Origin of the sequence: Rhodococcus sp. DT1, from assembly GCF_049844875.1 — a bacterium.
In the GTDB taxonomy this organism is placed as follows: Bacteria; Actinomycetota; Actinomycetes; order Mycobacteriales; family Mycobacteriaceae; genus Rhodococcus.
The window spans coordinates 56,555-113,208 of sequence record NZ_JBNCLW010000003.1; the positions used below are offsets into that span (position 1 = coordinate 56,555).

54 protein-coding genes and 1 tRNA gene (2 of these 55 running past the window's edge) are annotated in these 56,654 nt (G+C 67.8%); 32 read left to right on the top strand and 23 right to left on the bottom strand.

Annotated features, from left to right (window positions below; translation table 11 throughout):
- On the top strand, positions 1-748 hold the end of the coding sequence (locus ACLQ3J_RS07995) for a WD40 repeat domain-containing protein (RefSeq protein WP_296550998.1). The gene continues 3,224 nt to the left of window position 1, outside the view; only the last 748 of its 3,972 coding nucleotides appear in the window; the start codon falls outside the window, past its left edge; it ends in the stop codon at positions 746-748.
- Here ACLQ3J_RS07995 and ACLQ3J_RS08000 read toward each other — a convergent pair.
- The 5 genes from ACLQ3J_RS08000 to metG all read right to left on the bottom strand — a co-directional run bounded on the left by ACLQ3J_RS08000 (position 693) and on the right by metG (position 6,864).
- A complete protein-coding gene (locus ACLQ3J_RS08000) occupies positions 693-1,979 on the bottom strand; it encodes an aminodeoxychorismate synthase component I (protein WP_169621474.1) in 1,287 nt (428 codons plus the stop codon). The genes ACLQ3J_RS07995 and ACLQ3J_RS08000 overlap by 56 nt on opposite strands.
- 12 nt (positions 1,980-1,991) lie before the next feature.
- Positions 1,992-2,873, bottom strand: a complete 882-nt coding sequence (locus ACLQ3J_RS08005; protein WP_296550999.1) for an RNA polymerase sigma-70 factor — start codon at positions 2,871-2,873, stop codon at positions 1,992-1,994.
- Positions 2,870-4,024, bottom strand: coding sequence for an NAD(P)/FAD-dependent oxidoreductase (locus tag ACLQ3J_RS08010; protein WP_296551000.1), 1,155 nt, complete (start codon positions 4,022-4,024; stop codon positions 2,870-2,872). The genes ACLQ3J_RS08005 and ACLQ3J_RS08010 overlap by 4 nt, the downstream gene beginning before the upstream one ends.
- Before the next feature lie 76 nt (positions 4,025-4,100).
- On the bottom strand, positions 4,101-5,243 hold the full coding sequence (locus tag ACLQ3J_RS08015) for a DUF2786 domain-containing protein (RefSeq protein WP_378528824.1): 1,143 nt from the start codon (positions 5,241-5,243) through the stop codon (positions 4,101-4,103).
- A gap of 64 nt (positions 5,244-5,307) precedes the next feature.
- Positions 5,308-6,864 carry a methionine--tRNA ligase gene (gene metG, locus ACLQ3J_RS08020; protein ID WP_169621477.1) on the bottom strand — a complete coding sequence of 519 codons (1,557 nt, stop codon included), beginning with the start codon at positions 6,862-6,864 and terminating at the stop codon, positions 5,308-5,310.
- A 21-nt stretch (positions 6,865-6,885) separates the two neighbouring features.
- Here metG and ACLQ3J_RS08025 point away from each other — a divergent pair, with 21 nt between their 5' ends.
- The 8 genes from ACLQ3J_RS08025 to ACLQ3J_RS08060 all read left to right on the top strand — a co-directional run bounded on the left by ACLQ3J_RS08025 (position 6,886) and on the right by ACLQ3J_RS08060 (position 13,363).
- A complete protein-coding gene (locus ACLQ3J_RS08025; protein WP_378528823.1) occupies positions 6,886-7,716 on the top strand; it encodes a TatD family hydrolase in 831 nt (276 codons plus the stop codon).
- A gap of 43 nt (positions 7,717-7,759) precedes the next feature.
- Positions 7,760-8,818: a maleylacetate reductase gene (locus ACLQ3J_RS08030; RefSeq protein ID WP_425902787.1), complete on the top strand. Its 1,059-nt coding sequence runs from the start codon at positions 7,760-7,762 to the stop codon at positions 8,816-8,818.
- 113 nt (positions 8,819-8,931) lie between these two features.
- Positions 8,932-9,360 (top strand): DoxX family protein, encoded by a 429-nt coding sequence (locus tag ACLQ3J_RS08035; RefSeq protein WP_169621480.1) that lies wholly within the window; start codon positions 8,932-8,934, stop codon positions 9,358-9,360.
- 315 nt (positions 9,361-9,675) lie between these two features.
- On the top strand, positions 9,676-10,821 hold the full coding sequence (locus tag ACLQ3J_RS08040) for a resuscitation-promoting factor (RefSeq protein ID WP_169652538.1): 1,146 nt from the start codon (positions 9,676-9,678) through the stop codon (positions 10,819-10,821).
- A 59-nt stretch (positions 10,822-10,880) separates the two neighbouring features.
- Positions 10,881-11,777, top strand: coding sequence for a 16S rRNA (adenine(1518)-N(6)/adenine(1519)-N(6))-dimethyltransferase RsmA (rsmA, locus tag ACLQ3J_RS08045; protein WP_169652537.1), 897 nt, complete (start codon positions 10,881-10,883; stop codon positions 11,775-11,777).
- A gap of 233 nt (positions 11,778-12,010) precedes the next feature.
- Positions 12,011-12,217 carry a cold-shock protein gene (locus tag ACLQ3J_RS08050; protein ID WP_072699748.1) on the top strand — a complete coding sequence of 69 codons (207 nt, stop codon included), beginning with the start codon at positions 12,011-12,013 and terminating at the stop codon, positions 12,215-12,217.
- Between the two features lie 366 nt (positions 12,218-12,583).
- Positions 12,584-12,790: a cold-shock protein gene (locus tag ACLQ3J_RS08055; protein WP_169621483.1), complete on the top strand. Its 207-nt coding sequence runs from the start codon at positions 12,584-12,586 to the stop codon at positions 12,788-12,790.
- 366 nt (positions 12,791-13,156) lie between these two features.
- Positions 13,157-13,363: a cold-shock protein gene (locus tag ACLQ3J_RS08060; RefSeq protein ID WP_169621483.1), complete on the top strand. Its 207-nt coding sequence runs from the start codon at positions 13,157-13,159 to the stop codon at positions 13,361-13,363.
- Positions 13,364-13,422: 59 nt separating this feature from the next.
- Here the strand turns inward: ACLQ3J_RS08060 and ACLQ3J_RS08065 are convergent, their stop codons facing one another.
- The gene (locus ACLQ3J_RS08065; protein ID WP_169621484.1) at positions 13,423-14,424 is read right to left on the bottom strand and encodes a helix-turn-helix transcriptional regulator; all 1,002 of its coding nucleotides are present in this window, start codon (positions 14,422-14,424) and stop codon (positions 13,423-13,425) included.
- A gap of 81 nt (positions 14,425-14,505) precedes the next feature.
- On the opposite strand from ACLQ3J_RS08065, the gene mgtE reads away from it, so the two are divergent.
- The 4 genes from mgtE to ACLQ3J_RS08085 all read left to right on the top strand — a co-directional run bounded on the left by mgtE (position 14,506) and on the right by ACLQ3J_RS08085 (position 19,255).
- Complete coding sequence (gene mgtE, locus ACLQ3J_RS08070) at positions 14,506-15,864, top strand: magnesium transporter (protein WP_169621485.1); 1,359 nt, start codon at positions 14,506-14,508, stop codon at positions 15,862-15,864.
- A 66-nt stretch (positions 15,865-15,930) separates the two neighbouring features.
- Entirely contained in the window at positions 15,931-16,866 is a 936-nt protein-coding gene (locus ACLQ3J_RS08075) for a 4-(cytidine 5'-diphospho)-2-C-methyl-D-erythritol kinase (protein ID WP_296551003.1), read from the top strand.
- A 29-nt stretch (positions 16,867-16,895) separates the two neighbouring features.
- Entirely contained in the window at positions 16,896-18,692 is a 1,797-nt protein-coding gene (locus tag ACLQ3J_RS08080; RefSeq protein ID WP_296551004.1) for an ABC-F family ATP-binding cassette domain-containing protein, read from the top strand.
- A 98-nt stretch (positions 18,693-18,790) separates the two neighbouring features.
- The gene (locus ACLQ3J_RS08085; RefSeq protein ID WP_425902790.1) at positions 18,791-19,255 is read left to right on the top strand and encodes a DUF6069 family protein; all 465 of its coding nucleotides are present in this window, start codon (positions 18,791-18,793) and stop codon (positions 19,253-19,255) included.
- 61 nt (positions 19,256-19,316) lie between these two features.
- Here the strand turns inward: ACLQ3J_RS08085 and ACLQ3J_RS08090 are convergent, their stop codons facing one another.
- Genes ACLQ3J_RS08090 through ACLQ3J_RS08100 form a run of 3 tightly spaced genes read right to left on the bottom strand, consistent with a single transcriptional unit; the run spans position 19,317 to position 22,788 of the window.
- The gene (locus ACLQ3J_RS08090) at positions 19,317-20,471 is read right to left on the bottom strand and encodes an acyl-CoA dehydrogenase family protein (protein ID WP_425903148.1); all 1,155 of its coding nucleotides are present in this window, start codon (positions 20,469-20,471) and stop codon (positions 19,317-19,319) included.
- A 2-nt stretch (positions 20,472-20,473) separates the two neighbouring features.
- Entirely contained in the window at positions 20,474-21,268 is a 795-nt protein-coding gene (locus ACLQ3J_RS08095) for an enoyl-CoA hydratase-related protein (protein ID WP_425902791.1), read from the bottom strand.
- Positions 21,265-22,788, bottom strand: a complete 1,524-nt coding sequence (locus ACLQ3J_RS08100; RefSeq protein ID WP_425902792.1) for an acetyl-CoA acetyltransferase — start codon at positions 22,786-22,788, stop codon at positions 21,265-21,267. Before ACLQ3J_RS08100 ends, ACLQ3J_RS08095 begins: the two co-directional genes overlap by 4 nt.
- Before the next feature lie 97 nt (positions 22,789-22,885).
- Here ACLQ3J_RS08100 and ACLQ3J_RS08105 point away from each other — a divergent pair, with 97 nt between their 5' ends.
- The 5 genes from ACLQ3J_RS08105 to ACLQ3J_RS08125 all read left to right on the top strand — a co-directional run bounded on the left by ACLQ3J_RS08105 (position 22,886) and on the right by ACLQ3J_RS08125 (position 26,467).
- Positions 22,886-23,491 carry a TetR/AcrR family transcriptional regulator gene (locus ACLQ3J_RS08105; RefSeq protein ID WP_169621492.1) on the top strand — a complete coding sequence of 202 codons (606 nt, stop codon included), beginning with the start codon at positions 22,886-22,888 and terminating at the stop codon, positions 23,489-23,491.
- A 129-nt stretch (positions 23,492-23,620) separates the two neighbouring features.
- Positions 23,621-24,106 (top strand): nuclear transport factor 2 family protein, encoded by a 486-nt coding sequence (locus ACLQ3J_RS08110; protein WP_296551006.1) that lies wholly within the window; start codon positions 23,621-23,623, stop codon positions 24,104-24,106.
- Positions 24,107-24,169: 63 nt separating this feature from the next.
- Positions 24,170-24,640, top strand: coding sequence for a VOC family protein (locus ACLQ3J_RS08115; protein ID WP_425902793.1), 471 nt, complete (start codon positions 24,170-24,172; stop codon positions 24,638-24,640).
- Positions 24,641-24,696: 56 nt separating this feature from the next.
- The gene (locus ACLQ3J_RS08120) at positions 24,697-25,371 is read left to right on the top strand and encodes a pyridoxine/pyridoxamine 5'-phosphate oxidase (RefSeq protein WP_425902794.1); all 675 of its coding nucleotides are present in this window, start codon (positions 24,697-24,699) and stop codon (positions 25,369-25,371) included.
- A gap of 58 nt (positions 25,372-25,429) precedes the next feature.
- On the top strand, positions 25,430-26,467 hold the full coding sequence (locus ACLQ3J_RS08125) for an enoyl-CoA hydratase/isomerase family protein (RefSeq protein WP_425902796.1): 1,038 nt from the start codon (positions 25,430-25,432) through the stop codon (positions 26,465-26,467).
- Positions 26,468-26,513: 46 nt separating this feature from the next.
- On the opposite strand, the gene ACLQ3J_RS08130 is transcribed toward ACLQ3J_RS08125, so the two are convergent.
- The 5 genes from ACLQ3J_RS08130 to ACLQ3J_RS08150 form a co-directional block, all read right to left on the bottom strand.
- The gene (locus tag ACLQ3J_RS08130; protein WP_169621496.1) at positions 26,514-27,134 is read right to left on the bottom strand and encodes a hypothetical protein; all 621 of its coding nucleotides are present in this window, start codon (positions 27,132-27,134) and stop codon (positions 26,514-26,516) included.
- 99 nt (positions 27,135-27,233) lie between these two features.
- Complete coding sequence (locus tag ACLQ3J_RS08135; protein WP_169621497.1) at positions 27,234-28,922, bottom strand: peptide chain release factor 3; 1,689 nt, start codon at positions 28,920-28,922, stop codon at positions 27,234-27,236.
- A gap of 118 nt (positions 28,923-29,040) precedes the next feature.
- Complete coding sequence (gene pth / locus ACLQ3J_RS08140; protein WP_169621498.1) at positions 29,041-29,613, bottom strand: aminoacyl-tRNA hydrolase; 573 nt, start codon at positions 29,611-29,613, stop codon at positions 29,041-29,043.
- A gap of 95 nt (positions 29,614-29,708) precedes the next feature.
- Positions 29,709-30,329 carry a 50S ribosomal protein L25/general stress protein Ctc gene (locus ACLQ3J_RS08145; RefSeq protein WP_169621499.1) on the bottom strand — a complete coding sequence of 207 codons (621 nt, stop codon included), beginning with the start codon at positions 30,327-30,329 and terminating at the stop codon, positions 29,709-29,711.
- Positions 30,330-30,536: 207 nt separating this feature from the next.
- The gene (locus ACLQ3J_RS08150; protein WP_425903150.1) at positions 30,537-31,715 is read right to left on the bottom strand and encodes an aminotransferase class V-fold PLP-dependent enzyme; all 1,179 of its coding nucleotides are present in this window, start codon (positions 31,713-31,715) and stop codon (positions 30,537-30,539) included.
- Positions 31,716-31,888: 173 nt separating this feature from the next.
- On the opposite strand from ACLQ3J_RS08150, the gene egtA reads away from it, so the two are divergent.
- From egtA to ACLQ3J_RS08175, 5 genes are read left to right on the top strand one after another with little or no spacing between them, the layout of a single operon-like run.
- Entirely contained in the window at positions 31,889-33,112 is a 1,224-nt protein-coding gene (egtA, locus tag ACLQ3J_RS08155) for an ergothioneine biosynthesis glutamate--cysteine ligase EgtA (protein WP_425902797.1), read from the top strand.
- On the top strand, positions 33,109-34,419 hold the full coding sequence (egtB, locus tag ACLQ3J_RS08160; protein WP_296551009.1) for an ergothioneine biosynthesis protein EgtB: 1,311 nt from the start codon (positions 33,109-33,111) through the stop codon (positions 34,417-34,419). The genes egtA and egtB overlap by 4 nt, the downstream gene beginning before the upstream one ends.
- Positions 34,412-35,161, top strand: a complete 750-nt coding sequence (gene egtC / locus ACLQ3J_RS08165; protein ID WP_422423397.1) for an ergothioneine biosynthesis protein EgtC — start codon at positions 34,412-34,414, stop codon at positions 35,159-35,161. The genes egtB and egtC overlap by 8 nt, the downstream gene beginning before the upstream one ends.
- Positions 35,158-36,114, top strand: coding sequence for an L-histidine N(alpha)-methyltransferase (gene egtD, locus ACLQ3J_RS08170; protein WP_169621503.1), 957 nt, complete (start codon positions 35,158-35,160; stop codon positions 36,112-36,114). Before egtC ends, egtD begins: the two co-directional genes overlap by 4 nt.
- Positions 36,115-36,156: 42 nt before the next feature.
- A complete protein-coding gene (locus tag ACLQ3J_RS08175) occupies positions 36,157-37,416 on the top strand; it encodes an MFS transporter (RefSeq protein WP_296551011.1) in 1,260 nt (419 codons plus the stop codon).
- On the opposite strand, the gene ACLQ3J_RS08180 is transcribed toward ACLQ3J_RS08175, so the two are convergent.
- Together ACLQ3J_RS08180 and ACLQ3J_RS08185 are read right to left on the bottom strand one after the other, a co-directional pair.
- A complete protein-coding gene (locus ACLQ3J_RS08180) occupies positions 37,364-39,958 on the bottom strand; it encodes a LuxR C-terminal-related transcriptional regulator (RefSeq protein WP_425902799.1) in 2,595 nt (864 codons plus the stop codon). The genes ACLQ3J_RS08175 and ACLQ3J_RS08180 overlap by 53 nt on opposite strands.
- A gap of 119 nt (positions 39,959-40,077) precedes the next feature.
- On the bottom strand, positions 40,078-41,046 hold the full coding sequence (locus ACLQ3J_RS08185; protein ID WP_169621506.1) for a TIGR03557 family F420-dependent LLM class oxidoreductase: 969 nt from the start codon (positions 41,044-41,046) through the stop codon (positions 40,078-40,080).
- Between the two features lie 152 nt (positions 41,047-41,198).
- On the opposite strand from ACLQ3J_RS08185, the gene ACLQ3J_RS08190 reads away from it, so the two are divergent.
- The gene (locus ACLQ3J_RS08190) at positions 41,199-42,320 is read left to right on the top strand and encodes a hypothetical protein (protein ID WP_296551013.1); all 1,122 of its coding nucleotides are present in this window, start codon (positions 41,199-41,201) and stop codon (positions 42,318-42,320) included.
- 4 nt (positions 42,321-42,324) lie between these two features.
- Here the strand turns inward: ACLQ3J_RS08190 and ACLQ3J_RS08195 are convergent, their stop codons facing one another.
- From ACLQ3J_RS08195 to ACLQ3J_RS08220, 6 genes are all read right to left on the bottom strand, one after another.
- Positions 42,325-43,296, bottom strand: a complete 972-nt coding sequence (locus tag ACLQ3J_RS08195; protein WP_296551014.1) for a calcium/sodium antiporter — start codon at positions 43,294-43,296, stop codon at positions 42,325-42,327.
- A gap of 52 nt (positions 43,297-43,348) precedes the next feature.
- Entirely contained in the window at positions 43,349-44,032 is a 684-nt protein-coding gene (locus ACLQ3J_RS08200) for a hypothetical protein (protein WP_425902801.1), read from the bottom strand.
- A gap of 155 nt (positions 44,033-44,187) precedes the next feature.
- Positions 44,188-44,817, bottom strand: coding sequence for a DUF2461 domain-containing protein (locus tag ACLQ3J_RS08205; RefSeq protein ID WP_425902803.1), 630 nt, complete (start codon positions 44,815-44,817; stop codon positions 44,188-44,190).
- A gap of 56 nt (positions 44,818-44,873) precedes the next feature.
- Positions 44,874-45,851, bottom strand: a complete 978-nt coding sequence (locus ACLQ3J_RS08210) for a ribose-phosphate diphosphokinase (RefSeq protein ID WP_169621511.1) — start codon at positions 45,849-45,851, stop codon at positions 44,874-44,876.
- Positions 45,848-47,323: a bifunctional UDP-N-acetylglucosamine diphosphorylase/glucosamine-1-phosphate N-acetyltransferase GlmU gene (glmU, locus tag ACLQ3J_RS08215; RefSeq protein WP_169621512.1), complete on the bottom strand. Its 1,476-nt coding sequence runs from the start codon at positions 47,321-47,323 to the stop codon at positions 45,848-45,850. Before glmU ends, ACLQ3J_RS08210 begins: the two co-directional genes overlap by 4 nt.
- Positions 47,324-47,406: 83 nt before the next feature.
- Positions 47,407-47,478, bottom strand: a tRNA-Gln gene (locus ACLQ3J_RS08220).
- A gap of 236 nt (positions 47,479-47,714) precedes the next feature.
- Between ACLQ3J_RS08220 and ACLQ3J_RS08225 the strand changes: the two genes are divergently transcribed.
- From ACLQ3J_RS08225 to ACLQ3J_RS08250, 6 genes are all read left to right on the top strand, one after another.
- Positions 47,715-48,320, top strand: coding sequence for a TetR/AcrR family transcriptional regulator (locus ACLQ3J_RS08225; protein WP_296551017.1), 606 nt, complete (start codon positions 47,715-47,717; stop codon positions 48,318-48,320).
- A 113-nt stretch (positions 48,321-48,433) separates the two neighbouring features.
- Complete coding sequence (locus ACLQ3J_RS08230) at positions 48,434-49,075, top strand: ScbR family autoregulator-binding transcription factor (RefSeq protein WP_169621514.1); 642 nt, start codon at positions 48,434-48,436, stop codon at positions 49,073-49,075.
- Positions 49,076-49,159: 84 nt separating this feature from the next.
- Positions 49,160-49,489 (top strand): helix-turn-helix domain-containing protein, encoded by a 330-nt coding sequence (locus ACLQ3J_RS08235; protein WP_296551018.1) that lies wholly within the window; start codon positions 49,160-49,162, stop codon positions 49,487-49,489.
- A 20-nt stretch (positions 49,490-49,509) separates the two neighbouring features.
- Complete coding sequence (locus ACLQ3J_RS08240) at positions 49,510-50,091, top strand: PIN domain-containing protein (protein WP_169621516.1); 582 nt, start codon at positions 49,510-49,512, stop codon at positions 50,089-50,091.
- Between the two features lie 102 nt (positions 50,092-50,193).
- Positions 50,194-53,847 carry a transcription-repair coupling factor gene (gene mfd / locus ACLQ3J_RS08245; protein WP_169621517.1) on the top strand — a complete coding sequence of 1,218 codons (3,654 nt, stop codon included), beginning with the start codon at positions 50,194-50,196 and terminating at the stop codon, positions 53,845-53,847.
- An 8-nt stretch (positions 53,848-53,855) separates the two neighbouring features.
- A complete protein-coding gene (locus tag ACLQ3J_RS08250; protein ID WP_169621703.1) occupies positions 53,856-54,500 on the top strand; it encodes a MazG family protein in 645 nt (214 codons plus the stop codon).
- 19 nt (positions 54,501-54,519) lie between these two features.
- On the opposite strand, the gene ACLQ3J_RS08255 is transcribed toward ACLQ3J_RS08250, so the two are convergent.
- Positions 54,520-55,626: a class I SAM-dependent methyltransferase gene (locus ACLQ3J_RS08255; RefSeq protein WP_425902804.1), complete on the bottom strand. Its 1,107-nt coding sequence runs from the start codon at positions 55,624-55,626 to the stop codon at positions 54,520-54,522.
- 315 nt (positions 55,627-55,941) lie between these two features.
- Between ACLQ3J_RS08255 and ACLQ3J_RS08260 the strand changes: the two genes are divergently transcribed.
- Both ACLQ3J_RS08260 and ACLQ3J_RS08265 read left to right on the top strand, forming a co-directional pair.
- Positions 55,942-56,406 carry a GyrI-like domain-containing protein gene (locus tag ACLQ3J_RS08260; protein WP_169652523.1) on the top strand — a complete coding sequence of 155 codons (465 nt, stop codon included), beginning with the start codon at positions 55,942-55,944 and terminating at the stop codon, positions 56,404-56,406.
- Positions 56,403-56,654, top strand: partial view of a hypothetical protein gene (locus tag ACLQ3J_RS08265; RefSeq protein ID WP_169621519.1) — the 5' portion only. 174 nt of this gene lie beyond the right edge of the window; the window shows 252 of its 426 coding nt (coding positions 1-252); it begins with the start codon at positions 56,403-56,405; its stop codon lies off the right edge, out of view. Before ACLQ3J_RS08260 ends, ACLQ3J_RS08265 begins: the two co-directional genes overlap by 4 nt.

Here is a 56,654-nt window from a genome sequence, read left to right on the forward strand (position 1 = left end):
GCTGGGCACCCGGTTCACCTCGTCTCTCGCGTTCTCACCGGACGGCGCGACTCTGGTGACCGGTGCCGACGACTTCTCGGTGCAGTTGTGGGACATCGCCGACCCCGCAGCGCCGGTGCCGTGGGGAGATCCGCTCACCGGTCCCGAGAATCTGGTCCGTACCGCCGTGATCAGCCCGGACGGCCGGAGCCTCGTCGTAGCGAGCGCGGACAGCAGCATCTACGCGTGGGATATCGCCGACCCGCGGGCTCCCATCCCCACCACGGTGTCCGGCGGGCACGATGCCGGAGTCAACGCCGCGGCATTCGGGCGTGAAGGGGACGTGCTGGTCACCGGCAGCGACGATCACGGAGTTCTGATGTGGGATCGGGACGTCGCCGGAAACTTCACCGCGCGACCCCAAGCGCTTCGCGGCCACACCGGCACCGTGTACTCGGTATCGATCACCCGTGACGGCACCAAAGCGATCAGCGGCAGCGACGACGGGACGATCCGGTTGTGGGACGTGTCCGACGCGGAGGGCATGCGGGAGGTCGGTGGCCCGATCACCGACACCGGGGTCGGACGCTGGCAGGTGGTGTTCCGGCCCAACGGAACGGTTGTGGCAGCGGGCGGCGACGGGGTGCTCCGGATGTGGAATCTCGACGCGGCCGCTGTCGCGCAGCGGGTCTGCCGCTCTACGTCCGGACGGGTCAGCGACATCCTGCCGCGGTTCGATCTGCCCGCACCCGCTCGCGAGGTGTGCTGAGCGCGAGGATGCTCGCCGCCTTGTCGAGGCATTCCTGCCATTCGGCGTCGGGGTCCGAATCGATCGTGATCCCGCCGCCGACGCCGAGCACGCAGGTTCCCGCGCCGAATTCCACGGTCCGGATCGCGACGTTCAATTCGGTGCCGGCGAGCGGACTCGACATGCCGACGGTGCCGCAGTAGACGCCGCGGGAGTGCGGTTCCCACTGCCGGAGCAGGTCACGAGCGCGGATCTTGGGACATCCGGTGACCGACGCCGGCGGGAACGCCGCCTCGAGAAGATCCGCGGTGGTGACGCCGGGCCGCGACCGGGCCGCCACCGTCGAGACCAGGTGCCACACCCCGGGCGCCGGCCGGACCGCGAGTAGTTCTTCGACGGTGACACTGCCGGTCTCCGCGACCCGGCCCAGGTCGTTGCGAACCAGGTCGACGATCATGATGTTCTCCGCCACGTCCTTGACCGATGCCCGCAGCAGTGCCGGGTCGGCGGACAGCGGGAGCGTGCCCTTGATGGGGCTCGAGCGCAGGGCGTCGCCGTGACGGGAGACGAACAGTTCGGGCGAGAGCGACGCGACGGCGCCCCATGGTCCTTGCAGGTATGCGGCACGCGCGGGTGCGGTCCGCGCGACTGCGGCGGTGAAGAACGCCAACGGGTCTCCGGTCCACGTACCGGTGAAGCGCGTGCAGACGCACGCCTGGTACACCTCGCCGGCGCGGATCGCGTCGAGGCACTGCTCCACACCGCGTCGGTGCGTCTCGCGGTGCGGCGGCGACCAATCGATGTGCCAGAACCTCTCCCGGACCCGGGGTTCCACGACGGCGGCAGCCAGGTCGGACGGGCACGGAGCAGCACCGAGGGTCTCGTACCACCAGCACCCGTCGGCATCGAGCCTGAGCACGGTGTCGGTCCAGCCACCCGCCGCGGCGGGCAGCCCGGAGTGTTCCGGCGACGGACCGGACGCAGACCCGTCCGGGTAGGCGAGATAACCGATCCAGCCGCCGCCGACGGCCGGGCCCCCGGGCGTACGCGCCTCCCGGATATCCGGGCACGCGAAGGCGTCGGACGGGTCGACCGCGCCGGTGGCCAGGGACGGTGCGATCAGGGCGGCCGAGCCGAACCAGTCGCCCGTCACCGCCGCGGGAGGCGGCACCCCGAGGTTCCGCGCGCGTTCCGCGAGGGAGGCGAGAACCTGAGCGGGAGTGCCACCGCGCCCGAGCCGTTCCATCCGCATGGCTCGAGCTTGTCAGATCGCCCCGGCAGCCCCCGGGTGAGCCCCGAGATGCGCGAGCTTGTCGGGGTTGCGTACCACGTACACGCCCGTGATCAGGTCGTTGTCGATCTCGAACTGGAGGACGAGATCGAGTTTTTCACCTGAGTACACGAGCAGTCCCGGCATGCTGCCGACCGGGACGGCCTCGATTCTCATGTCCGGCAGCGGGTGCCGCACGAGCCCGCCGAACAGCCGCGCCACTCGGGCCGCGCCGATCACCGGAACCCTGGCTGCGGTGGCCTTGCCTCCTCCGTCCGCGATGTACACGACGTCGGGTGCCAGCAGTTGCAACAGGGTGTCGACGTTGCCGGTGGTGGCGGCGGCCAGGAATTCGACGACCACCCGGTTCGCCTCCTCGCCCGCGGGGGTGAACCGACGGCGGCGCGCACGGACGTGTTCGCGCGCTCGGTGGGCAATCTGCCGCACGGTGTCCTCGCGGCGGTCGACGGTCTCGGCGATCCGGGCGTGGTCGAATCCGAACACCTCACGCATCACGAACACTGCACGTTCGAGCGGACTCAACGTTTCCAGGACCAGCAGCATCGCCAGCGACACCGACTCGGCGAGTTCGATCGCCCCGGAGGCATCCGGCCCCGTGAGCACAGGCTCGGGAAGCCACGGGCCCACGTATTCCTCGCGGCGACGCCGCGCCGAGCGCAGACTGTTGAGCGCCTGACGGGTCACGATCTGCGCCGCGTATGCACGCGGGTTGTCGACCGCGGCCCGATCGGTGCCGGCCCAGCGCATGAAACTGTCCTGGAGGACGTCTTCACTGTCGGCGACGCTCCCGGTGATCTCGTACGCGATCGAGAACAACAGCCCCCGGTGTTCGGTGAAGACGTCCTCGGCCGTCACTGCGCACTCCTCGCGGGTCGAATGAGGCCGCCGCCCTGACCTTCCGCCGATCGGAGGTCGCGGCCCCGAGCCTGTCGTCGCATCGACAGGATCGTCCCACGCAATATCGATTCCTTCACCGGTGCGACGACCCGGCCACGCAGCGAGAACGCGGAGGGGCTGTCGTCACGTGCGGTGAACTGCACCGCGCCGCGGCCGCGTCCGAGCGAGAGACATTGGGCGACGAACCTCAGCGACAGCGTCGAGGGTGAACGGCCTTGCAGGATCTCCCAAACGGTGTCGGCACCGTGCGCGCCGAGCGGCATCGCGGCCTGGCAGCTCATCCGGATATGGTCCCGGCCCGCGACGGTCACTGCGTCGCCGACACCCACCACGGCGGTGCCGTCCGCCGACTGCAGGCCGGCGTCGACGCGCAGCCTGCCGGAGGCGTCCACCGGCAGCCCGCTGCGACGGGCGAGGTCGGGAACCGAGAATCCGCCGGCCCAGACGACGAGCGCAGCGGGGATCGCGGTGCCGTCGTCGAGGAGTACCGCGTCCTCGGTCAGGCGCGTCGCATGCACGCGCGGCCGCACGTCGATACCGAAGCTGTCCAATGTGCGGTTCACGTACTGCCGGGTGCCGTCCGGAAAGCCCGCGCCCGGGTCACCGACGAGGCTGTAGTCGGCCCCGGGATGTTCGGACGCGAGTTCGGCGGCGACTTCGATGCCGGTGAAGCCCCCACCCACGACCACAACCGGCGCGTGGGCGGGAAGTTCGGCGAGCGCGGTGTGCAGCGCTGTCGCAGATTCGAGGTCGGAGACGGAGAACGCTCTTTCCATCCCGGGCACGGCGCTCGTTGCCGGGCCGCTTCCGACGGCGTACACGACGGCGTCGCACCGCAGTGCCGTGCCGTCGGTGAGCGTTACCGCGTCGGGCTCGATCCGTTCCGCCGTAGCCACTCGCAGCGAGGCGCGTGGATGCAGCAGGTCGGCGAGGTTGTGGGTGGCAGACCCCGAACCGGCGGCCACCTGGTGCAGTCGGGTTCGTTCGACGAACACCGCCCGCGGATTCACCACGGTCACCGCGACTTCGGGGTGGCGTGCCAGCCGATTTGCTGCTGTGACGCCCGCGTACCCCGCGCCGACCACCACCACGTCGAATTGCGTTGTCATCTCGATCGCCCTTCACTCGGTTCGGATGTGTCACCGATGGGACACCGGTGGAGCGCGGTGTGTGACATCCGACGGGTCACCGCCCGATGCGGTGCTGCCAGGCCTCGAGAGACGCGGACTCGGCCGCGTCGCGCCCCGCGTGGAAACCGTCGGCGTCGATCCCGCGGCTTCGGGACGCCCGGGTAGTGGGGAAGAGACGCCGGAACTCGGTGTCCACCGCTTCCGAGCGGCGCGCCAGGATCGGCGCGAGGGAGGTCACCGGAACGTGCGCGTCGGCGGCGGCACCCGCCGTGGCCCGAGCGTCGGCCTCGCGCAGCCTCTCGCCGACCCGCTTCGCGTAGCCGGTGAGGAACGCGCGGCGGAACGCCGTTGCCGACCCGCCGCGCCGGCCGGCGGTTCCGGCGGCACCGAGAGCGCGGGTCGCCTGTACGAGGAGTGAGGTGAAGAGAAGTTCGACCTGTGCAAGATCTGCCACGGTGCCGACGACGGTCGCGATCTGCACGCGGGTGAACCACACGGTGCGGACCCGATTGGCGTCGCCGATCGCGGTGAGCAGCAGCACCTTCTCTTTGATGTACGGGCCGTCGAGGTGGAGACGCCGGCCGCGCACGGGATCGGTGAGACGAGTGGTACCGGTGAGCAGTGCGGAGCCGAGCGCGTACCGCGTCACGAGTTCCTGCGCTTTCGCAGTGAGCGCCTCGGCCTCGTCGGGGAAGTCGGTGGATTCCGCTTTCGACAGCAGACCGCGGATGCGGTCGAGCACGCGTGGATCGGGTGCGGCCTCTGTGGTGTCGCCGGGAGTGCGCAGGGGTGGCCACTGCGAGGGTGGGGCATCGAGCCGGGTGAACGCCGGTAGGTACTTCCAGGTGAAGGCCAGCCCGTCGACCTGGTAGCGGGAGATCTCGGGACATGCGTATCGCAGGCCCGTCCAGAGGTCGGGCGAGAGCGCGGCGAGCCGGGCGGGCACCGGGTGCCGTTCGGCGATGGCCTGCACTTGCCGTACCCAGTCGTCGGGAGCGCGTTCGGCGGCCCGGTTACGGCGCGCATCGAAGAGCACGGTGAGCGCGGCGAGCGGGATGTCGGTGTCGTCGCCCGACCTCGCGGTCAGGTGCAGTATGTCGGCGGGTTGCCAGCCGCGCTCGTAGACATCCCCGAGTTCGGCGAGGAGCACCTCGGCGTGCAGCTCGTCTGTTCGAATGTATGTTCTATCGCTCCGCATGAGCGGAGTGTGGCGCACCCCACCGACAGAACCGGTGGGGCGTCGCGAACCTGCTGGTGAGGGCTCAGTCCTCGTCGACGTAGCGCGGGAACACCGGGGACGGTGCGGGGAGCGCGGTGCCCGGCACGAGCCGCGTGGCGATGTCCGCGAACTGCCGGGCGCCGGGGTCCTGGCCGAGCAGATCGAGGATCTTGGCACCGGAATCGGGCATCACCGGCTGAACGAGGATCCCGACGATACGCACGACCTCGAGCGTGACGTAGAGAACCGTCGCCATGCGCTCGGGATCGGTCTTGCGGAGCACCCACGGCTGCTGCGCGGAGAAGTAGCGGTTGGTTTCGCCGAGCACTCGCCAGATCGCCTCGAGGCCGAGGTGCAGTGCCTGCACGTCGAACTCGGCGCGCACCTCGTCGAGCAGTGCGTCGGCCTGCGCGAGCATCGCCTCGTCTTCCGCGGTGAAAGCACCCGGAGTCGGAGCCTGACCGTCGAGGTTCTTGGCGACCATGGTGAGCGAGCGCTGCGCGAGGTTACCGAGGTCGTTGGCGAGGTCGGCGTTGATGCGGCTCGCGATGGCGTCGTGGCTGTAGCTGCCGTCCTGCCCGTACGAGATCTCACGCAGCAGGAAGAAGCGCAACTGGTCGAGACCGAAGCGCTCGACCATCTCGAGGGGATCGACGACGTTGCCCACCGACTTGGACATCTTCTCGCCCTTGTTGAACAGGAACCCGTGCACGAACACCCGCTTGGGCAGTTCGAGGCCCGCGGACATCAGGAATGCGGGCCAGTAGACGGTGTGGAACCGCGTGATGTCCTTGCCGATGATGTGCAGGTCGGCGGGCCAGTAGCGCCGGTAGGACTCGGATTCGGTGTCGGGGAACCCGGCACCGGTGAGGTAGTTGGTGAGGGCATCGACCCACACGTACATCACGTGCTCGGGATTGCCGGGGACGGGAACGCCCCAGTCGAACGTGGTGCGCGAGATCGACAGATCCTTGAGCCCGCCGGCGACGAAGCTGACGATCTCGTTGCGCCGGGTCGCGGGGGCGATGAACTCGGGCTGTTCCTCGTACAGCTTCTGCAGCCGGTCCTGATACGCCGACAAGCGGAAGAAGTACGTGGACTCCTCGGTCCATTCGACGGGCGTGCCGGTATCGGTGGAGATGCGCGACCCGTCTTCGAGCAACGTCGTCTCGGCGTCGGTGTAGAAGGCCTCGTCGCGGACGGAGTACCAGCCCGCATAGGTGTCGAGATAGATGTCGCCCGCATCGACCATCCGCTGCCAGATCGCCGCGCTCGCCTCGAGGTGGTCCTGGTCCGTCGTACGGATGAACCTGTCGTACGAGATCTTCAGGGCCTTGTCCATCGCCTCGAAGACGTCGGAGTTGCGCGACGCGAGGTCGGTGACGGAGATTCCTTCTTTCGCCGCCGTCTGCTGCATCTTCAGGCCGTGCTCGTCGGTACCGGTGAGGAAGCGGACGTCGAAGCCGTCGAGACGCTTGAACCGGGCGATCGCATCCGTGGAGATGTACTCGTAGGCGTGCCCGATGTGCGGGACGCCGTTCGGATACGCGATCGCGGTGGTGACATAGAACGGCGGGCGGGAGGAATCAGGCGCAGTCATGGTGGCGCTAGTTTATAGGGCGTGAGCAAAGCCCGTCCCGCCCCCGAACCCCCGCAGCCGCTCGCGCCTCTCGTGGACGCCCACACGCATCTCGATGCGTGCGGAGCGCACGACGCCGCGACCACCGCCGCCATCCTGGATCGGGCCGCCGCGGTGGGAGTCGGGCGGGTGGTCACCGTCGCCGACGATCTCGAGGCCGCGAAGTTCGCGGTCGAGGCCGCCCATTGGGACGAGCGCGTGTTCGCCGCGGTGGCGATCCATCCGACCCGTGCCAACAGCCTCGACGACGCGATGCGCGCCGACATCGAGACGCTCGCCGCCGATCCGCGGTGTGTCGCGGTGGGGGAGACGGGCCTGGATCTGTACTGGCCGGGCAAGCTCGACGGCTGCGCCGAACCCGCGGAACAGGAAGACGCGTTCCGCTGGCACATCGATCTTGCGAAGCGCCTGGGCAAGCCGTTGATGATCCACAACCGTGAGGCCGACGCGGACCTGCTGCGTGTGCTCCACGCCGAGGGCGCACCGGAGACGGTGATCTTCCACTGCTTCTCCTCGGACGCGGACATGGCACGCAAGTGCGTCGACGCCGGGTACGTGCTCAGTTTCTCGGGCACCGTGAGTTTCAAGAACGCGAAGGCCCTGCGGGAGGCCGCACCGCTCGTGCCCGGCGACCTCGTGCTGGTCGAGACCGATGCGCCGTTCCTGACACCGCACCCCTTCCGTGGTGCGCCCAACGAGTCGTACTGCCTGCCGTACACGGTGCGGGCGCTCGCGGAGGTGCGGGGCGAGAGCGCCGAAGAACTCGCACACGCGACCACAGCGAACGCCGAACGGGTATACCGACTTTCGTGAACGACACTCACGTGGGCAGCCGCCGCGTGAGACCGTAGGGTTCATGCGCGCCTTCGTCCACACCTCCCACCCCTCTCGGGTGATCTTCGGGGCGGGGAGCGCAGCGGGTGTCGCAGACGAGGTTCGGCGACTCGGCGGCACGCGGGTGCTGCTGCTCGGAGGCGCCCATGTGGATGCGCAGGCCACCCTCGTGGAAGAGATTCTCGGTCCGCTGATGGTTGCGCGCTTCGACGGGGCGGAGATGCATACGCCCGTCCTGGTCACCGAGCGCGTGATCGTGAGCATGGCCGAGCACTATGTCGATGCGATCGTCGCGGTGGGCGGTGGCTCGACCACCGGTCTCTCGAAAGCGCTTGCGCTTCGTAGCGGGCTGGACCAGGTCATTCTGCCGACCACCTATGCCGGTTCGGAGGTGACGCCCGTACTGGGCGAGACGTCCGAGGGTGTGAAGGTCACGCGTTCGTCTCGGGAGATTCTGCCGGAGACGGTGATCTACGACGTCGACTTCACCGCAACTATGCCGATTCCCCTGGCCGTGACCAGCGCGATCAACGCTCTGGCACACGCGGTGGAGGCACTGTATTCCGAGCATGCGAACCCTGTCGTCGACGCTCTCGCGGTCGAGTCGATCTCGGCGATCGGTCGCGGTCTGCCCGCGCTGGGGGCCGATCTCGCGGACCGCGAGGGCCGGTCGGATCTGTTGCTCGCCGCGTGGCTGGCCGGAACCTGCCTCGCCTCCGTGGGCATGGGCTTGCATCACAAGATCTGTCACGTCCTCGGCGGATCGTTCGGTCTGCCGCACGCCGCGGTGCACACCGTGATGCTGCCGCACGTCATGGCGTACAACGCGGTGTCGGTCCAGCGCGTGATGGAACGGATCGCCGACGCGCTGGTCACTCCGACGGCACCCGCTGGGGTGTACGACCTGATCGCCGCGGCAGGCGGCCCGACGACCTTGGCCGAACTCGGTATGGCCGAAGCGGACCTCGACGAGGCTGCGCGACTGGCGACGGAGAAGCCCTATCCCAACCCGCGTGAGGTGACCCGTGTGGGTGTGCGGCGTCTGCTGGGAGAGGCCTTCGCGGGCACCAGACCGGAGTGAGGCTTTTCCTTGTAGTTGAACCTACAACCATCTTTTGTTAGCTTGGTTGTCGCGTCAACTATTTGTCGCGTCAAGCGCTGGGGCCGTCGGCTCCGCCCATCGAAAGGCCCCCTGTGAACAGCACGCTCGCTCGCGACATCGGAATCCTGGTCGCCCGTCTCGGCATCGGCATCATCTTCTTGGTCCACGGCCTCCAGAAGCTCAACGTCTGGGGATACGAGGGCACCAAGGCCGGCTTCGAGGGTATGGGTGCGCCGATCCCTGCCGTCACCGCGTTCGTGGCCACGTGGGTGGAGGTGCTCGGCGGGCTCGCGCTGATCCTCGGCGTCCTCGTCCCGGTGTTCGGGGTCCTGCTGTTCCTCGTCATGGCCGGTGCCTTCTTCATCGCGCACGTCGACAACGGCGTGTACGCCGCGGACGGTGGATTCGAACTCGTCACCGCACTCGGGCTCGGGGCGCTGCTGCTCGCCGTCGTCGGGGCGGGTGCATTCAGCGTGGACCGCTTCCTCGCGCCGAAGATTCCGCTGCTCCGCGCCGCGTAACCGCGAGGGCGACGAGAGGCTGCGGGTGCACCACCCGCAGCCTCTTTTGCTGTCCGATTCCCGCAGATTCGGCGGGCTTTGCCGTCGAATGTTCCGTGAAATGCATCGGCATATCGGAAAGCTGTAAGACGCGTCACATGCCTCCCATATCGGACATTCACACCATTGTCGGCACATCGTTTATATGCGGCTTCCAATCACGAAATGTAACCTCGGGAATTTCGTAGTAAACGCAGGTAGAGGGCATCGGGTTGCCATAACAATATCGGTTCGTTACCGTGCTGTAATCACCGTCGTCTTCTGACTGGAATTGTTGTGTCACCTCTCAATAAGATCAACTCTACGAAATCCCCGGTGTTATTCGCCGTGATCGCCGCACTGCTTGTGACGCTTGTGGCAGGTGGGATAACAGCGGTCGTCAAGCATAAAGACTTGACGCTCGACATCGACGGAGAGACCAGGGCCTTCGGGACCATGAGCTCCACCGTCGGCGACATTCTCGAGGACGCCGGTTACGCCGTCGGCGAGCACGATGTCGTCGCGCCCGCTGTCGATGCGAAGGTCTCCGACGGCGACACGCTCGTGCTGCGTCGGGCCCGGGAGATCCAGCTGACCGTGGACGGGGAGAGCCGCTCGGTGTGGACGACGGCACTCACTGTCGACGAGGCGCTCGACCAGTTCCGGCTGGGCGACGACGTCTACGTGTCGGCATCGCGTTCGCATCGTCTGCCCCTCGAAGGTTCTGATCTCGAGGTCGTGAGCCCCAAGAATGTGCGGTTGGCCGACAACGGCGCTCCCGCCGCAGAGGTCCGGGTCGCCGCGCCCACCGTCGGCGATCTCCTCGAGAGCCAGAACCTGTCCCTCGAGCAGGCCGACTCGGTCAATCACCCGCTCGACGCCCCGCTTGCCGAAGGCATGGAAGTGGTGGTGACCCGCGACCGCGTCGAGTCCCGCACCGAGCGCATGCCCATCGGTCAGCCCGAAAACAGGGTCGACGATCCCGGCATGTTCGAAGGTGAGATCGCCCACGACAACCCCGGTACGCCGGGCGAGCGTGAGATCACCTTCGACGTGCACACCGTCAACGGCGTGGAGGTCGGACGCACCGAAACCGCATCGAACGTCCTGACCGAGCCCGCACCCGCCGTGGTGCGCGTGGGCACGAAGCCGAAGCCCGCGCCTCCGGCTCCGCCCGCCGCTCCCGCATCGGGACGCGGTTCGACCTGGGATTCGCTCGCACAGTGCGAGGCCACGGGCAACTGGGCTGCCAACACCGGTAACGGGTTCTACGGCGGTCTCCAGTTCACCCAGCAGACCTGGGCGGCATTCGGCGGAACCCAGTACGCTCCCCGCGCCGACCTTGCGACTCGTGAGCAGCAGATCGCGGTCGCCGAGAAGGTTCAGGCCGGTCAGGGCTGGGGTGCATGGCCTTCGTGCACCAGCAAGCTCGGCCTGCGGTGAGGCCTTCCGATGACCTCGCGGTGCGCATGACGCGCCTACAGGTGCGCTAGGTTCGCCTCGTGCCAGCAGATTCTTCAGACGCCACCCCGGCTTCTCCCCGCGGCCTCGCCGCCTTGCTCGGACCCGCAGAGGTCCGCACGCTCGCGGAGGAGTTCGGGGTGCGTCCGACAAAGCAACTCGGACAGAACTTCGTCCATGACGCCAACACGGTGCGACGCATCGTGAACGTCGCGGGTGTCGACCGCGACGATGTGGTGCTCGAGGTCGGGCCGGGCCTGGGTTCTCTCACCCTCGCTCTGCTCGACGTCGTCGATCGGGTGGTGGCCGTCGAACTCGATCCGAGGCTCGCCGAGCGCCTCCCGGGCACGGTCGCGGAGCGTGCGCCCGAACTGGTGGACCGGCTCGACGTCGTGCACATGGACGCGATGAAGGTGCTGCCCCGAGATCTGCCGGCGGCGCCGACCGCGTTGGTGGCGAACCTGCCGTACAACGTCGCAGTGCCCGTTCTTCTACACCTGTTCTCCGAGTTCCCTTCCATCCGTACGGCATTGGTGATGGTGCAGTCCGAAGTGGCTGATCGCCTCGCGGCCGAGCCGGGAGGCCGGATCTACGGGGTGCCGAGTGTGAAGGCGCGGTTCTTCGGAGACGTCCGGAGAGCGGGCGCCGTGGGGCGTGCGGTCTTCTGGCCGGTGCCGAAGGTCGAATCCGGACTGGTTCGCGTCGATCGGTACGCCGAGCCGCCGTGGCCGACCGACACCGCGCATCGGAAGAAGGTGTTTTCTGTGGTCGATGCTGCATTTGCGCAGCGCCGCAAGACATTACGTGCTGCACTGAGCACGTGGGCGGGCTCTCCCGCGGAAGCGGAGCGTCGCCTGGTCACGGCGGGAATCGACCCGTCCACCCGGGGGGAGAAGCTCGACGCCGCCGCGTTCGTGCGACTCGCGTCCGTGGAATAAATATGTGATCCAGCTCACTGATGCTGGTGGGGCGCCGCCCGTATGTGATCTACTGATCTCGGTCGTTGGATATTGTGTTTGTGGTTAGCCCCTCGCACATTTCTGGTTGCGAGCGGATGCGATTAGCCACCACGGAATCGTCTCAATCGTGTAGTGACAGGCCCGGGAGGCACACAGTCTCCCGACGAGACAGGACAGTGTTTACGCGTCCTGCCTGCTTTAAGGAATACAGAATGACTGAAGGTACCGTGAAGTGGTTCAACGGCGAAAAGGGCTTCGGCTTCATTGCCCCGGCCGACGGCTCCGCTGACGTCTTCGTGCACTTCTCCGAGATCCAGGGCGGCGGCTTCCGCACCCTCGAGGAGAACCAGCGCGTGAGCTTCGAGATCGGCCAGGGCCAGAAGGGCCCGCAGGCCACCGGCGTCACCGTTATCGGCTGACACCAACTTTCTCCGGCTGGGCCGGCACCCGTTCTCGGGTGCCGGCCCAGCTGTATTTCCGGATCACCTGTGTTTCTGGATCAGTTGTATTTCTGTGGGCGCCAACCTGTTTCACCCCGCTCGGGATGTGCGGTGCGATGTGACCCCACCCACCATGCATAGCGGGTGGCCCCGATCTGTGATCTAATGGAATCTGGTCGTTAGGTAGTGTGTTTGCGGTTAGCCCCTCGCACATTTTCTGGTTGCGAGCGGATGCGAAACCCCACGGAATCGTTTCAATCGTGTAGTGACAGACCCGGGAGGCACACAGTCTCCCGACGAGACAGGACAGTGTTTACGCGTCCTGCCTGCTTTAAGGAATACAGCATGACTGAAGGTACCGTGAAGTGGTTCAACGGCGAAAAGGGCTTCGGCTTCATTGCTCCGGCCGATGGCTCCGCTGACGTCTTCGTGCACTTCTCCGAGATCCAGGGCGGCGGCTTCCGCAGCCTCGAGGAGAACCAGCGCGTGAGCTTCGAGATCGGCCAGGGCCAGAAGGGCCCGCAGGCCACCGGCGTCACCGTTATCGGCTGACACCAACTTTCTCCGGCTGGGCCGGCACCCGTTCTCGGGTGCCGGCCCAGCTGTATTTCCGGATCACCTGTGTTTCTGGATCAGTTGTATTTCTGTGGGCGCCAACCTGTTTCACCCCGCTCGGGATGTGCGGTGCGATGTGACCCCACCCACCATGCATAGCGGGTAGCCCCGATCTGTGATCTAATGGAATCTGGTCGTTAGGTAGTGTGTTTGCGGTTAGCCCCTCGCACATTTTCTGGTTGCGAGCGGATGCGAAACCCCACGGAATCGTTTCAATCGTGTAGTGACAGACCCGGGAGGCACACAGTCTCCCGACGAGACAGGACAGTGTTTACGCGTCCTGCCTGCTTTAAGGAATGCAGCATGACTGAAGGTACCGTGAAGTGGTTCAACGGCGAAAAGGGCTTCGGCTTCATTGCTCCGGCCGATGGCTCCGCTGACGTCTTCGTGCACTTCTCCGAGATCCAGGGCGGCGGCTTCCGCAGCCTCGAGGAGAACCAGCGCGTGAGCTTCGAGATCGGCCAGGGCCAGAAGGGCCCGCAGGCCACCGGCGTCACCGTTATCGGCTGACACCAACTTTCTCCGGCTGGGCCGGCACCCGTTCTCGGGTGCCGGCCCAGCCGTTTTTGTCATGGGCCCAACGGGTTTCGGCTCGTATCGGCGCACGCGCGTAGATACCGCTCGGCGAGCGCGGCGTGATGCCGGGCGACCCGGCCGCACGCCTCCCGCAGTTCCGGCGGGTCGAGCACGGTGAAGTCCAGATCGAATGCCGCGAGCCACTCCGCGATCGAGTCCAGCGAGCTTCCGTCGAAACCGACGGCGCAGTGATCGTCGTCCACGGGTTCGACGGTGCCCCAGCGCTCGTCGATCATCGGTGCGACCGTTCCGAACGACGCGTGGATGAGCACTCGTGCTGTGACGGACGAGGTGCCGCTGACGATCCCTCGGGAGACGAATCCCGTTGCGCCACCGGGTGGTAGATCCCGAGGCGTGAAACGGGGACCGGTGGGAGTTTTCGGTTCCATCCGATCCACGCGGAACGAACGCCACCCGTCCCGCGAGAGATCCCATCCGACGAGATACCACCGCAGTCCCGAGCGCACCACACGGTGAGGTTCGACCTCGCGCCGCGACGAGATTCCGTCATGCGTGCGGTAGTCGAATCGCAGTCTCTCGTGGGTGTGGCACACCGACGCCACGGTCGACAGCAGTCCCGCGTCCACCGCCGACTCGGCAGGGCCGTGGTCGACCACGTCGACCTGCAGAGCCTCGAGGCGATACCGCAGACGCGACGGCATGACCTGGCGCAGTTTCACGAGCGCCCGGATTTCGGCGTCGCCGATCCCGGTGACCGCATGTGACGCGCCCGACCGCAACGCGAGCGCGACAGCGACGACCTCGTCGTCGTCGAGCAGCAGTGGCGGCATCTCGGCACCCGCTCCCAGCCGGTAACCGCCTCCGACCCCCACCGTCGCATCCACCGGGTAGCCGAGTTCCCGCAGTTTCTCGACGTCCCGCCGGACGGTTCGTGTGGTGATGCGGAGTCGATCGGCGAGTTCGGCGCCGGACCACTCCCGTCGCATCTGCAGGAGCGACAGCAATCGCAGCAACCGGGCCGAGGTTTCGCGCATGGCTCGACGATCCCACGTATTGCGGACCGAAGCTGTCCTCGTTGAAGAAACGGATCCGTGCTCCTTCGATAGGGTGCAACGGTGAGTGAGTCCCGGGTGGCAGGTGGCGAGTCGTCGATCAGAGCGGTGGAGACGGCACTTTCGCGCACCGATCTGCCGGCACTGACCGCGGTGCTCGGTGAACTGACCACCGGGCAGGTCGTGGAGATTCTGGAACGACTCGACCCGACGCAGCGCGCGATCGTGTACCGGCTGCTCTCCAAGGATCGCGCCATGACGGTTTTCGAGGGCCTGGACCCCGCGCTGCAGGGCAGCCTCGTCGGTGCGCTCCAGGACGACGACGTCGCGGCACTGTTCGCCGAACTCGAGCCCGACGACCGGGTGGGCCTGCTCGACGAACTGCCCGCGACAGTGGCGGGAAAGCTGCTCCAGGGTCTGCCGCCCGACCAGCGCGATCTCACCGCCGAGATCCTCGGTTACCCGCGCGGATCCATCGGGCGGCGGATGAGCCCGGAGTACATCGTCACCCATCCCGATCTCACCGTCGCCGAGACGCTGGACAAACTCGAACAGCGGATGGACGACGCGGAGACCATCTACACCCTGCCCGTGACCGACCGGGCGCGGGTCCTGGTCGGAGTGGTGAGCTTGCGCGACCTTCTCAAGGCGCCGCGCGACGCCGTGATCGCCGATATCGCGGGCCGGCCGGACTGGGCCTATGCCACCGAGGACAGCGAACAGGCTGCGCGGCGCTGCGCCGACCTCAAGCGGCTCGCGCTGCCCGTGGTCGACAGCGAGACCCGGCTCGTCGGAATCTTCACGTTCGACGACGCGCTGCGGATCCTCGAAGACTCCGACAGCGAAGACCAGGCGCGCATCAGCGGTACCGAACCGCTGCGCCAGCCGTATCTGGCCACTCCGGTGTTCAACATCGTGCGCTCCCGGGTGGTGTGGCTCCTCGTCCTGGCGATCGGTGCGTCGCTGACCGTGCAGGTTCTGGAGGTCTTCGAGGCCACGCTGGGCCAGATGGTCGCGCTGGCGTTGTTCATCCCCCTCCTCATCGGCACGGGCGGCAACACCGGGAACCAGGCGGCAACCACCGTGACGCGGGCGCTCGCCCTCAACGACGTGACTCCGCGCGATCTGGGGAAGGTATTCGTTCGCGAACTGTGTGTGGGCTTGTCGCTCGGTTTGCTGCTCGGGACGGTGGGCTTCGTCCTGGTCACCGTGCTCTACGAGCCGTCGCTGGGTCTGGTGATCGGGCTGACCCTGCTCAGTATCTGCACCATGGCCGCGTCGGTGGGCGGTGTGATGCCCATGCTGGCGCGCGCGGTCCGTGCCGATCCCGCGGTGTTCTCCAACCCGTTCATCACGACGTTCGTCGACGCCACGGGCCTGCTCGTGTACTTCATGATCGCGAAAGTGGTCCTCGGCATCTGAGGGTCGGGGTGTGGTGCCGCACGCGTGGTCAGGGGCCGCGCGGTGGCGCGGGTAAGCTGTGTACTCGTGCTTTCCGTCGTTCCCGCTCCCGTCACCGTGCGGGCCCCGTCCAAGGTCAACCTGCATTTGGCGGTGGGCGATCTGCGCCCGGACGGCTACCACGATCTGCACACCGTCTTCCAGGCACTGTCGCTGTACGACGAGGTCTCGGTGGTGGGTTCGGACCGGCTCAGCGTGCACGTCTCGGGCGCCGACGCCGGGGCGGTGCCCACCGACTCGACCAACCTTGCGTGGCGCGCCGCAGAGCTGATCGCCGAACGCGCCGGGCGCGCGCCCGAGGTGGCGATCACCATCGCCAAAGGCATTCCGGTCGCCGGCGGGATGGCGGGCGGCAGCGCAGACGCGGCTGCGACCCTCGTCGCACTCGACGCCCTGTGGGGGCTCGGCGCGTCACGGGACGATCTCGACGGGCTCGCCGCGCAGCTCGGCAGCGACGTGCCCTTCTGCCTGCACGGCGGCACCGCACTCGGCACCGGGCGCGGCGAACAGCTCGTGCCGGTGCTCACGCGGGGAACATTCCACTGGGTCCTGGCGCTCGCCAAGGGCGGCCTGTCCACGCCGGTGGTCTTCCGCGAGCTCGACAGCCTGCGCGCGGGCGGCGATCCGGCGCGCGTCGGGGACTCCGACGACGTACTGTCGGCGCTCGCGTCCGGCGACCCGCACGAACTCGCACCGTTGCTCGGCAACGACCTGCAGGCCGCAGCATTGTCGCTCGACCCCAAACTCCGTCGCACCCTGCGGGCCGGAGTCGACGCAGGTGCTCTTGCCGGCCTGGTGTCCGGCTCGGGTCCCACGTGCGCGTTCCTCGTCGCCGACCATCACGCCGCGGTCACCGTGAGCGCCGAACTGGCGGGGGCGGGCGTGTGCCGCACGGTGCGCCTCGCAACCGGCCCGGTGCCGGGCGCCCGCGTCGTGCTCGACACCGATACCGCACATCACTGAACTGAACACTCCGGAAGGCAATGCTCCACGTGGCGAATCTGATCAATCTCGAACAGGTCTCGAAGTCCTTCGGCGTCAAGCCGCTGCTCGAATCGGTGTCTCTCGGCGTGCAGGAGGGCGAGCGCATCGGCGTGGTCGGTCTCAACGGAGGCGGAAAGACCACCATGCTCGAGGTCCTCGCCGGCGTGGAGGCGCCCGACTCCGGGCGCGTCAGCCGGGTGGGCGGCCTCCGCATGGCCGTGGTGACGCAGCGCGGTGTGCTGCCCCCCGGATCGACGGTCGCGGAAGTGGTTCTCGGACCGCTCGGCGTCGCAGACCACGAGTGGGCCGGCAACTCGCGGATCCGGTCGGTGCTGACCGGGATCGGCATCGACAAGCTCGGCCTGGACGCCGTCGTGGACGGGCTGTCGGGTGGCGAGCGCCGCCGGGTCGCGCTCGCGGCCGCGCTCGTTCAGGATCTCGATCTGCTCGTGCTCGACGAGCCCACCAACCACCTCGACGTCGAGGGTGTCCAGTGGCTCGCCGAGCATCTGATCTCCCGGCGGAGTGCCCTCGTCGTCGTCACCCACGATCGCTGGTTCCTCGACACCGTCGCCACCCGGACCTGGGAGGTGGTGGGCGGCAAGGTCGAAACCTACGAGGGTGGCTACAACGACTGGATCTTCGCGCGGGCCGAGCGGTCGCGCCAGGCCGACGCCATGGAGGAACGGCGCCAGAACCTCGCACGCAAGGAACTGGCGTGGTTGCGTCGCGGGGCACCGGCCCGTACGTCGAAGCCGCGCTACCGCATCGAGTCGGCGGAGGCGCTGATCGCGAACGTGCCGCCGCCGCGCGACTCGGTGGCGCTGGCCTCGTTCGCCAAGCGTCGGCTGGGCCGCGTCGTCATCGAACTCGAGAACGCGACCCTGACGACCCCGGACGGCCGCGAACTCGTGCACGACCTGACGTGGCGGCTCGGACCGGGGGAGCGGATCGGTCTGGTCGGCGTCAACGGGTCGGGCAAGACGACCCTGCTGCGCACCCTCGCCGGGGAACTCGAACCGTCGTCGGGCCGGCGTATCCAGGGGCAGACGGTCGAAATCGGCTGGCTGCGGCAGGAACTCGACGACCTTCCCACCGACATGCGGGTACTCGACGCGGTCAAGGATGTGGCCGAGCGGATCATGCTGGGCGACAAGGAGGTCTCGGCCGGCCAGCTCGCGGAGCGTCTGGGCTTCACACCGGCACGGCAGCGCACACCGGTGGGCGACCTGTCCGGAGGTGAGCGACGCCGACTGCAGCTCACGCGGGTACTCATGGCCGAGCCCAACGTTCTCCTGCTCGACGAGCCCACCAACGATCTCGACATCGATACGCTGCAGCAGCTCGAGGACCTGCTCGACGGCTGGGCCGGCACGCTCGTCGTCATCAGCCACGACCGGTTCCTGATCGAGCGCATCTGTGATTCGACGTGGGCGCTCTTCGGTGACGGAAAGCTGACCAACCTTCCCGGCGGCATCGAGGAATATCTCCGCCGGCGCGCGGCCATGGGCGACGAGGGCGTGGTGTCCGTGGCGTCGACAGTCTCCAAGCCGGGTGACACCGGGGGGGCGACGCCGGCGAAGCGCGACGGGGCAGCCGAGCGGGCGGCTCGCAAGGAACTCTCACGCCTCGAACGGGCGATCGCCAAGCTCGACGAGCGCGAGGCGAAGCTGCACGTCCGGCTGGCCGAGGCCGCTACCGATCCCGACAAACTGCAGAAGCTCGATGCGGAGCTGCGTGAGGTGGTCGCGGAGAAGGAAGCCGCCGAGGAGCAGTGGATGGAGCTCGCCGAAGACGTGGGCTGACCTCCCCCGGCACCGGGTGCGGTCGAGGTCTTGACCTCGAGCCGACTCGAGGTCGGACGATGGGTGTCGTCGAATGACAGCACCCTTCAGGAGGATTCATGACTGCGCCCGAAACTTCTCGATCGTCTTCTGTGTCCGCCGCTGTGCGCGTTCCGGGCAGGCTCGTCGTCGTGGTGGCGACCGTGCTGCTTGCGCTCGTGGTCAATCTCGTCGTGTGGCTCGTCGGACTCGCCGCCGGAGGTTCGTTCGAGCACACCGACGCCGGCACCGTGGCTTCTGCGGCGCCCGGTGGTGTCGTGCTCATGACCGCGGGCCCGCTCGCGGTCGGACTTGCCCTCGCGGCACTGCTGAGTCTGTGGTGGAGCGGGTTCCTGCGGATCGCGCAGGTTGTGGGGGCACTGCTGCCCCTCGCCACGATCCAGGGGACCATCGTGGCCGATTTCGATACCGCGAGCACTGTCGCACTGGTGACGATGCACGTGGTCGTCGCGGCGGCAGCGGTGGCGGGACTCGAGGTCCTGCGGCACCGGGGCGATGCGGGACATCGCCGGACCCTGCGTTGACAGCGAGATGCCGACGGCCGAAGTGCTCGGCCGTCGGCATCCCGGTTCACATGCGCCGGGGTTACAAGCCCAGCAGCTTGCTGATGATCTCGTTCATGATCTCGGTTGTGCCGCCGCCGATTCCGAGTACGCGAGCGTCGCGGAAGTGACGTTCGACCTCGCTCTCGCGCATCAGACCGATGCCGCCTGCGAGCTGAACCGCCTCCATTACGGCGGTGTCGCACACCTTCACGGCGTTGTTCTTCGCCATGGACGTTTCGAGCAGCATGCCCTCACCGTTGGCCCAGCGTTCCGCGACCGAGCGGCAGAATGTCTGTGCCGCAGTGATCTCGGTTGCGAGTTCTGCGAGGCGATGCCGCACGACCTGCCGCTTCGACAGTGGCCGTCCCATGGTCTCGCGGGACTTGACCCAGTCGACGGTGAGATCGAAGCAACGCTGCGCGGTGGCGACGGCCTGGAAGGCCAGCGACAGCCGCTCGCCCTGGAACTGCTGGGCGATCTGGCCGAAGGCGGAGTTCTCCGCACCGATGAGGTTCGAGACGGGGACACGCACGTCGTCGTAGAACAGTTCGGCGGTGTCCGAGCACAGCCAGCCCATCTTGTCGAGCTTGCGCGAGACCGTGAAACCCGGTGTGTCGGTGGGAACCACGATCAACGAGATACCGCCGGCGCCCGCGTCGCCGGTGCGGACCGCGGTGGTGACGAAGTCCGCGCGGGTGCCCGAGGTGATGTACAGCTTGGCGCCGTTGATGACGTACTCGTCGCCGTCGCGGCGGGCGGTGGTGCGGATGTTCGCGACATCGGAGCCACCGCTGGGCTCGGTGATGGCGAGCGACCCGATCATCCTGCCTTCGAGCGCGGGCCGCGCGTACCGGTCGATGAGGTCGGTGTTGCCGGAGGCGATGATGTGCGGGGTCGCGATGCCGTGACTGAACAGTGCGGAGATCAGGCCCGACGATCCGCCCGAGAGGATGATCTGCTCGAGGATCGTGAGCATGTCGAGGGCGTTGCCCCCGGAACCGCCGTGCTCTTCGGCGACGGAGGCCCCGAGCAGTCCGGCGTCCGCGGCCTTGCGATGGAGTTCGCGCGGGATGGAACCCTCACGCTCCCACGTGTCGAGGTGGGGGAGGATCTCCTTGCGGGTGAAGTCGGCGGCGAGTTGCCGCAGTGCCTTCTGCTCGTCGGTGTCCCAGCGCAGCGCTTCGGTGGTGGTCATCGTCATTCGCCCTTCCAGACGGGTTCACGCTTCTGCATGAAGGCCATGACGCCTTCGAGGGTGTCGGCGCTGGTGGTGAGCCGTGCGAGAGCCTTTTCGGTCAGTTCCCACGAATGGTCTTCCGCGGAGACATGGCCGTCGACGATGCCGCGCGCGACAGTCTTGCTCGCCTGTACGGCCAGCGGTGCCCCCGCAGCGATCTGTGCGGCGAGATCCAACGCGGTGGCCAGCACGTCGGCTTGCGGCACGACCCGGTTGACGAGGCCCCAGCGCAGCGCGTCGGCGGCCGGCATCGGCTTCCCGGTGAGGACGAGTTCCATCGCGATCGCCCGCGGGATCGCCTGTCCGATGCGGAACACTCCGCCCGCGCCGGCGATGAGCCCGCGGTGCACCTCGGGAAGACCGAATTCGGCTGTGTCGGAGGCGACCACGAGATCGCTCGCGAGGGCGAGTTCGGTGCCGCCGCCGAGTGCGGTGCCGTTGACAGCGGCGATGACCGGCTTCGCGATGTGGTGCTTGACGACACCGGCGAATCCCCAGTGTGCGGTCTCGGGCGGGGTGACCCCGTCGGGCCCGGCGGTGCCGAGTGCCTTGAGGTCGGCGCCGCCGCAGAACACGGCGTCACCCGCACCGGTCAGCACGACGGCGCGCACGGTGCGGTCGTCGTCGGCCCGCTCCCATGCTTCTCCGAGTGCCCGGTGCACGTCGGCGTTGATGCTGTTCGCGGCCTTGGGGCGGTTGATGGTGACGATCAGCGTGTGGTCGCGCTGCTCGACGAGAACGATCGGTTCGGTCACTGCGGGTGCTCCTCGGAGGAAGGGGTGTCGATGCGGGCCACGGTGAGTTGCCCGCCCTGGTCGGTGACGTGGACGACGGTGCCGATGAGGTCCGCGCCTGCCGAAAGAAGCCGCGCCCCTTCTGCGTCGGTGTGTCCCGATACCCGCCGGCCGTCGGTCGTGGTGCCGACGAGGAATCCGACGGACGGCGTGCCGTCGCGGCCGTATTCCGCGGTGGCGGTCACGATCTCGACCTCACCGGAGTAGTCCTGTGCGGCGTCGGGTGCGGACGGCGGTATCTGCACGTGCTCCGGATTTCCGACGTAGCCGTCGGTGTGTGGCGCGCATCCGAGCACCACGACGTGCTGGTACGTCAGGTAGCCGCCGTTGCCGTGCACGAGGGCGAGTTCGCCGTCTCGGCGGAGCCGCTGCGCGACCGCGACCACCGAGTGCAGCGTGTAGCTGTTGAGCGGTCCGCCGAAGAACGAGTGGCCACCGGTCACCGACGGCACCGTGTCGCGCGGGAGACCCAGGTGCTCGACGAGCAGTTTGGGCACCACGGGGAAGCAGCTGTACGCGTCGACGATGTCGAAGTCGCCGGGCCGAAGGTCGGTGGCCTCGAGGGTGCGGCGCAGGGAATCCGCGAGCGCGGCGGAGCGGCCGAGTTCTGCCCGGGCGAGGACGTCCGGGGTCTCCGTGGCTCCGGCGCCACCCCACACATAGAGCAGATGGTCGTCGGCGACGCCGAGTTCCCGGGCCGTCGCGAGCGACGTGACGACCACGGCGGCTGCCTGGTCGACGAACGGCATCGCGTTGCACAGCAGCGGGTACGGGTCGGTGACCATGCGGTTGCCGGGTCCGGCGGTGCGGATGTCGTCGGCGGTTCGCAGGGTCGGGTTCCACGCAGCCGGGTTGTTGCCGGCGATCTCCGAGAACGCCGCGTACAGCTCGGCGGACCAGTCGATCGACTGCTCGCGCGTGTGTCCCAATTCGTGGCTGAGCCGGTTCTCGAAGAGCGGATAGACCCGGGTGGGAGCGATCATTCCGGCCCGCTGCATGGCGGGGCTGCCGAGGTCGTCGGGATCGAACGCGGGTGGGCCGCCGGGAGCGGTCGTCCAGCCGAGCGATGCCGGATCCGTGCCCTGCTTGAAGGCGTTGGTCACCGAGGCCTGGGCTTCGCCGCCGACGAGCAGCGCGACGCCGCTCGTGCCGTGCGCGATGTCGTGCGCGATGCGGTCGAGCAGTGCGGCCGGCCAGTGCCCGCCGATGGGGGTCGTCGACGTGTGGACGGCTCGCGCGCCGAGTCGCTCGCCGAGAAGGCCGGGCAGATCGTCGTAGGACCAGCTTGCCGTCTTGATGGCCCGGATGGTGTCGATGCGCGAGACGAGAGCGTCGCGATCGACACCGGTGTCGGTCAACGCGGACGCGGTGGCCTCATGAATGAGGTCGAGCGGTTCGCGTGGGTCGGCGGGCGAACCGGCGCGGCCGGAGCGCAGGTCGCCGACGCCGATCACGACGGGAACCCGGGTGGGGTCTGTCATGGCGTTCCTTCGAGTACTTCGTCGGGGAGGGACGTCCACAGCCTAATACGGACTGTTTCAGTCTGTAAATGTGGACCAGGTCTGGCACACTCGGGTGGTGACAGATGTAGCAGCCCCGCGCCGGCGCGGACGCCCCCGCGACGCCGACCTCGAGGACCGGGTGTTCGACGCGGTACTCGAGGTGTACTCGGAGACCAGCTGGCGCGGCTTCACCCTCGACGCCGTGGGCAGGCGTGCACGAGTGGGCAGAGCCGCGCTGTACCGCCGCTGGGAGAGCAAGGACGATTTGCTCGTCCAGGCGCTCGAGGCACGCAGCCCCCTCCCGGTGCCCATCGACACCGGGGATCTCCGCTCGGATCTCGTCGAGCTCGCCCGCCAGCTGTTGCAGGGGTATCGCACCACGCCCGGGTTGGTCAGTCTTCGCGTCGCGCTCGACGCCCGGGTCAATCCCGAGTTGCTCGCGCGCCTGACCCACACCCTCAACAAGAGCCGTCTGCTCGCGGCGCGCACCATCGTGCACCGGGCCGTCGAGCGCGGCGACCTGCCGGCGGACACGTCGGCGACGCTGCTTCTCGAATTGGTGACCGGTGCCGTCCTGAGTCACGCGCTGTTCGCCCTGACGACACCCGAGCCGGCGGAGGACGACGCGTACGCCGAGCTGGTCGTCGAGACCACCGTTCGCGGACTCCGTCCTCCGCCGTGATCCGGGCCGGCGCTGTGACCGAACCGCAATCGAGCCGGTCTCCGAGTCTCCGAATTGCACGCCCGCCGAAACAATTCCGGACTAACCTTGGAGCGGTACCTGCAGGTACATGGTGACGGGAGGCCCGTGATGGATCTGGCGGCGGTGGCGGCGATCGAGCGCTTGAAATACCGCTACCTGCGAGCGCTGGATACCAAATCGTGGACCGAACTGTCCGCCACCCTGATGCCCGACGCCACCGCGGTGTACGGCGAGCATCTCAGTTTCGAGTCGCGTGACGCCTTTCTGGGGTTCCTCGAGAACACGCTCGGCACCCGCATGGTCACCGAACATCACTGCAGTCATCCCGAGATCGAAATCGGACCCGACGGGACCACCGCAACGGGCGTGTGGCTTCTGGCCGACACCATCATGGTGCCCGAAGACGGAATGATGATGCGGGGGTCGGCGCACTACTTCGATCGCTACATCCTGGGCGACGACGGGAACTGGCGCATCTGCCACACCGGCTACGAACGTAACTGGGAGACGGTGACTTTCTTGTCCGACCTCCCGAACTTCCGGCTGACCACCAACCGGTGGGCGATGCTGACAAATCAGCCCCGCGCCTCGTGAGCGGTCTGGGAAGTGTTCCCAATCGTCCAAGACGAGTGAGCCGCCGGCGCGAAGACTGGGGTCATGACGAACACATCGGAAAAGGGAGATCATCCGGAGATGCCGACCAACCCTGACGACGACTTTCCCGCCGCCGGCGCTCTCCCGTACCTCACCGTCTCCCGAGCGCGTGACGCAATCGACTGGTACACCGGTGTTTTCGGCGCCTCGCTCGTCGGCGACCCGGTGGTGATGGAGGACGGGCGGATCGGTCACGCCGAACTGAGCCTTCCGACGGGGATGGTGTACCTCGCCGAGGAGTTTCCCGAGATGGGACTGACCGCGCCCCAGTCCGGCGCCACCTCGGTGAGCTTGATGCTTCCGGTCGGCGACGCGGACGCCGTTCTCGCCCGCGCCCGCACCGCCGGAGGGTCGGTGGAACGCTGGATCAACGAAAGCCACGGTCATCGCAACGCGACCCTGCTCGACCCGTTCGGTCACCGGTGGATGCTGGTGGGTCCGCTCACCGGCGACGCGGCGACGGGAGAGGACTGACCTCGTCGCCCCGTGACTCGGGCCGTTATCCGACCTCGGGCCGTTACGCTTCCCGGGTGGCCGAGATCCCGCACCTCGAGAAGTACCCCGACGTACGCGCCTGGGTCAGGGCGATCCCGGTGTTCGCCACGCAGCCACCGCCGGAGCGTCCGGTGAACCCGCGACCCCAGGATCTGTTTCTGCAGTGGCTGACGGACGCCGTGGACGCCGGCATCGCAGAGCCGCATGCGACGACGCTGTCGACCGTCGACGAGGACGGGGTGCCCGATGCCCGGACCCTGCTTCTCAAGGATGTCACCGCGGACGGCTGGTGGTTCTCGGGCGACGACCGGTCCCCGAAGGGACGCCACCTGGGCGCGACGGCCGCTGCTGCACTGACGTTCTACTGGCGTGAGCACGGCCGTCAGATCAGGGTGCGGGGGCCGGTGCGTTCCGGCGGCTCCGAAGTGTGTGGCCGCGACTTCGTCGAACGGTCGCCGCTGGCCCGCGCGGTCGCGTCGACCGGCCTGCAGAGCGAGGTTCTCGACGACCCGCGTGACTACGACCGTGTGGTGGGTGAGCGGCTCGAGGCGCTGGACGCCGATCCGGCGTGGGTGTCGCCCCACTGGAGAGCGTGGTGTCTCGAGGCCACCACCGTCGAGTTCTGGCAGGCCGACCCGGGCCGCCGGCACCGGCGGCTGCGCTACCGCCGGGAGGGTGCGACGTGGACGCACGAACAGCTGTTTCCGTAGGGCGGGAACCGGCCCGGGCATAACGCGATACGGGCGGACGACCGGTAGGCTCCGGCCCGTGAACGACTCCTTCATCCGCACACGCGTCGCCAATGGTGTCGGCGAGGTGCAGCTCGACCGGGCGGTTGCACTCAACGCGCTCGACCGGTCGATGATCCGCGACATGTACGCCCCGCTGGAGGCATGGCGCGACGATCCAGAGATCACGGCCGTCCTGGTCACCAGCCTGTCCGAGCGCGCGTTCTGTGCAGGGGGTGACATCAAGCCGGTGCGGGAGGCGGCGGTGCAGGGCGACGCCGACACCGTCCGCGGCTACTTCTCGGACGAATACCGGCTCGACCGGCTCGTCGCGACCTACCCCAAGCCCTACCTGGCGCTGCTCGACGGCGTGACGATGGGTGGGGGACTGGGGATCTCGGTGCACGGAGCAATGCGCATCGCGACCGAGAAGTCGACCTTCGCCATGCCGGAGACGGCGATCGGTTTCATTCCCGACGTCGGTTCGAGTCACTTCCTTCCCCGGCTGCGCGGAACCACGGCGCGTTGCGACGCCGTCGGCATGTACCTGGGCACCACCGGCGCGCGGATCGACGCGGGGGACGCACTCGCGGTCGGACTCGCGACGCACTATGTGCCGAGCGCACGCATCGGCGAACTGGCCGACCGGATCAGGGCGGGGCACTGGCAGGATGCGCTCGACGAGTACGTCGAACCGGCCCCCGAATCGGATCTGGCGCGGCGTTTCACCGACATCGAGGCGGTCTTCGGTGACGGGACCGTGCTGGACATGCTGGCCCGTCTCTCCGACGACCCCGATATCGACACCGCCTGGGCGGAGAAGACACGCGACGCGCTGACGGCGCTGTCGCCGACGAGCGTCTGGGTCACCGCGGAACTGTTACGGCGAGGTGCCGAAAGCACCTTGGAGGAGTGCTTCACCCGTGAACTCGGGGTCGCGGTGCGGATCGCCCTCACACCCGACTTCGCCGAGGGAGTTCGCTCCGTGCTCGTCGACAAGGATCGCAATCCGCAGTGGTCGCCTGCCACGCTCGGGGACGTCGATCAGGCGTCGATCGTAGCGTTGCTGGACAACTGACCGGCGTTCCGGCAGCGCGCGTCGTGCCGCGCCGCCGGGGATCCGGTCAGCGTGCGTGACGTTGCGGAGTCTGCAGGTCCACCACGATGGTCTGACCACCGAGGGTCACGTGGAGTTCGGGCTTCTCGAGCCCGCCGGCGACCAGGTACTCGCCGAGCAGGGTGAGCAGTTCGTCGTTGTCCGAGATCGGGTCGCCCTGACCACCCGAGGTTCCCAGTTCGTTCTGGGCGAGCCGGGCTGCGATCCGGACCGAGGCCACACCCATCGAGTTCCGCCGGGACGGAGTCGGCGCGGTGACGGAGGACGTCGCGGTGGTGGTGCGGGCACCGTCGGTTGCGGTTCCCGCACCGTTGACCGTGCCGTTCGTGCTGGTGCTGCTCACCAGGGTCGTCCCTTCGTCGAAGATGCCGGCGTCCACCCCGCCGGCCGGGTCGCGGTCGATCGCGCGCTCGCTCTCGGTGTTCGCTCCGGACACACCCGGAGCGGACTTCCCGGCCGAGTCCGGCCGGACCGTGCCGGTGAGCGGAGTGCTGCTGGGCAGAGGGGTGCTCGGCAACGGATAGACGAAGGTTCCCGACCGTTTCGGTCCTCCGGACCGTGCGGTTGCGTCCCCCGGCCTACCGGACGGCAGTCCGTCCCCAGCCGAGGCCGGTGCGTCGTCGCTCATCGTTGCTCCTGATTCCACCCGATACGTCGGATCGACGGAAGGGAAAGTATCAGTAAAGTCCGCAGGTTGCACCCACCGGGTGCGTCCGCCGGGATTCCGTCAGTCGGTCGCGGCGACGAGCGGTTCGAGCGTGAGGTCCGGGTGTTCCTTCTCGATGTACTGCAGACGCCACTTGTCGCTCACGAGTGCGAGCAGCACACCGTCGGACCGCGTGAACACCTCGACCCCGCGCTGACGGTTGAGCTCGTCTTCCGATGCGGTGTCGGTCCGTCGCGCGAGCGCGTATCCCAGCGGCTCGATCTTCGGGTCCACGTTGTATTCGGCCTTCATCCGCGCCGCGACGACCTCGAACTGCATCGGACCGACTGCCGCCATGACCGGCGAGGCGTCACCGCGGATGTCGTTGCGCAGAATCTGCACGACACCTTCGGAGTCGAGTTGATCGACCGCCTTGCGGAACTGCTTGTACTTCGACGCACTCTCGGCGCGCAGGATCGCGAAGTGCTCGGGGGCGAACGACGGAATCGGCGGGAACTCCACCTTCTTGTCCACGTACAACGTGTGGCCCGGTGCGAGTGCGGTCGCGTTGACCAGACCCACCACGTCCCCGGGGTAGGCGTTCTCCACCGTGGTGCGTTCACGCCCGAAGACGGTGAGCGCGTACTTCGTGGCGAACGGCTTCCCGGTCTGGGCGTGCGTGACCACCATGCCGCGTTCGAAGACACCGGAGACGATCCGCATGAAGGCGAGCCGGTCGCGGTGTGCGGTGTCCATACCGGCCTGAACCTTGAACACCACCGCGCTGAACGGATCGTCGACGTTGCGCGGGTTGCCCTCGATGTCGATCCGGGCGCGCGGCGGCGGTGCCAGCGACACCAGCGTGTCGAGAATCTGCCGGACACCGAAGTTGAGCATGGCCGACGCGAAGATCACCGGGGACGTCTGTCCGGCGAGGAACATCTCCTGGTCGTGGTCCTGACCGCTTGCCGAGAGAAGTTCGGACTCCTCGGCGGCTTCGGTCCAGATATCGCCCTCGCGGTCGGACGCCTGGTCCACCGACAGGTGCTCTTCGGGTGCGATCTTCGCGCCACCCGCGGTGCGGGTGAACTTGATGTACTCGGTTGCGGTGCCGTCCTCGCCGCGACGCAGCAGGCCGCGGAAATCACCGGCGATACCGACCGGCCAGAACAGGGGAGTGGGGGTCAGGCCGATGCGCTCGTCGATCTCGTCGAGCAGTTCGAGCGGTGCGCGACCGGGCCGGTCCCACTTGTTGATGACGGTGATCACGGGGATGCCGCGGTGACGGCACACCTGGAACAATTTGAGGGTCTGCGGCTCGAGGCCCTTCGCGGCGTCGATGAGCATCACGGCCGCGTCGACAGCCGTGAGCACGCGATAGGTGTCCTCCGAGAAATCGGAGTGACCGGGCGTATCGACGAGGTTGATGACGTTGACCGTCTCGCTTCCGTCGTCGCCGCGAGCCGACTCGGAGGAGGTGTAGTTGAACTGCAGTGCCGTCGAGCTGACGGAGATGCCGCGCGCCTTCTCCATCTCCATCCAGTCGGAGACGGTCGATTTGCGGCCCGCCTTTCCGTGCACGGCGCCCGCCTCGGAGATCACCTTCGCGTGCAGAGCGAGGGCCTCGGTGAGCGTGGACTTACCGGCGTCGGGGTGGGAGATGACGGCGAACGTACGGCGGCGCTGGGCCTCGGCCCGTACTTCCTTACCGGATCCGGGCTTCGGGACTCCGGTGGATTCGCTGACGGCCGAAGCGTGCGGGGTGCTCAACGCGGAAACCTCTCGAAGCGGGACTGGTGCGGCTGTCGCCGGCAACTCGTCCATGTTACTCGGCAACTCGTAAGGTCGTTTCGGGCGGATTCGACTGCGCCCGTCCGACGGTTCTGTATCAGTGCACGCGGTTCTGGGCGCCTTCGAGCCCCAGTCGCAGCACGAGTTCCACGGCGTCGGCGCCTTCTTCACACCACACCGGGAGCTCTTTGCGTTCCGTGGTGGAGAACGGCTTGAGCACGTAGTCGGCGGGGTCCTGCCGGCCGGGAGGGCGCCCGATGCCCATCCGGACACGCACGTAGTCCTTGGTGCCCAGTGCCGAGGACGTCGACCGGAGGCCGTTGTGCCCGTTCTCACCGCCGCCCTGCTTGAGACGGATCGTCTCGAAGTCCAGATCGAGTTCGTCGTGGATCACCACGATGTTCGACGGGTCGACCGAGAAGAACTTGGCGAGGCTCGCGACCGGGCCCCCGGAGAGGTTCATGTACGTGCGGGGCTTGGCGATGATCACCTGACGACCGTCGAGCCGTGCCTGCACGATGTCGGAATTGCTGCGCTTGTGGGCACCGAACTTGCCACCGACCCGGCCTGCCAGCACGTCGGCCACCATGAAACCGATGTTGTGCCGGGTGTTTTCGTACTTCGGCCCGGGATTTCCCAGCCCTACGACGAGCGCGGTGTCCTCGCTCACGTGCAGTTCCTTCCGTGCATCTACAACCACGTGCGGCGCGCCACCCCGGAGGATGACGCGCCGCACGAGTGACTTCACAGGGAGCCGGTGAAGACTCAGGCCTCTTCTTCTGCCGCCTCTTCGGCGGCGGGAGCCTCGTCGGCACCCTCTTCGCCCTCGAGCTCATCGGCGGACGGAGCCTCGACGATGTTCACGATCAGCAGATCGGCATCGTCCTGCAGGCTCGAGCCCGACGGCAGCTCGATGCCGCCGGCGAGGATCTGGGTACCGGCCTCGACGCCCTCGATGGAGACCTTGATCTCCTCGGGGAGCTTCATCGCGTCGGCTTCGATCTTGATGGTGCTGACCTCGTTGACGACCAGGGTGCCGCTGGCGGGCTCGCCCTCGAGCACGACGGGCACCTCGACGGTGACCTTCTCGCCGCGCTTCACGACGAGGAGGTCGGCGTGCTCGATGTAGCGGCGGATCGGGTGGACGACGACGGACTTCGTCAGCGCGAGCTGCTCGGTGCCGTCGATGTCCAGGGTCAGGATGGCGTTGGTGCCGTGGGCACGCAGGACGGCGGCGAACTCACGCGAGGGGAGCGCGAGGTGCTGCGGGTCGGTGTTGTGGCCGTACAGCACGGCGGGGACCTGACCGTCGCGGCGGGCACGGCGCGCGGCGCCCTTGCCGAACTCGGTGCGGACGCTGGCTACGAGATTGTTCTCGTCGGACATGATGTAACGGCTCCTACGCTGATGGCACTTCGTGGTCGGGTGTTCTCGGCAAGTGGGCCGGCACGCGCGACAGGAGCAGGTGCTCATCAAAGCCGCGGCCGCGTCGATCACGGTGATCCGACAGATGCGGTCCACCCTCGCCGAGACAACTCGATCCACTCTACCGGATCGGCACCTCGGACGCGAACCCGCGCAGGTGGAGACCGTTTAGCGCGCCGCGAGGTCGCGGACGGCCGACAGGAACCGGTCCACGTCTGCCGGAGAGACGAAGTAGTGCGGGGAGGCCCGCACGACTGCCTCGAGACGGCGGGCCGACATGTCGAGCAGCGTCGAACTGCGGTGGCTCACCGTCACCGTCACCGACCGTTGCGCCAGAGCGTCCCGCACCGCGTCCGGTTCCCAGCCGTCCATCGTGAACGAGACGATTCCGCTGCGCCGGTCACCGAGATCTCGCACGGTCGCGCCGGGGATTCGATCGAGACCGTCGCGCAGGTGCTGGGCGCGATAACCGAGCGCGTCGACCACCTCGTCGACCCCGAGACCGAGCAGATAATCGACGGCCGCGCCCAGCCCCAGTCGTGCGGCGACGTCGGCTTCCCACATCTCGAACCGGGTGGCGTCCGGCGCGTAGTCGAAGCGATCCGGCGCCGTCCACACCGCACTGTGCAGATCGATCATCGCGGGTTCGAGTTGGGTGACCAGGCGCGGCCGGACATAGAGGAAGCCCGTGCCGCGAGGCCCCCGTAGCCACTTGCGGCCGGTTCCGGAGAGCGCGTCGACGTCGAGTTCGGGAATGTCGACCCGCAACTGGCCGACGGATTGGCACGCGTCGAGCAGTACGAGTGCGCCCACCGCGTGGGCGGCATCGGCCACCTCCCGCACGGGATTGACCAGCCCTCCGTTGGTGGGAGCGTGTACGACGGACACCAGCCGGACACGCTCGTCGAGCATCCCGGTCAGCGCATCGAGGTCGATGCGTCCGGACGGATCGGACGGAACCACCTCCACGTGAGCCCCGGTCGTTCGTGCACGCTGCAGTGCCGCAACCGCATTCGCGGCGTATTCGGCCCGGGAGAGGAGGATTCTGTCGCCGGGCCGCAACGGCACCGCGTAGAAGAACGATGTCCACGCACGCGACGCGCTGTCCGACAGTGCGATGGATTCCGCCGGCGCGCCGAGCAGACGGCCGAGCGAGGTCTTCACCGCGTCGAGATCGCCGCGCCGCTCGTTCGCCGCGACGTATCCGCCCACCTCGGCTTCCCGCCGCAGGTGCGACACCACAGTGTCGACCACCGGGGTGGGCGGAAGCGACGAACCGGCGCTGTCGAGGAACACGCGTTCGAAGCATCCGGGTGTGTCCCGGCGCGCCTGCTCGAGATCCAGCATCGGCACATCCCCTCCCGCACGTCGGCGTGGTCGTCTCGGACAGTATCCCGCCGCACCGGAATCCCACCGGGTTGCCTGCCGCGCGGAGGCGATCTCCCCGCGTTGCGTGCCCACGCGCGTTAGTCTCGTTCGCAGACCTTGTCAGGCAGCCGTGGGGGGTGAATCGAGTGGTGATGTCGATCAATTTTCCGGTATCGCACGCTCGGGCGGGACTCGGGACACGCGGAGCTGCCGAAAAGCACGTCCGGGACGTGAGCTTCCGTGCCGGTCCACCACGCCTGATCGGCGTCGAACTCGAGTGGCTCACGGCGCGTGCCGACATCACGTCCGCGCGCCCGCAACTGTCCTCCCTCGTCGATGCGCTCGGCTCACATGCGCCCCGGACGGTCCTGCCGCCGTCGTCGGAGAGACCGCTGCCGTCGGGCAGTGTGGTGAGCCTCGAGCCCGGTGGTCAGGTGGAACTGTCGAGTGCGCCCTGCACCTCCGCGCGTCAGGTATGCGATCGGCTCAGCGCCGACGCGAGGATGCTCCGCGCGCTGCTCGCGCGTCGTTCGGTGACGATGCTCGACGGCGCCTCCGACGCGATCCGGCCCCCTCAGCGGCTGCTCCACACTCCCCGGTACGGGGCGATGGAAATGCGCTACGACCGGATCGGGCCTATGGGCCGGCTCATGATGAACAACACCGCCGCTGTGCAGGTCAGTGTCGATGCCGGCGAGAACGACGACGAGATCGACCGCCGCTGGAAGCTGCTGCATGCCATGGGCCCGGCGATGATCGCCGCCTTCGCGTGCTCGCCGAGCATGCGGGGCGCTCCGGACGGTGAGTGGGTGTCGCAACGGATGCGTGCGTGGCTGGCACTCGACCCCGAACTCACCGATGTGCCCGACCCGGCCGGCTATCCGGCGTGGGTGATCGATGCGCCGTTGACGTGCGTGCGTTCCGGCGAACCGGAGTGGCATGCTCCACCGGGCGCAACGTTCGCCGACTGGCTCGACGGGAGTCTCGACGCCGAGATCGGCCGCCGCCCCACCGTCGGCGATCTCGATTACCACATGACGACGCTGTTCCCTCCGGTGCGGCCACGCGGACACCTCGAGGTGCGATACATCGATGCCCAGCCCGGTGACCTGTGGCAGGTACCGGTGGCCGCCATCGAGGCGCTGCTCAGTACACCGGCGGTGACGCAGGAAGCCACTGCGGTCGCAGCTCCTGTTCGGGAGATGTGGAGCGAGGCGGCACGAGTCGGGCTCGGGGCGGTCGAATTGCGCGCCGCCGCAGCAGGATTGCTCTCGCTCGCCGCGGAATCCTCGCGCGACATGCGTTTCACCAGCGCTCTCGACGCCGCCGCTGCCCGATGTCTGCGGGGACGTGCGCCGGAGGTGACCGGGCGGTGACGGCCGCGCGTACCCGGCTCCGTCAGCACCTGGAGCGTGCGCGCGCTCGGACGAGATCGCTGACCGATCTCCCCGACTCCGAGCTCACCGCGCAGCACTCGCCGTTGATGAGCCCGCTGGTCTGGGATCTCGTGCACATCGCCAACCAGGAAGAGCAGTGGCTCGTGCGGAAGGTCGGGGGCCGGCCGCCGCTACGAAGCGGCATCGACGACCTGTACGACGCGTTCCTGCATCCCCGCGCGACACGGCCCGAGTTGCCGCTGCTCGGCCCGGACGAGGCGCGTCGTTACGTCGACGAGGTCCGTGCCGCCAGCTGGGATGCCCTGGACCAGGGGAGTTTCGATTCCGAACTCACGCGTGACGGGTTCGTTTTCGCCATGGTCGCGCAGCACGAGCAGCAACACGGCGAGACGATGCTCGCCACGCATCAGTTACGCGAGGGGCCACCGCTGCTCGACGCCCCGGAGGCGCCTCGGCGGGGAACGCCGCCGGAGCAGAGCCGGGTGCTCGTGCCCGCCGGCGAGGTCGAGATCGGGACGTCGAGCGATCCGTGGGCGCTGGACAACGAACAGCCCGCGCAGCGCGTCCACGTGCCCGCGTTCTCGATCGACACCGTGCCGGTGTCGAACCGGCGTTACCTCGAATTCGTCGAGGACGGCGGGTACCGGCGACCCGAATTCTGGTCCGAGCCGGGATGGAGACACCGCTGTGACGCCGAGCTCGAGGCGCCCCGGTTCTGGACCCACGATCCTGCGGGCCGGCGTGCACGGCGGTCGTTCGGACGGATCGTGGAACTGCACCCGGACGAACCGGTGGTGCACGTGTGCTTCTACGAAGCCGAGGCGTTCGGCCGCTGGGCGGGTGGCCGCCTGCCGACCGAGTTCGAGTGGGAGAAGGCAGCGCGGTGGGATCCCGCCACGGGTCGCAGCCGCGCGTACCCGTGGGGCGACGAGGAGCCCGGCCCCCAGCATGCGAACCTCGGACAGTGTCACCTCGGCCCGGCCGTGGTGGGGGCATATCCGGCGGGGGCGTCACCGCTCGGCGTCCACCAGCTCATCGGGGACGTGTGGGAGTGGACCTCCTCACCGTTCGAGCCGTACCCGGGCTTCCGGGCGTTCCCGTACCGGGAGTACTCGGAAGTGTTCTTCGGGAACGACTATCGGGTACTGCGCGGCGGTTCGTTCGGAACGGACTCGGTCGCGTGCCGGGGAACCTTCCGCAACTGGGATCTTCCGGTCCGCCGCCAGATCTTCGCGGGTTTCCGCCTCGCATACGACCCGGCCGGTGCCGGGGAGCCGGATGTGTAGGCACCTGGGCTATCTCGGACCGGCCACGGGAGCTGCCGAGCTGGTCCATCGCGGCCCGCACTCCTTGATTCGCCAGTCGTTCGCGCCCCGCGACATGCGTGGGGGCGGCACCATCAACGCCGACGGTTTCGGAGTGGGCTGGTGGCGTGACGACGGAACTTTCGGCCGGTACCGGTCGGCCTCACCGATCTGGTCGGATCCCTTTGTGGGAGAGGGGCTGTCGGGAATACGCGGCGGAGCCCTGATGGTCGCGCTGCGATCGGCCACCGAAGGTATGCCGGTGGAACGTTCCGCGGCGGCGCCGTTCGGTGAAGCGCGCTGGGGGTTCAGCCTCAACGGGGTGGTCCGAGGATGGCCCGGATCCCTCGCCTCTCTCGCGTCCACGCTGCCCGTCGAAGACTTGCTGCAACTCGACGCGCCGACCGACTCCGCGGCCCTGTGGATGTTGTTGCGCCACCGGCTTCGGTCGGGGACACCCGATGTCGCTCTGATGTCCCTGGTGCGCGACATCATCGGTGCCGCTCCCGAATCCCGGCTGAACCTGTTGTTGTGCAACGGGTCCGAGATGTGGGCGACGGCGTGGTACCACTCGTTGTGGACCCTTGTGGACGAAGACGTCGCCATCGTCGCCTCGGAACCGTACGACGACGACCTGCGCTGGCAGCCGGTGCCCGACCGGCATCTCGTCCATGCGATACCCGGAAAACTTATCGTCTCCCCGCTGGAGGTCAAGGCTCCATGACAGTCGACGTCTATCTCGAACCCGAACAATTCGACGAGAAGCTCCGCGCCGATGCCTACCGAGGGTTGACGTCGACCCCGAAATATCTCTCGCCCACGTGGCTGTACGACGCGCGCGGCAGCACACTCTTCGAAGAGATCACGCGGCTGCCCGAGTACTACCCGACCCGCACCGAATTCGGTTTGCTGCGGCAATTCGCGGGGGAGATCGCCGACTCGGCGCGGCCGGAGATGCTCGTCGAACTGGGGTCGGGCTCTTCGGAGAAGACCCGTGTGCTGCTCGATGCGCTCGAACCGTACCTCCACACCTACGTACCGCAGGACGTCTCCGAGCCGGCTCTGCGCACCGCGGTGGCACAGCTGTCGGTGGAGTACCCACGGCTGTCGGTACACGGCGTGGTGGGTGACTTCACCGAATCGCTCGAGCATCTTCCCTCGGGAGGACGCCGGATGGTGGCTTTCCTCGGGGGCACGATCGGCAACCTGGTGCCCGAGGAACGGGCCGCGTTCCTCTCCGGACTCGCGTCGATCCTCGACCGCGACGAGTGGCTTCTGCTCGGAGCGGGGCTCGTGGTGGATCCCGAGGTGCTCATCCCGGCCTACGACGATGCTGCCGGAGTCACCGCGGAGTTCGACCGGAACGTACTGCGAGTGCTCAACAACCGTCTGGGCGCCGATTTCGACCCGGATCGCTTCGTCCATCGTGCCGTGTGGGACCCGGACAACGAATGGATCGAGATGCGGCTCGAGGCGACGGAGCCGATGACGGTGTCGGTGCCGGGACTCGATCTCGAGGTGTCGCTGGACAAGGGCGAGCAGATCCGCACCGAGATCTCCGCGAAGTTCCGGCTGGACGGGCTCGGAGCGGAACTCGACCGCGCCGGCTTCGTGGTGCACCGCGAATGGATCGACCGCGACGGCCGGTTCGTCGTGCTGGGCGCCGCCCGCCGCTGATCGGTTGGACAGCCACGCGCGGCGAGAGGGATTGTGGTGGGTATGCCCTCGGAGTCCCGTCCCGTGCTGACCACCCCCGTGCTGTTGCTCATGGCGGTGGCGACGGGGTTGTGCGTAGGCGGCAACTACTTCAACCAGCCTCTGCTCGAGTCGATTGCGACCGCGCTGGGCACGTCGCACTCGGCGGCGGCCGCGACGGTCACCGTCGCGCAGGTCGCCTACGCACTGGGGCTGATCTTCCTGGTACCGCTCGGGGACGTGTTTCCCCAGCGGCGGCTCGCCGTGACGCTCATGCTCGCGGCCGCAGCCGGCCAGGGGATCAGCGGTTTCGCACCCGGCATCGGTGTGCTCATGGTGGGGACCGCCATGGCGGGGCTGTTCTCCGTCGCCGCGCAGGTGCTCGTGCCGTTCGCGGCCACCCTCGCGACCCCCGAGAAACGCGGCGCTGCGGTGGGCACCGTGATGAGCGGCCTGCTGGTGGGCATCCTGCTCGCGCGGAGTGTCGCAGGGATGCTCGCCGAAGTCGGCGGCTGGTCCACCGTGTACCGCATCGGCGCAGTCCTCACCGCGGTCGTCGCGCTCGCTCTGTGGCGCGTCCTGCCGGCGACGACGCCGACGGCACGCCAGGGCTACGGTGCGACACTGCGGTCGCTCGGCACGCTGGTGTTCGAGCACCCACGGCTGCGCACCCGTGCCCTGATGGGTGGGCTCAGCTTCGCGTCCATCAGCGCGATGTTCTCGACGATGGCGTTCCTGTTGTCCGGTCCGGAGCACGGGCTCGGAGAACTCGAGATCGGTCTCGTCGGACTTGCCGGGGTGGTCGGCGCTGTCGCAGCCTCCGTGGTCGGGCGGCTCGTCGACCGGGGCCTCGGCGCTCTGACGACCGCGGCCGGGATCGCGGTGCTCGTCATGTCGTGGGCGGCACTTGCGGCGGGTGCGGTGTCGCTGGTGTGGTTCGTGGTCGGAATGGTCACGATCGACCTTGCCGTGAGCATGGTGCACATCACCAACCAGAACATCGTCTACGCGCTCGATCCCGATGCGCGCTCGCGGCTCAACTCGGTGTACATGACGACGTACTTCGTCGGCGCGGCGTCGGGATCGGCGCTGGGGGCCGCAGCCTGGTCGTTCGGCGGGTGGACGGCGGTGTTCCTGCTCGGTGTCGGCCTGTCGCTGTGTACCGCCGCGGTGTGGATAGTCGACATGCGGGTCGCCGGGAACGGAAACCGGACCGGAGCCGATTCCGCGGTCACGACTCCCGGTCGAGGGGCAGCAACCGGAGTTCGCGGGCGCGCCCGATAGCTTCGGTGCGCGAGTGTGCCCCGAGCTTGCGGTAGGCGGTGCGCAGCTGGGTCTTGACCGTATTGGCGGAGACGAACAACTCCCTGGCGATCTCGGCGTGCGTCGAGCCGCGCGCGAGGAGGACCAGGACGTCGGTTTCGCGCGGCGACAATTCCGCGCGCGGCACCGTTTCCGCAAACACCGCGTCGACCGGCCCTCCGGGTACCGCGATGCCGCTCAGCTCCTCCAACCGGGCCACGGTGCGCGCCGGCACCGTGGTGAACGCGCGCCGGTTCCGGAGAGTCGGTGCAAGAGTGCAGGCGCGCTGCCAGTCGCGCACGGCGCCCGCATGATCCTCCAGGTGGAGGTGGCACGCCGCTGCGATGAGCAGTGCTTCGAGATGTGCGCGAGGAAAACCGCATTCCGGCCACGGCACGTGGCGGAGTTTCGTCAGCGCTGCATCGGGATGGCCGGTCAGAAGTTCCGCCCGCGCGCACGGGACGATCAGCACGGGGTGGCCCGCGGAGTCCTCTCCGGCGCGCGCGAGGGCGAGGTTGCCGTTACCCAGAGCCAGTTGCAGATCCACTTCCGCCGCGCCGAGGAGCACCCGGGAGAATGAGCCGGACCTGTGGCGGTCGCGATGCGACGTGATCAGCTGGTGCACACCGGTCAGTCCGTCGTACGGATTGCCCCCGGCGAGAGAGTGGTACGCCCGGCAGTACGCGACGAAAGCCCACAGTTCTTCGGACTCACCGGGGGTCCCGAGCACATCGAGCGCGTGGGTCGCGGCCTCCAGATCGAGCGAGTCGAGATGGAGCAATACCGTCGCTGCCCGGCCGCCCATGCGGACTACCGGCCCCCAGTGCCCCTCGGTGGGTTCGGCGCGCTGCTCGATATCGAGCCATTCGCGAGCACGCGGGTTATCGCCCGTCACTGCCCAGTTCAGTGCCGAACTGCCCGCCGCGTTCTGGACCGCAAAGGTGATTCCCGACGCGTGCGCGCCCCGGTAGGCGCGGCGGAATGCGGTGGTCGACCGGTCCAGCATTCCCGCGAGCTGAAGCGTGATGGCCCACTGCAGGCGAAGTACGGGAAGGTGCGCTGCGATCGAGTCGGGCTGATGCTCGAGGATGGACTCGACCAGCGGCTCGAGGTTCAGTGTCCGCGTTGCTGCATCGTCGACCCGGCCCCCCACCCGTAGCGCCAGCGTCTGCACCGTCCCGACGAACAACGCATGGGGAGCGTCCTTCGTCCTGCCGAGTTCACGGAGATCGGCAGGGTCGGACGGTAGCGCCGTGTGCAAGATGGCGTGCTCGTCGAGCATCTGACTGAACAGCGCTCGTCCCGCGAGGATCGACGGGTATTCGTCGAGTGTCTTCACCGGAAGGCGGCGCAGGATTCTCACGAGTGAACCGAAGTGCTTGTCCACCATGGTGACCCATGACGAGAAGACGATCTCCTTCGCCATCTCCCAATCCTCGGCTTCGACGGCGTAGACAGCGGCATCGACCGGATTCTCGTCGCCTCGATGCCGCCTGGCCAACTCCACCAGCAGTGCGTCGACGTGTCCCGGTCGTGAAGCGCGAGAAATCTCGAGGACCGCGGAGCGGACCGCCTCGGTCCACCGCCAGACACCGCTGGGCCGGGACGCGACGAGCAGCCCCCGCATCGTCATGAGGTTCAGCACCGTCGTGGGATCCGGATGCCGGGTGAGTTCGACGGCGGTCGTCGCGTCGGTGCTGCGCGCTGCCGCGATCGTCAGCGCGAAAGCGCGTGACTCGTCGTCCAATTCGGAGAGACGCGCCGCGGCGTAGCGCTTCACCATGTGGGCAAGACGCGGGTCCGGTGAGCCGTCGGGGTCGACCAGTCGCCCGGGTGCGGAGCGGACGAGGGTGACGGACGCGGCGAGATGTGCGGGGACGCCGCCCAACGCGCGGTTGAGGGCATGGCACTCGGCGTCGGTCCGCGGCACACCCGCCGTGTGGAACAACGTCGCCGTCTCGGCCGGCGTGAACGCCATCTGCTCGGTGGGAATGTAGGTGCAGTCGATCCCCTGCTCGGTGGCGCCGGAGAGGTCGGTGTCCGTGGTCCCCGGCGAACACACGATGACGTCGAGGGAGGGACACCGGTTCAGCAGTTCGTAGACGCAGGGCAGCGTGGTCGCGGGATCGAAGACGCCGGCAAGGACCAGGAGAGCCGGCCCCTCACACGACCGGAACGCGTGCACGACCTTGGTGAACGGGTCGGCTCCCGGCTCGTCCGGACCGGAGGCGTGCGGGAACGCATCGTCGCCGTGTGCCCGCAGAGTCTCGAGGACAGCCGTCCATGTCGCGTGGTGCCCAGGGTTCGCGTGGTCGGGAGGGACCCACACCACCGTCCGGCCCTCGGCGCCGCCACCGTGCAGCCAGGATGCGACGAGGGTGCGCTTGCCGAAACCGGGAGGCGCATCGAGCACCGTCAGAGGTGAACCGCGGTCCAGTGCGGCGAACAACCGGGGTCGTGCGAGAGCACAGGTGAGACCACGCCACTGTGGTACGCCGACGCGACCGGCGGCGGGGATACTCACGCAAGCTCCTTCGACGATTGCCCAGCTGGATGCCGAGGCTGCGAACGAGACCCCCGACAGGCCTGATCGGTAAAAGACTACCTGGTCGGATGTGGTGAAGACCCGGTGAATCGTGACGATCAGCCGGATGCCGGGAGGGCGCGCAGCGATTCGAGGAGTTCGGTGCGGAAAAACGAGAGGAAGCCGTCGGGGTCGGGTCCGGCATTCATGAACACGAGATGGTCGTAGCCGGCGTCGGCGTGAGTGCGTGCGAGGTCGAGGTAGGCCTCGGGCTCACTGCCGCATACGAAGTTCTCGAGCATGTCTTCGCGACGCACCGTCTCGGTCGCCGCGGCGAAGTTGACCGGATTGGGAAGTTCGCTCATCACCTTCCATCCTGTGACACCCCACCGGTTGGTGCGCAGCGCCGCATCTGCGGCGTCGTCCGCATTCGGTGCCCACGCCACCGACATCTCCGCGTAGCGTGGCCCGGTTCCGCCGGCGCTCCGATACGTCTCGACCAGCTCGGACGACGGTTCGGTCGTGAAGAGCCCGTCCCCGTACTCGGCGGCCAGGCGTGCAGCGTCGGGTCCGCCCGCGGCGACGACGATGTCGGGCAACACCTCCGGGAGGTCGAAGACGCGTGCCTCGTCGAGCTGGAGGTACTCACCGTCGTAGCTGTGATAGCCGCCGGACCACAGCAGCCGGATGATCTCCAGCGACTCCCGGAACATCACCTGACGATGCCGGATGGACGGGTACTCCAGGCCCACGACATGCTCGTTGAGACGTTCACCCGAACCCACGCCGAGACTGAACCGGCCGTCGGACAACAGGGAGACCGTCGCGGCGGCCTGCGCGATGATCGCCGGGTGGTACCGGATGGTCGGGCACGTCACGCCGGTGGCGAGCCCGACGGTGTCGGTGCGTGCTGCGATCGCGCCGAGCACCGACCAGGCGAACGGCGAATGCCCCTGCACGTCGAGCCACGGATGGTAGTGGTCGCTGATCTCGACGAAATCGAAGCCCGCGGCTTCCGCGGCGACTGCTTGCCGTACCAGTTCGGCGGGACCGAAGGCTTCGGCGGCGAGTTTGTACCCGAACTTCATGCGCACTCCTCGTAGGAACGGATCGGAGGACTCACCGAGTACCCGAGCGGCAGGCCGGGAAACGGTGTGAGACAACCAGCGCGCGGGCACGTCTCCCATGCCCCGTCTCGTGCAGGTCGCCGTTGCGGGGCGCCGGTAGGAGATGTCGTGGGATGATCCGCGGACCATTCGTGCGGGGTTCGGGGGCCGGTGTGCAGGGTGAGGTGCATCGTCGGAGAGCGACGACGGCGGTTGCCGTCACCGTCGCGTCCGTGCTGTGTTTCGTGCTCGCGGCGTGCGCGACCGTGGTTGCCGGCACCTCTCCGGTGCCACCTCCCCGCGAGCCGGATCGCATCGAACCCAACACCTACAGCCAGCCGGTCTCCGCCGCGGACAAGGTGGCGCTCGAACTCGCCGAGCGCCTCCGTCGCCTGGACCCGTGTGCGCTGATGCCCGAAGCGGTTGTCGGGAAATACGGCGAACTACGCAGGTTCGGGCCGGAGAAAGGTTTCGATACGTGCACCGCCGTCGTGCGCCGGCCGGGGGACCGGCAACGCGATCTGTCGATCACCCTGGATCTGTCAGCGCCGCCCCGTGGTGAGGAGGATCGGGCCGTCCGATTCGGCGGCGCCGAGATCGAGCGTCTTCGAGTTGTCGGTGACTCCACCGCCGAGTGCACCCGGTGGTTCGCGCTCGACCTGCCCGTCACCGCCTTCGTCGACGGTGATCCGCCGGTGCGGACCGCGGCGGTGCACGTGGTCGAGCACTTCCGGCCCGGTGTCGTTCCGGAGACCGGCACCGCGTGCGAGGCGGCCGACGAGACACACGATGTTGCCGTCGACGGACTCCGGGCACTCCCGGCCCGCCCCACGAGAGGTCCGGGAAGGATCCGTCTCGCCGCTGCCGACCCGTGCGAGGTCGTCGGATTGTTCGCACCAGAGAATCTCATCCAGTGGTCGGTGGACGCCGACCCGTACCGCTGCGACTACTCGGTGCTGTTGCCCGGCGGTGGTGCCCAGACCTGGAGCGTGCGGTTCGGGCTCGAACCCGAGGGGGCACCGGTTGCGGGCCCGGACCGCGAGGGGACATCCGTGGCGGGCCGCAGCATCGTCCTCCGGCGCGACGGCGACCTGTGCACGGCAGCCACACCGGTGGAGGACGTCGTCGACACCAACCGGGTGGCCGCGCGCACGGGTGGGCGCACCGTACCGACGGTCGCCGTGTCGAGTGCGGGCACCGACTGCAGTCGTCTGGCGCCGCTGGTGGCGGAACTCGCCGACCTCGCGCTGACGTGACCGGTCACGTGCGGGTCGTGAGCAGGAACGTGAGATAGACGCCGTAGGTCGCGATGAACAGCGCACCCTCGGCGCGCGACAGCCGCCGGCCCGTGAGAAACGCAGGGATGCACAGAAATGCGACCGCAGCCATCAGCGGCAGGTCGACTCGGACGATCTCGTCGGGCACTGTCACACCCCCAGGGGTCGCCAGCACGGTCGCGCCCAGGATGAACACGATGTTGTAGACGCTGGAACCGAGAAGGTTGCCGATCGCGATGTCGCGCTCATTGCGAATCGTGGACACGATCGTGGTCACCAGTTCCGGTGCGGATGTACCGATCGCGACGACGGTCAACCCGATCACCGTGTCCGAGACGCCGAGGGCCTGCGCGGACGCGACCGCGGCGTCGACGAGGATGTCCGCACCGAGTACGACGATGGCGATCCCGCCGAGCAGCATCGCCACCTCGGTGAGGGTCGCGCCGAGCCGCCAGGGGACGGGGTCGGGGGAGAACTCGTCGGCGTATTCCAGACGGACGGCGGCGGCTTCGGCTCGGCCGGCGCGGATCACGAGAACGGTATACAGCACCCCGAACGCGATGAGACCGGCACCTTCGAGCGGTGAGATCAGGCCGTCCGCGGACGTCGCCCACAACAGGAGCGCGGCCGCGGTGATGGCAGGAAGGTCGATGCGGAGGGTCTGTGTGCCCAGGTGGATCGTGCGGACGAGCGCACTGAGTCCCAAGATCAGCAGCAGGTTGACGATGTTGGTGCCGACGATGGTGCCGAGCGCGAGACCCGCGTTTCCCGTTGCGGCGGATTCGATTCCCACCGCGAGTTCGGGTGCGCTCGTGCCGAGGGCCACGACAGTCACCCCGATCACGATCGGAGTGATGCCGAGCCGGGCTGCGAGTCGCGAACCACCGCGCACCAGCACCTCGGCCCCGACCACGAGAACGACCAGGCCGGTGACGAGACCGAGGACAGAATTCATCGGTCGAAGGGTAACGCGCAGACGGGCGGATGGCTTCCTGTCTGCACTCGGGTTACTTCGACGTCGCGCTCAGGCGAGCCTTCTCCAGCGCGGCGAGAGTGCGGAGGACGGTGGCTTTCTGCTTCTCGAGATCACTGCGACGTGCTCGGGCGGCGAGACCGCTCTGCTCGGCGACGCGCGCGAGTTGCGCGTCGATCGACGTGAGCTGGTCGAGCAACGCGAGAGCGCGAGTCTGAATCTCGTCGATATCGACCGCACCGCTTTTCACCGGTGCCGGGGCCTTCGCCGACGACGACGAGGGACGGGCGCTGCCGGCGGTGGAAGAGGACGACGAGGAAGCGGAGGCGCGCTTGGTGGCGGGCTTGCCCTCGGCGACGACGGCGGCCGCACGTGGGCGCAGCGCCTTCCTGACAAGCTCGGGATCGGGCTGGTGTTCGAGCCGGATCTCGTTGAGTACGCGACGGGAATCGCGGGCACCGACGCGATGCTCGTATTCCTCGTCGTCATCCGACTGGAGCGTTCCTCCGATAGGACGCAGACCGTACATGCCCATGAAACGACGGGCTTCCTCGATCACCGCTTCGTGGTGTCGGCAAGTCGCGCATCGGGGTTCGTTGCGGTATTCCTCGACCGAATCGGTGCCGCCACACCAGACGCACGCCCCGGGAGACCACCGTCGCGAGTTTCGGATTGTCGCGTTTTCGGTGGGGGCCTCGAGAGTCTGCGCGTCGATCACGAGGAGCAACTTTAGGTCAGGGCCCCACCGGTGCGGCACCCCGGTCCGGCGTGACCTGCGACGGAGCCGACCGGAAGTGACGAAGATCATCACGCTCCAGGTTTAGGGGCAAACCATTGCGGCACACTGCAATTCCATACCGGGTGGTCTGCAGGTCACGAAGCGGTCGCCGAGGTCAGCCACTCCACCAACGGCCGGAACGCGCGCCAGGAGTTGCGGACCTCGTCGAGGGTGCGCGTGCTGTCGATCCACGGAGGAGAGACGTCGCTGCGACCGGCGTTCAGTGACCGGTGCCGCAGCAGGTCGAGACGCGGATGGTCGGGGTCGACACCGCGCGGTCGCGTCGTCAACGTCGAACCACCGATCTCGTACCCGCCGCGCCGCAGTCGCCGGAGAATCTTGCCGAGTTCGGTTCCACGTCGTTCGTCGTCGACGGCTGCGCGGTACGCCGCGACCTGTGCGGGCGTCCCCGAATAGAACCCACCGGCAACCGTCAGGCCCGCCGCGTCGATCTGGACGTAGTAGCCGACACTCGGACCGGTCGCGACGAAGCCACCCTGATGGGTCTTGTACGGGGTCTTGTCGTTGCTGAACCGGACGTCCCGGTACGGCCGGAACACCTTGCCCGTCCCGAATTCCTGCTCGAGATCGGCGAGCAGAGCAAGCATCGGGCCGCGCACGCAGTCGTCGTAGACGGCCTTGTGCGCGGCCCAGAACGGTTTGCTGTTGTCGGCCTCGAGATCCTCGTAGAAGTCGAGAGCCGCGGTCGGGAAACCGGTGAACATCGAGGAGCGCCTTTCGGTCCGTGCGGCCCGGGAGTCACCACCTCGTGGTGCAGTTTCTAGGCGACGCCGTTGAACAGCGAAGTCACCGAACCGTTCTCGAACACCTCGCGGATGGTCTGTGCCAGCAGCGGCGCGATCGTCAGCACGGTCAGCGAGTCGAACTGCTTCTCCGGCGGGATGGGCAGCGTGTTGGTGACGATGACTTCCTTGGCACCGCACGCCGCGAGGCGCTCGGCGGCCGGGTCGGAGAGCACACCGTGGGTCGCGGCGATGATGACGTCGCCGGCACCGGCCTCCTTGAGGACGCGAACCGCTCCGGCGATGGTGCCACCGGTGTCGATCATGTCGTCGATCAGGATGCAGGTACGACCCTCCACGTCACCGACCACACGGTTCGACTTGACCTGGTTCGGGACGAGCGGGTCGCGGGTCTTGTGAATGAACGCGAGCGGTGCGCCGCCGAGCGTGTCGGCCCACTTCTCGGCGACCCGGACGCGACCGGAGTCGGGGGAGACGACCGCGATGTTGTCGACGCCGTACTTGCCGCGGATGTACTCCGCCAGCTGGCCCTGCGCATGCATGTGATCGACGGGGCCGTCGAAGAAGCCCTGGATCTGGTCGGTGTGCAGGTCGACGGTGATGATGCGGTCCGCACCCGCGGTCTTGAGCAGATCCGCGATCAGGCGAGCCGAGATGGGCTCACGTCCGCGGTGCTTCTTGTCCTGCCGCGCATACGGGTAGAAGGGCAGGATCGCGGTGATGCGCTTGGCGGAACCGCGCTTGAGGGCGTCGATCATGATGAGCTGTTCCATGACCCACTGATTGAGCGGGAACGGGTGGCTCTGGAGCACGAACGCGTCCGAGCCTCGCACCGACTCGTCGAACCGGACGAAGATCTCGCCGTTGGCGAAGTCACGTGCCGTCTGCGGGGTGAGAGGTACACCCAGTTCCTTGGCGACCTGCTCGGCCAACTCGGGATGCGCCCGGCCGGCGAAGAGCATCAAGTTCTTCTGGTTGTCGATCCAATTGGTCACTGGTCCTGGCCGTCCTTTTGCCGATCGTGGTCGTGCTGCTGCTGTGCTCTCGATGCTGCCTCGGCAGCGGCGGTTCCGGCGCGGTTTCGCTGGACCCACCCGTCAATATTGCGCTGTGGCGCGCCCGACACCGCCAGCGCCCCCGGTGGGACGTCGCGGCGGAGCACCGTTCCGGCACCGGTGTAGGCACCGTCACCCACCGTCACCGGGGCCACGAACATGGTGTCCGAGCCGGTCCGTACATGGGATCCGACCACGGTGCGGTACTTCTCGACGCCGTCGTAGTTGACGAACACACTCGACGCGCCGATGTTGGAGTGCTCGCCGATCTCCGCATCCCCGACGTACGTCAGGTGCGGCACCTTGGAATGGGAACCGATCTGGGCGTTCTTCGTCTCGACGAATGCGCCGAGCTTGCCGTTCGCGCCCAGTTCGGTGCCCGGACGCAGGTAGGTGAACGGTCCCACGGTCGCCCCGGCGCCGATCACCGAGCCGGTCCCGTGCGTACGGATGACAGACGCGCCGGCACCGACCTGCACGTCGGTCAGTGTCGTGTCCGGTCCGATGACCGCGTCCTCGGCGACCACGGTGCGGCCGTGCAGCTGGACACCGGGATGGAGGGTGACATCCGTGCCGAGTACGACGTCGATGTCGACCCAGGTGGACGCCGGATCGACGACGGTCACGCCGTCGCGCATCCACTGCGTGAGCACCCGGCGGTTCAGCTCGGCGGTCAGCGCTGCGAGCTGGACCCGGTCGTTCACTCCGGCGACCTGGACCGAGTCCTCGGTGTGCAGTCCGCGGACCGCGAGACCCTCGCGGTGTGCGATCTCGACGACATCGGTGAGGTACAGCTCGCCCTGGGCGTTGTCGGTGTCGAGACTGCCGAGCGCCGACCGCAGACGGGCCGCGTCGAACGCGTACACGCCGGTGTTCACCTCGACGATTGCCCGCTGGCGGAGGGTGGCGTCTTTCTCTTCGACGATCGCCGCGACGTCACCGTCGGTGGTCCGCACGATGCGTCCGTAGCCGGTGGGGTCGGGCACCGTAGTCGTGAGGACCGTGACCGCGGCGGAATCCGGTTCCGTGTGCGTCTCGAGCAACTCGCGCAGCGTCTCGGGCGAGAGCAGAGGTACGTCGGCGGCGGTGACCAGCACTGTCCCGGCGAAGTCGGAGGGCAGTTCGGCGAGTCCGCATGCGACGGCATGGCCGGTTCCGCGCTGCTCTTCCTGCACCGCGATGCGCACCTCGTGACCCGTGTCCTCGGCGAACTCGGCCACCGCGGCGCCGACCCGGTCGCGTTCGTGCCCGATCACGGTGACGAGGTGTCCGGGCTCCAGTGCGCTCGCCGCCCGAAGGGAATGAGCGAGCATCGAGCGCCCGCCGAGACTGTGCAGAACCTTCGGGGTCTTCGACCGCATCCGGGTTCCTGCTCCGGCTGCCAGGACAATGATCGCGGTCTGCACCTGCATGTAGCTCCCTCGACAAGGTCTGCATACGCACGGAATTGCCGCGTGCGCACGGGAGCGCGACGGCTCCCCGAAAACGGTCCCCGCTCCGCCGCCAGGACTCGAACCTGAACTATCTGAACCAAAATCAGAGGTGCTGCCGATTACACCACGGCGGACTGCCACACCCCCGGCGCGCGGCGCACTCCGGGCATGCGTCCCTGATCCTCGCACGGGAGGCGCGCGGCGTCGAACGTGGGGGGTGATCTGCTCGTTGTCGATAGTCTGGGCGGCGACCGACCCCGAGTGATGCCCCGACGTGGTGCGTCGGAAAGGACGAACCGTGTCACGATCGTCGCAGGACCGTACGGAGCAGGCCAGTCGGAAAAGCACCGAGCGCGCGCCCCGGATCCGGATGACCGGAACGCAGCGGCGCGAGCAACTCATCGAGATCGGACGCGCGTTGTTCGCCGAGCGTGGTTACGACGGCGCGTCGATCGAAGAGATCGCGCAGCGGGCCCAGGTATCCAAGCCTGTCGTGTACGAGCACTTCGGAGGTAAGGAAGGGCTCTACGCGGTGGTGGTGGACCGCGAGATGACGGTGCTGATGTCGATGGTGACCGAGAGCCTGACCCGGAACCGCTCACGAGTGCGGGTCGAGCGTGCTGCCCTCGCGCTCCTCACCTATATCGAGGAGCGCACCGACGGGTTCCGCATCCTCGTGCGTGACTCGCCGGTCGCCGCGGAGGAAGGCACCTACTCGAGTCTCCTCAACGAGGCGATGCGCCAGGTCGGCCAGTTGCTCGCCGGCGACTTCTCCCGGAGAGGACTCAATCCGGAACTCGCGCCTCTGTACGCGCAGGCCCTGGTAGGGATGGTCGCCACGACGGCGACCTGGTGGCTGGACGAACGGACGCCGTCGAAGGAAGTTGTCGCAGCGCACCTCGTCAACCTGTGTTGGAACGGGCTGACCCGGCTCGAAGCAGACCCGGCGCTCGGAAACAAGCATCTCGGCACGTAGTCGTTCTGTTTCGAGGCGGTGCAACGCATCGGGAACAGGATAATCGGTGTTACGGTGGTCTTCACAGGAGTGCACGACCGACGCCCAGTGGCGAACGAAGAATCGGGGTCTCTGTGGGACGGCAGGTCCGCGCTGAAGTGACGCGCGAGGCGGTACTACGAGGAGCCGCCGAGGTATTCGTGCGGGAAGGCTACGCCAACGCGAGCCTGAACGAGATCATCGAAGAGGCGGGTGTCACCAAAGGCGCCCTGTACTTCCACTTCGGTTCCAAGGAAGAACTCGCTCGCGGCGTGATCGACGCCGGGTACGCCCGGATGGCCGCGGAAACTGCCGTGAAGACCGACCGGCGCGCGCCGGCGCTGGAAGCAGCCATCGAACTGTCGGTGCTGAACGTCGACCTCGCCGAAACCGATCCGGTGGTCCGCGCGATGTTCCGCCTGCTCGTCGAAATCGGCGACTACCGCGGTGCGGAAGAACGCCCCTTCGACGTCTGGCTCGAAGAGTTGAAGGAACTCACCAGGCGCGCAGGCGACGAAGGCGACCTGGCCGAACACGTCGACACCGACGCGTTCGCGTTGCTGCTGATGGAAGCCGGTATCGGTGCGCGCACCGTGGGAGCGGCGATGAGCGGCACCAAGCATCTGACCGAGCGGATCGAGGCGATGTGGAGCCTGCTGCTGCCGTCGGTGGTTCCGCCGAGCAAACTCGAGTACTTCCGCCAGTTCGCGGCCCGCAGACTCCGGTTGCAGTCCTGAACGCGATGGCCGCAGTGCGCCCTCCGCTCCGGCCGGCCCGGATGGTCGTTGCATTCCCTCCGTCGTGCTGACAGCATCGCCGCCGTGACGTTCGGACCGTTCGATGCGCGCCAGGCGCCGAGAGAACTGGCACGTCTGCTCGACGAGCTCGGCCCGGACACTGCCGTCACGATCGGGCTGGTGCCCGCATTACTGACCATCGCGCAGGTCGCCGACGTCCTCGGATGCTCGCGGCGCTACGCCGCCCGTTTGGTGGACACCGGCGCGCTACCCGCGGAATTCCACGGCCTGCATCGCCGGGTGCCCCGGACCGAGGTCCTCGCGCTCGGCGAACGCCACACCAGGATCCGCACCGAGGTGCTCGACAACCTCGCCGATCTCACCCGCCGCGAAGGCATGTACGAGAAGTTCTGACGCCCGACGAAGGGAGAGCGGTGCCGATCCGAGTCGTCCTCGACGCGACGGTCCTGGCGAACGCGCGGGTCCGGGATGTCGCACTCGCTTTCGCGGAAGACGGTTTGTACCAGCCGTATTGGAGCGACGGCATCATCGCGGAGGCCGATCACCGGCTGCCGGAACACCTCGCCCGACCTACCCGCGACTATCTGTTCGCCGAACTCGACCGCGCGTTCCCGGACGCGCGGGTGACCTGGCCCACCCCGGTCCTGCGTGAAGTGCCGTACGTGATCGACCCGAGAGAAACGCACGTCACCTCCGTGGCGCTGCTCTGTCATGCGGACGCCGTGGTCACTGCCGACGCTGTGACCGCGCGGGCACTCGAACGATCCGGCGTCGAAGCGTGGACCCGCGACGCGTTCGTCACATTCGCGCTCGACGCCGACCCCGCGCGGGCACAGCGGTCGCTGCTGCGGATGGTGCGCCGGCGGTGGCTCGAGCCGGGAACCGAGGCGAATCCGAGCGACGCGGATCTGCTGGTGCGGCTCGCAGTGTGGGCACGTTCGGCGCTGGGCGACAACAGTGCCGATCTGCTCCGCGGCTACGCGGCAGCGACGTGAGCGTGCCGAGGGTGATCCCTGTTGCCCGCTCGGTCCTGACGCAGATCCCGCGCGAGGCATAGACTCGATAAGGTTCTCGTCTCAAACTCAGGAGCGCTTTCCTTGTCTGCTGTGCCCCCGGTCGCCACCCCCTTGTCCGGATTGGCGCGGATCGCGCTGTCGGACTCCCAGTTCCAGAGGATCGGTGAACTGGTCGGCACTGCCGAGCAGTCGCTGGTCGCGCCGTCCGCGGTTCGCCCCTTCGTTGCCGCAGCCCTCGCGGAGAAGACCCCGGTACTCGTGGTCACCGCGACCGGCCGCGAGGCCGACGACCTGACGGCCGAACTCGCTCAGATGGTCGGGGACAGCGTCGCGCAGTTCCCGTCCTGGGAGACCCTGCCGCACGAGCGTCTGTCGCCGAGCGCCGACACGGTGGGCCGGCGACTCGAGGTGCTGCGTCGGCTCGCGCGCCCGGACGATCGGGATCTCGGCCCGGAGCTGCGGATCGTCGTCGCCACCGTGCGTTCCCTGGTGCAGCCCATGGCGCCCGGACTCGGAGAAATCGAGCCCATCACGCTGCGTCTCGGTTCCGAGCACGACTTCGACGAGCTCGTCGCGCGGCTCGCCGAACTCGCGTACACACGCGTCGACATGGTGGGCAAGCGCGGAGAATTCGCGGTGCGCGGTGGCATCCTCGATGTGTTCCCGCCCACAGCGGACCATCCCGTGCGCATCGAATTCTGGGGCGACGAGGTCACGGAACTGCGGCCGTTCTCGGTTGCCGACCAGCGTTCCATCCCCGAACTGGAGATCACGACCCTCATCGCACCGCCGTGCCGGGAGCTTCTGCTCACCGACGCGGTCAAGGAGCGCGCCGCGAAACTCGCCGCGGAAAACCCGGCCGACGCCGCGCTCGCCGAGATGTTCGAGAAGATGGCCGGCGGAATCCCGGTCGAGGGCATGGAAGCGCTGCTGCCCGTGCTGCAGCCGGGAGAACTCCAGCTGCTCACCGACGTCGTCCCGCGCGGCACCCACGTCCTGCTGTGCGATCCGGAGAAGGTGCGCACCCGCGCAACCGACCTGGTGCGCACCGGCCAGGAATTCCTCGAGGCGTCGTGGACCGCTGCGTCGATCGGCGGGGCCGCGCCGCTGGACACGTCGAACATCAACGGGGTCGACGGGAACACACTCGACCTCGCGGCGTCGGCATACAGGTCCCTGCGACAGGTGCGCGAAGCTGCGCAGGCCCAGGGCACACCGTGGTGGTCGCTGAGCCAGCTCGAGTCGGGTGCGGATACCGAGACCGTCCTCGCGGTGCAGTCGGCACCCGAGATCCGCGGTTCCGAGGAACTGCTGTCGATGCTGTTCGCGAACCTGCGCGCCCACGTCACCACCGGCGGACGTGCCGCGATCGTGGTGGCCGGCACCGGCACGGGTCAACGCGTGCTCGAGCGGCTGAAGGAGAACGAGGTCCCCGCGGCCGAACTCGAACCCGGCGCGGAACCGGTGCGGGGACAGGTCGGCGTCCTCCGCGGTGCGCTGCACGAGGGTCTCGTCCTCACCGGCAACGGCGACAACGTGGTGCCGGGACTGGTCCTCGTGACCGAGGCCGACCTCACCGGCAACCGGGTGGTGACGGAGGCGCGTAAGACGCCGGTCAAGCGCCGCAACCAGGTCGATCCTCTGGCGCTGACCGCGGGCGACTACGTGGTTCACGACCAGCACGGCATCGGCCGGTTCGTCGAGATGGTCGAACGCACCATCGGCGGAGCCCGTCGCGAGTACCTGGTGATCGAGTACGCGCCGAGCAAGCGTGGCCAGCCGGGCGACCGCCTTTTCGTGCCGATGGAATCGCTCGATCAGCTCTCGCGCTATGTGGGCGGGGAACTCCCGTCGATCAGCAAGCTCGGTGGCTCGGACTGGGCGAACACGAAACGTAAGGCGCGCAAGGCTGTCCGTGAGATCGCGGGTGAGCTGGTGCGGTTGTACGCGGCACGGCAGGCCTCGCCCGGCCACGCCTTCGGCCCGGACACTCCCTGGCAGAAGGAGATGGAGGACGCGTTCCCCTTCACCGAGACCCAGGATCAGCTCACGGTGATCTCCGAGGTCAAAAGCGACATGGAGAAGCCCGTACCGATGGACCGGGTGGTCATCGGCGACGTGGGGTACGGCAAGACCGAAATAGCGGTCCGGGCTGCGTTCAAGGCCGTCCAGGACGGCAAGCAGGTCGCGGTGCTCGTGCCGACGACCCTGCTTGCCCAGCAGCATCTGCAGACCTTCACCGAACGGATGGCGGCCTTCCCGGTCGTGGTGAAGGGGCTGAGCCGGTTCACCGACGCCGCCGAATCCCGCGAGACCCTCGCGGGCATGGAGGACGGCACCGTCGACATCGTCGTCGGCACACATCGCTTGCTGCAGACGGGTATCCGCTGGAAGGACCTCGGCCTCGTCGTGGTCGACGAGGAACAGCGGTTCGGCGTCGAGCACAAGGAGCACATCAAGGCGCTGCGCACCCACGTCGACGTCCTGACCATGTCCGCCACGCCGATTCCGCGCACGCTCGAGATGAGCATGGCCGGCATCCGCGAGATGTCGACGATCCTCACTCCGCCGGAGGAACGGCACCCGATTCTGACCTACGTGGGTGGCTACAACGACAAGCAGGTGGCCGCTGCGATCCGGCGCGAACTGCTGCGCGACGGCCAGGTGTTCTACGTCCACAACCGTGTCAGCTCGATCGACAAGGCCGCCAAGAAGATCCGCGATCTCGTCCCCGAGGCGCGCGTGGCGGTCGCGCACGGGCAGATGAACGAGGACACTCTGGAAAAGACCGTGCAGGGCTTCTGGGAACGTGACTTCGACGTACTCGTGTGCACGACGATCGTCGAGACGGGCCTGGACATCCCGAACGCCAACACACTCATCGTCGAGCGAGCGGATTCGCTCGGGCTGTCGCAGCTGCACCAGTTGCGCGGTCGTGTCGGGCGGTCGCGCGAACGTGGGTACGCGTATTTCCTCTATCCGCAGGAGAAGCCGCTCACGGAGACTGCGTACGACCGGCTCGCGACGATCTCCCAGAACTCCGATCTCGGTGCGGGCATGGCCGTGGCGATGAAGGACCTCGAAATCCGCGGCGCGGGCAATGTGCTCGGCGCCGAACAATCGGGTCATGTCGCGGGGGTCGGATTCGATCTCTACGTGCGGCTGGTGGGTGAGGCTGTCGAGGCATTCCGCGCTGCTGCCGACGGCCGCCCGATCTCGACGGACGAAGCGCCCAAGGAGGTACGCATCGACCTGCCCGTCGACGCGCACATCCCGTCCGATTACGTCACCTCCGACCGGCTCCGTCTCGAGGCATACCGGAAACTCGCTGCCGCGAACGACGACAACGCCATCGACACGGTCATCGACGAACTCGTCGATCGGTACGGCCCGATGCCGGAGGAGGTCCGGAGGCTCGTGTCGGTCGCGAAGCTGCGCCTGCTGTGCCGGGAGTACGGCCTCGACGAGGTCACCGTGGTCGGCTCGCAACTCAAGATCGGTTCGCTCGAATTGCCGGACTCGAAGCAGATGCGGCTCAAGCGGCTGTACCCGTCCGCGCAGTACCGGCCGACGAGCGGCACCGTGCAGTTGCCGATCCCGCGCACGGGCGGTATCGGTTCGGATCGTGTCCGCGACGTCGAACTGCTCCAGTTCATCGCGGACTTCCTCCTCGCGATGGACGGAAAGCCCCAGGGCTCGGTGGACATCAGCGCCCCGGTATCGGTGGGCGTGTGAGTACGGAGATGACCGGGCCGGGTGACATGCTGCGCGAAGCAGCGGAGGTGATGGACCGGCTGTGGGCGTTCGGGGGATGGGAGGTCACCCAGACCCACGAGTCGCTGCGCCGGTATCTCGTCGAAGAGACCTACGAGGTGCTCGACGCGATCGAGTCCGGTGACCCGGATTCCCTACGGGAGGAACTCGGCGACCTGCTGCTGCAGGTGCTCTTCCATTCACGGATCGCCGAGGAGTCCGGAGCTTTCACAGTCGACGACGTCGCCGCGACGCTCGTTGCCAAGCTCGCGGCGCGCAGCCCTCACTTGTCCAACGGCCATACCGGGCCGCTGGATGTCGCGGAGCAGGAAGCCGCGTGGGAGGTCGCGAAGAGAGCTGAGAAGGCCCGCGAGTCGTGCCTCGACGGGATCGCCATGGCACAGCCGAGCCTGGCGCTGGTCGACAAGGTGCTCGAACGCGCGCGACGCGCCGGATTCCCCGACGAGCTGATACCCGACGAGCTGAGAACGGTCCGGATCGACGATTCGGGTGACACCGAGGCGGCGTTGCGAGGCGTCGTGCTGCGGTTCGCCGATGCGATCCGGACGGCTGAGCGGTCGGCGGGAGCCGGGCCGCACGACGCCGAAACATGGAAGCGTCACTGGAGAGGTTGACCGGCGTCCCGGCGAGTTCTCAACGGTCCCGGCGTAACTCGTCCGTCCCGCGGGGCGGCAACGTCCACCGGTCGCCGAGTTCCGGGTAGCGCGAGCGCAATTCGGCCAGCTCCCGCGGCGCCGTCACCAGTATGTGGTCGGGTGCCGCAGACACCATCAGATCGGGCGCCACGATGGGTACGTCGGTGCCGGGCATCCGGCGGCCGTGGTGGCCCGGTGTGCCGTCGGCGACAGCGGAGACGAGGGTCCTGCTCACGTGGGCGCGCGCGAACAAGGTGACGGTCGAAGCCGTTGCTCCATAGGCTGTTACGGTTCGATGCCGGAGGGCCATCTGCCGGAGCCAGGTGTGGAGTGCGGCAGCGTCACGGTCGGCGGCGGCTTGGAGCACTCGAACCGTACGAACGGTGGTGATGCCCTCCTCGCGTTCGGCGGCGAGTCGCCGGCGGACGAACGGTTCCGGGTACAGGGTGCCCTCGCAGACCGCTGCCGCGAGTATCACGTCCGCGGTGGGTCCGATCGGCCACGCGTTCCAGAGAAGCAGTCCTGCATCCTCGAGGGCGCGACGCAGTGTCGTCACCGTGTAGTACACGAAACGTCCGTACTGCAGGGCATCCCAGCGCCGTTGGGCGATGACCGCGGACAGCGAACGGAATTCCAGGAGAAGTGTGCCGTCGGGAGTCAGCGCAGCCGCCCGCTCCCGGAGTGCGCGGCGCTGATCGAGTTCTCGCTCGAGGGCGAAGGAGTCCACCACGACCGACGCGGGCTCACCGTGTCGGGGAGATCGAAAACCGAAGGGCTGCAAGCGTGGAAGCCATCGCTCGCCTTTCGGTGATCCGAATTCGGAGATGGTCCCCCCGGAGAGCAGGCCCGCCTTGCGGATGATCCGGACAGCGTGGTCGACGTTGCGGTATTCGGGTCCGACCTCAGTGCGGTGTGTGTCCGGACCGGCGTCACAGCCCAGTTGGGCAAGCCCGCACGCGCGGCAGAGCAGCATCGCCAGGCGGCTGCGCACTTCGTCGGAGCGAACGGGAGTCTCCCGAACGGGGAATCGGCCGGGCAGTGGCACGCGGCCGAGGTCGAGGGCGGGATCGAGATCCGGATGACCGCATGCGCGGCACCCCGTCACCGCGCGAGTCCGGCCCAGCGGGGGTCGGCGCCCGACGGCACCGGGGCATGCCTGCTCCGGGCGGGCGCCGGGGGTTCTTCCATGGGACTTCGTCCTCCTCGTTTTGCGTCAGCGCCGACCTGCATAACGTATGTGGCGATGAATTAATGACCGGAAGATTGAAAACCTAGCTAAAACATACCATAGGTTTGTTTATGGCTATCGTTTGAAAGGTGTGGGTGTTGCCTTTAGTCTCGAAGCAATTCCCATTACGCGTGCGGGTCGGGCAAGCGCGGAGTGGGTGCCTACGTAAGTGGCTTGGAGGGGGATTGCCCGATGGCGTTCTGCATTGTCGAGCGTGAAGAAACTTTGGTAGCAGGCTTGCCGGTGCGGAGTCCGCGCCGCGCGTTGGGAAAACTGAGAGACCCACACCTCGAGCGCGCCTGGTCCGCAGTGTTGAAGCAGGACGCCGGCGGGCCCCTGGCGTCGACCTATACCGATCACGCGGAAGACATCGGTTCGTACTACACCCAAACGGTGGGGTACTGCTGCCGGACACTCGAGGAGGTCCGGCCCGGGCATGTCGTGTCCAGGCTCCCGTCCGGTCTGTATGCGAAGTTCTCCGCGGTGGGGAGTCACTTTCCCGACGTGTTCAGTGAACTGTGGCGGCAGATCTGGAGGGCTGAGGGGCGCGGCGACATCGTGCGAGCGTTCACAGGCGATTTCGAGTGCTACCCACACGCCTATCGCATCGAGCTGTACATATCGATCGAGGATTCCACATCGGTTGCGCAGCAATGACCTTCACCATCGTCAAGGTGCCCGGATACGCGGTCGGTGGTCTGGTGGTGCCCGGGATCGAGCCGGGGTCCGGTCGTCCCGGCGACGATCTGCTGGCCTTCACCCTGGAGCGGCTCCGCGAACGAGGTCTACGCGACGTCACCGTCGTCTACGTCTCCCACCCGGAGGTCGGATGGACGGTGGTGGCCGGATATCGCTGCGACGACATCGGCAGTCTTGCGGTGGGTGACTCGCTGATCCGCGTGACC

Excerpts from the sequence above, each read along its gene's own strand:
- ACLQ3J_RS08010 (WP_296551000.1), bottom strand. The coding sequence starts at position 4,024 with ATGACAACGCAATTCGACGTGGTGGTGGTCGGCGCGGGGTACGCGGGC.
- egtD (WP_169621503.1), top strand. The coding sequence starts at position 35,158 with ATGACAGTCGACGTCTATCTCGAACCCGAACAATTCGACGAGAAGCTC.
- ACLQ3J_RS08190 (WP_296551013.1), top strand. The coding sequence starts at position 41,199 with ATGATCCGCGGACCATTCGTGCGGGGTTCGGGGGCCGGTGTGCAGGGT.
- ACLQ3J_RS08185 (WP_169621506.1), bottom strand. The coding sequence starts at position 41,046 with ATGAAGTTCGGGTACAAACTCGCCGCCGAAGCCTTCGGTCCCGCCGAA.
- ACLQ3J_RS08225 (WP_296551017.1), top strand. The coding sequence starts at position 47,715 with ATGACCGGAACGCAGCGGCGCGAGCAACTCATCGAGATCGGACGCGCG.
- glmU (WP_169621512.1), bottom strand. The coding sequence starts at position 47,323 with ATGCAGGTGCAGACCGCGATCATTGTCCTGGCAGCCGGAGCAGGAACC.
- ACLQ3J_RS08030 (WP_425902787.1), top strand. The coding sequence starts at position 7,760 with ATGCGCGCCTTCGTCCACACCTCCCACCCCTCTCGGGTGATCTTCGGG.
- metG (WP_169621477.1), bottom strand. The coding sequence starts at position 6,864 with ATGACTGCGCCTGATTCCTCCCGCCCGCCGTTCTATGTCACCACCGCG.
- ACLQ3J_RS08250 (WP_169621703.1), top strand. The coding sequence starts at position 53,856 with ATGACCGGGCCGGGTGACATGCTGCGCGAAGCAGCGGAGGTGATGGAC.
- ACLQ3J_RS08085 (WP_425902790.1), top strand. The coding sequence starts at position 18,791 with ATGACTGCGCCCGAAACTTCTCGATCGTCTTCTGTGTCCGCCGCTGTG.
- ACLQ3J_RS08195 (WP_296551014.1), bottom strand. The coding sequence starts at position 43,296 with ATGAATTCTGTCCTCGGTCTCGTCACCGGCCTGGTCGTTCTCGTGGTC.
- ACLQ3J_RS08260 (WP_169652523.1), top strand. The coding sequence starts at position 55,942 with ATGGCGTTCTGCATTGTCGAGCGTGAAGAAACTTTGGTAGCAGGCTTG.
- ACLQ3J_RS08100 (WP_425902792.1), bottom strand. The coding sequence starts at position 22,788 with ATGACAGACCCCACCCGGGTTCCCGTCGTGATCGGCGTCGGCGACCTG.
- ACLQ3J_RS08015 (WP_378528824.1), bottom strand. The coding sequence starts at position 5,243 with ATGCGGAGCGATAGAACATACATTCGAACAGACGAGCTGCACGCCGAG.
- egtC (WP_422423397.1), top strand. The coding sequence starts at position 34,412 with ATGTGTAGGCACCTGGGCTATCTCGGACCGGCCACGGGAGCTGCCGAG.
- ACLQ3J_RS08175 (WP_296551011.1), top strand. The coding sequence starts at position 36,157 with ATGCCCTCGGAGTCCCGTCCCGTGCTGACCACCCCCGTGCTGTTGCTC.
- ACLQ3J_RS08150 (WP_425903150.1), bottom strand. The coding sequence starts at position 31,715 with ATGCTGGATCTCGAGCAGGCGCGCCGGGACACACCCGGATGCTTCGAA.
- ACLQ3J_RS08050 (WP_072699748.1), top strand. The coding sequence starts at position 12,011 with ATGACTGAAGGTACCGTGAAGTGGTTCAACGGCGAAAAGGGCTTCGGC.
- ACLQ3J_RS08110 (WP_296551006.1), top strand. The coding sequence starts at position 23,621 with ATGGATCTGGCGGCGGTGGCGGCGATCGAGCGCTTGAAATACCGCTAC.
- egtA (WP_425902797.1), top strand. The coding sequence starts at position 31,889 with ATGTCGATCAATTTTCCGGTATCGCACGCTCGGGCGGGACTCGGGACA.
- ACLQ3J_RS08065 (WP_169621484.1), bottom strand. The coding sequence starts at position 14,424 with ATGCGCGAAACCTCGGCCCGGTTGCTGCGATTGCTGTCGCTCCTGCAG.
- ACLQ3J_RS08060 (WP_169621483.1), top strand. The coding sequence starts at position 13,157 with ATGACTGAAGGTACCGTGAAGTGGTTCAACGGCGAAAAGGGCTTCGGC.
- ACLQ3J_RS08055 (WP_169621483.1), top strand. The coding sequence starts at position 12,584 with ATGACTGAAGGTACCGTGAAGTGGTTCAACGGCGAAAAGGGCTTCGGC.
- ACLQ3J_RS08000 (WP_169621474.1), bottom strand. The coding sequence starts at position 1,979 with ATGCGGATGGAACGGCTCGGGCGCGGTGGCACTCCCGCTCAGGTTCTC.
- ACLQ3J_RS08145 (WP_169621499.1), bottom strand. The coding sequence starts at position 30,329 with ATGTCCGACGAGAACAATCTCGTAGCCAGCGTCCGCACCGAGTTCGGC.
- ACLQ3J_RS08205 (WP_425902803.1), bottom strand. The coding sequence starts at position 44,817 with ATGTTCACCGGTTTCCCGACCGCGGCTCTCGACTTCTACGAGGATCTC.
- ACLQ3J_RS08090 (WP_425903148.1), bottom strand. The coding sequence starts at position 20,471 with ATGACCACCACCGAAGCGCTGCGCTGGGACACCGACGAGCAGAAGGCA.
- ACLQ3J_RS08130 (WP_169621496.1), bottom strand. The coding sequence starts at position 27,134 with ATGAGCGACGACGCACCGGCCTCGGCTGGGGACGGACTGCCGTCCGGT.
- ACLQ3J_RS08115 (WP_425902793.1), top strand. The coding sequence starts at position 24,170 with ATGACGAACACATCGGAAAAGGGAGATCATCCGGAGATGCCGACCAAC.